This is a genomic window from Bacillus sp. 3G2, from assembly GCF_044324725.1.
Taxonomy (GTDB): Bacteria; Bacillota; Bacilli; order Bacillales; family Bacillaceae_G; genus Bacillus_A; species Bacillus_A mobilis.
In genome coordinates this window covers 891,716-949,386 of the sequence record NZ_CP172246.1, presented here as the reverse complement: position 1 = coordinate 949,386, position 57,671 = coordinate 891,716, and the positions used below count along the sequence as shown (strand labels likewise).

48 protein-coding genes and 1 pseudogene (2 of these 49 running past the window's edge) are annotated in these 57,671 nt (G+C 35.5%); 10 read left to right on the top strand and 39 right to left on the bottom strand.

Translation table 11 applies throughout. From position 1 onward, the window contains the following. The 16 genes from ACHZK0_RS04785 to ACHZK0_RS04710 all read right to left on the bottom strand — a co-directional run. Positions 1–225 carry the 5' portion of a DnaD domain-containing protein gene (locus tag ACHZK0_RS04785; protein ID WP_395761239.1) on the bottom strand. It extends 636 nt beyond the left edge of the window, so only the first 225 of its 861 coding nucleotides appear in the window; it begins with the start codon at positions 223–225; its stop codon lies beyond the left edge, outside the window. 193 nt (positions 226–418) lie between these two features. Then, complete coding sequence (locus tag ACHZK0_RS04780; protein ID WP_395761238.1) at positions 419–745, bottom strand: phosphoribosyl-ATP pyrophosphohydrolase; 327 nt, start codon at positions 743–745, stop codon at positions 419–421. Between the two features lie 53 nt (positions 746–798). Then, positions 799–1,542 carry a MerR family transcriptional regulator gene (locus ACHZK0_RS04775; RefSeq protein WP_395761237.1) on the bottom strand — a complete coding sequence of 248 codons (744 nt, stop codon included), beginning with the start codon at positions 1,540–1,542 and terminating at the stop codon, positions 799–801. An 8-nt stretch (positions 1,543–1,550) separates the two neighbouring features. Beyond that, positions 1,551–1,802, bottom strand: a complete 252-nt coding sequence (locus tag ACHZK0_RS04770) for a hypothetical protein (protein WP_395761236.1) — start codon at positions 1,800–1,802, stop codon at positions 1,551–1,553. Between the two features lie 3 nt (positions 1,803–1,805). Next, positions 1,806–2,144, bottom strand: a complete 339-nt coding sequence (locus ACHZK0_RS04765) for a DUF4870 domain-containing protein (protein ID WP_395761235.1) — start codon at positions 2,142–2,144, stop codon at positions 1,806–1,808. 276 nt (positions 2,145–2,420) lie between these two features. Further along, positions 2,421–3,329 (bottom strand): DUF3883 domain-containing protein, encoded by a 909-nt coding sequence (locus ACHZK0_RS04760; protein WP_395761234.1) that lies wholly within the window; start codon positions 3,327–3,329, stop codon positions 2,421–2,423. Then, positions 3,310–5,238, bottom strand: a complete 1,929-nt coding sequence (locus ACHZK0_RS04755) for a DEAD/DEAH box helicase (protein ID WP_395761233.1) — start codon at positions 5,236–5,238, stop codon at positions 3,310–3,312. Before ACHZK0_RS04755 ends, ACHZK0_RS04760 begins: the two co-directional genes overlap by 20 nt. A 5-nt stretch (positions 5,239–5,243) precedes the next feature. Beyond that, complete coding sequence (locus ACHZK0_RS04750) at positions 5,244–6,578, bottom strand: hypothetical protein (protein ID WP_395761232.1); 1,335 nt, start codon at positions 6,576–6,578, stop codon at positions 5,244–5,246. Beyond that, the gene (locus ACHZK0_RS04745; RefSeq protein WP_395761231.1) at positions 6,568–8,184 is read right to left on the bottom strand and encodes a DNA cytosine methyltransferase; all 1,617 of its coding nucleotides are present in this window, start codon (positions 8,182–8,184) and stop codon (positions 6,568–6,570) included. Before ACHZK0_RS04745 ends, ACHZK0_RS04750 begins: the two co-directional genes overlap by 11 nt. Positions 8,185–8,927: 743 nt before the next feature. Then, positions 8,928–9,596, bottom strand: a complete 669-nt coding sequence (locus ACHZK0_RS04740) for a hypothetical protein (protein WP_395761230.1) — start codon at positions 9,594–9,596, stop codon at positions 8,928–8,930. Beyond that, complete coding sequence (locus tag ACHZK0_RS04735; RefSeq protein WP_395761229.1) at positions 9,596–10,570, bottom strand: hypothetical protein; 975 nt, start codon at positions 10,568–10,570, stop codon at positions 9,596–9,598. Before ACHZK0_RS04735 ends, ACHZK0_RS04740 begins: the two co-directional genes overlap by 1 nt. Before the next feature lie 155 nt (positions 10,571–10,725). Beyond that, entirely contained in the window at positions 10,726–11,697 is a 972-nt protein-coding gene (locus tag ACHZK0_RS04730; protein ID WP_270340855.1) for an ABC transporter ATP-binding protein, read from the bottom strand. Then, positions 11,690–12,682 carry an ABC transporter ATP-binding protein gene (locus ACHZK0_RS04725; protein ID WP_395761228.1) on the bottom strand — a complete coding sequence of 331 codons (993 nt, stop codon included), beginning with the start codon at positions 12,680–12,682 and terminating at the stop codon, positions 11,690–11,692. The genes ACHZK0_RS04730 and ACHZK0_RS04725 overlap by 8 nt, the downstream gene beginning before the upstream one ends. A gap of 26 nt (positions 12,683–12,708) precedes the next feature. Continuing rightward, positions 12,709–13,560, bottom strand: a complete 852-nt coding sequence (locus tag ACHZK0_RS04720; RefSeq protein WP_088080106.1) for an ABC transporter permease — start codon at positions 13,558–13,560, stop codon at positions 12,709–12,711. A 6-nt stretch (positions 13,561–13,566) separates the two neighbouring features. Further along, complete coding sequence (locus ACHZK0_RS04715) at positions 13,567–14,517, bottom strand: ABC transporter permease (protein ID WP_395761227.1); 951 nt, start codon at positions 14,515–14,517, stop codon at positions 13,567–13,569. 105 nt (positions 14,518–14,622) lie between these two features. Then, positions 14,623–16,212: an ABC transporter substrate-binding protein gene (locus tag ACHZK0_RS04710; RefSeq protein WP_395761226.1), complete on the bottom strand. Its 1,590-nt coding sequence runs from the start codon at positions 16,210–16,212 to the stop codon at positions 14,623–14,625. Between the two features lie 290 nt (positions 16,213–16,502). Between ACHZK0_RS04710 and ACHZK0_RS04705 the strand changes: the two genes are divergently transcribed. Beyond that, positions 16,503–16,841 carry a hypothetical protein gene (locus tag ACHZK0_RS04705; protein WP_395761225.1) on the top strand — a complete coding sequence of 113 codons (339 nt, stop codon included), beginning with the start codon at positions 16,503–16,505 and terminating at the stop codon, positions 16,839–16,841. A gap of 92 nt (positions 16,842–16,933) precedes the next feature. Here ACHZK0_RS04705 and ACHZK0_RS04700 read toward each other — a convergent pair whose 3' ends face one another. The 10 genes from ACHZK0_RS04700 to ACHZK0_RS04655 form a co-directional block, all read right to left on the bottom strand. Next, complete coding sequence (locus tag ACHZK0_RS04700) at positions 16,934–17,446, bottom strand: protein kinase (RefSeq protein ID WP_270340730.1); 513 nt, start codon at positions 17,444–17,446, stop codon at positions 16,934–16,936. A gap of 108 nt (positions 17,447–17,554) precedes the next feature. Further along, a complete protein-coding gene (locus ACHZK0_RS04695) occupies positions 17,555–18,532 on the bottom strand; it encodes an ornithine cyclodeaminase family protein (protein ID WP_395761224.1) in 978 nt (325 codons plus the stop codon). Positions 18,533–18,551: 19 nt separating this feature from the next. Next, positions 18,552–19,556 carry a proline racemase family protein gene (locus tag ACHZK0_RS04690; RefSeq protein ID WP_316251381.1) on the bottom strand — a complete coding sequence of 335 codons (1,005 nt, stop codon included), beginning with the start codon at positions 19,554–19,556 and terminating at the stop codon, positions 18,552–18,554. 351 nt (positions 19,557–19,907) lie between these two features. After that, a complete protein-coding gene (gene lhgO / locus ACHZK0_RS04685) occupies positions 19,908–21,110 on the bottom strand; it encodes an L-2-hydroxyglutarate oxidase (RefSeq protein WP_395761223.1) in 1,203 nt (400 codons plus the stop codon). A gap of 58 nt (positions 21,111–21,168) precedes the next feature. After that, positions 21,169–22,107: a glutarate dioxygenase GlaH gene (gene glaH / locus ACHZK0_RS04680; protein ID WP_395761222.1), complete on the bottom strand. Its 939-nt coding sequence runs from the start codon at positions 22,105–22,107 to the stop codon at positions 21,169–21,171. Between the two features lie 310 nt (positions 22,108–22,417). Beyond that, positions 22,418–22,546 carry a hypothetical protein gene (locus ACHZK0_RS04675; RefSeq protein WP_377920450.1) on the bottom strand — a complete coding sequence of 43 codons (129 nt, stop codon included), beginning with the start codon at positions 22,544–22,546 and terminating at the stop codon, positions 22,418–22,420. A 90-nt stretch (positions 22,547–22,636) separates the two neighbouring features. After that, positions 22,637–22,990, bottom strand: a complete 354-nt coding sequence (locus ACHZK0_RS04670; protein WP_002170612.1) for a DUF3870 domain-containing protein — start codon at positions 22,988–22,990, stop codon at positions 22,637–22,639. 32 nt (positions 22,991–23,022) lie between these two features. Continuing rightward, positions 23,023–24,465 carry an aldehyde dehydrogenase family protein gene (locus ACHZK0_RS04665; RefSeq protein ID WP_395761221.1) on the bottom strand — a complete coding sequence of 481 codons (1,443 nt, stop codon included), beginning with the start codon at positions 24,463–24,465 and terminating at the stop codon, positions 23,023–23,025. A gap of 19 nt (positions 24,466–24,484) precedes the next feature. Then, positions 24,485–25,813 carry a 4-aminobutyrate--2-oxoglutarate transaminase gene (gabT, locus tag ACHZK0_RS04660; protein ID WP_395761220.1) on the bottom strand — a complete coding sequence of 443 codons (1,329 nt, stop codon included), beginning with the start codon at positions 25,811–25,813 and terminating at the stop codon, positions 24,485–24,487. 17 nt (positions 25,814–25,830) lie between these two features. Then, positions 25,831–27,255, bottom strand: coding sequence for an amino acid permease (locus tag ACHZK0_RS04655; protein ID WP_270340738.1), 1,425 nt, complete (start codon positions 27,253–27,255; stop codon positions 25,831–25,833). A gap of 336 nt (positions 27,256–27,591) precedes the next feature. Between ACHZK0_RS04655 and ACHZK0_RS04650 the strand changes: the two are divergent. The 3 genes and pseudogenes from ACHZK0_RS04650 to ACHZK0_RS04640 all read left to right on the top strand — a co-directional run. Next, positions 27,592–27,774, top strand: a pseudogene (locus tag ACHZK0_RS04650) (YflJ family protein); the annotation flags it as partial. Positions 27,775–28,270: 496 nt separating this feature from the next. Continuing rightward, complete coding sequence (locus ACHZK0_RS04645; protein ID WP_262743526.1) at positions 28,271–29,824, top strand: serine hydrolase domain-containing protein; 1,554 nt, start codon at positions 28,271–28,273, stop codon at positions 29,822–29,824. Between the two features lie 651 nt (positions 29,825–30,475). Continuing rightward, on the top strand, positions 30,476–30,676 hold the full coding sequence (locus tag ACHZK0_RS04640; RefSeq protein WP_262743463.1) for a hypothetical protein: 201 nt from the start codon (positions 30,476–30,478) through the stop codon (positions 30,674–30,676). Positions 30,677–31,339: 663 nt separating this feature from the next. Here ACHZK0_RS04640 and ACHZK0_RS04635 read toward each other — a convergent pair. The 3 genes from ACHZK0_RS04635 to ACHZK0_RS04625 form a co-directional block, all read right to left on the bottom strand. Continuing rightward, entirely contained in the window at positions 31,340–32,293 is a 954-nt protein-coding gene (locus tag ACHZK0_RS04635) for a TRM11 family SAM-dependent methyltransferase (RefSeq protein WP_262743462.1), read from the bottom strand. A 131-nt stretch (positions 32,294–32,424) separates the two neighbouring features. After that, positions 32,425–34,014 carry an N-acetylmuramoyl-L-alanine amidase gene (locus ACHZK0_RS04630; RefSeq protein ID WP_395761219.1) on the bottom strand — a complete coding sequence of 530 codons (1,590 nt, stop codon included), beginning with the start codon at positions 34,012–34,014 and terminating at the stop codon, positions 32,425–32,427. A 262-nt stretch (positions 34,015–34,276) separates the two neighbouring features. Then, on the bottom strand, positions 34,277–35,326 hold the full coding sequence (locus tag ACHZK0_RS04625; protein ID WP_120342164.1) for a M42 family metallopeptidase: 1,050 nt from the start codon (positions 35,324–35,326) through the stop codon (positions 34,277–34,279). A 125-nt stretch (positions 35,327–35,451) separates the two neighbouring features. On the opposite strand from ACHZK0_RS04625, the gene ACHZK0_RS04620 reads away from it, so the two are divergent. Further along, positions 35,452–35,631 (top strand): hypothetical protein, encoded by a 180-nt coding sequence (locus tag ACHZK0_RS04620; protein ID WP_270607212.1) that lies wholly within the window; start codon positions 35,452–35,454, stop codon positions 35,629–35,631. 21 nt (positions 35,632–35,652) lie between these two features. Here ACHZK0_RS04620 and ACHZK0_RS04615 read toward each other — a convergent pair whose 3' ends face one another. From ACHZK0_RS04615 to ACHZK0_RS04605, 3 genes are all read right to left on the bottom strand, one after another. After that, entirely contained in the window at positions 35,653–35,979 is a 327-nt protein-coding gene (locus ACHZK0_RS04615) for a nucleoside triphosphate pyrophosphohydrolase (protein WP_001277346.1), read from the bottom strand. A gap of 17 nt (positions 35,980–35,996) precedes the next feature. Further along, positions 35,997–36,314, bottom strand: a complete 318-nt coding sequence (locus ACHZK0_RS04610; RefSeq protein WP_270607214.1) for a hypothetical protein — start codon at positions 36,312–36,314, stop codon at positions 35,997–35,999. A gap of 112 nt (positions 36,315–36,426) precedes the next feature. Next, a complete protein-coding gene (locus ACHZK0_RS04605; RefSeq protein ID WP_395761218.1) occupies positions 36,427–37,215 on the bottom strand; it encodes an enoyl-CoA hydratase in 789 nt (262 codons plus the stop codon). A 460-nt stretch (positions 37,216–37,675) separates the two neighbouring features. Here ACHZK0_RS04605 and ACHZK0_RS04600 point away from each other — a divergent pair, with 460 nt between their 5' ends. Continuing rightward, positions 37,676–39,055: an O-antigen ligase family protein gene (locus ACHZK0_RS04600; RefSeq protein ID WP_395761217.1), complete on the top strand. Its 1,380-nt coding sequence runs from the start codon at positions 37,676–37,678 to the stop codon at positions 39,053–39,055. 35 nt (positions 39,056–39,090) lie between these two features. Here the strand turns inward: ACHZK0_RS04600 and ACHZK0_RS04595 are convergent, their stop codons facing one another. The 3 genes from ACHZK0_RS04595 to ACHZK0_RS04585 all read right to left on the bottom strand — a co-directional run bounded on the left by ACHZK0_RS04595 (position 39,091) and on the right by ACHZK0_RS04585 (position 42,025). Then, entirely contained in the window at positions 39,091–39,399 is a 309-nt protein-coding gene (locus tag ACHZK0_RS04595) for a putative quinol monooxygenase (RefSeq protein WP_097818991.1), read from the bottom strand. Between the two features lie 127 nt (positions 39,400–39,526). Then, the gene (locus ACHZK0_RS04590; RefSeq protein WP_073518883.1) at positions 39,527–40,558 is read right to left on the bottom strand and encodes a hypothetical protein; all 1,032 of its coding nucleotides are present in this window, start codon (positions 40,556–40,558) and stop codon (positions 39,527–39,529) included. Positions 40,559–40,567: 9 nt separating this feature from the next. Beyond that, positions 40,568–42,025 (bottom strand): MBOAT family O-acyltransferase, encoded by a 1,458-nt coding sequence (locus tag ACHZK0_RS04585; protein WP_270340744.1) that lies wholly within the window; start codon positions 42,023–42,025, stop codon positions 40,568–40,570. A gap of 226 nt (positions 42,026–42,251) precedes the next feature. Between ACHZK0_RS04585 and ACHZK0_RS04580 the strand changes: the two genes are divergently transcribed. Continuing rightward, positions 42,252–43,667, top strand: coding sequence for an MBOAT family O-acyltransferase (locus ACHZK0_RS04580; RefSeq protein WP_395761216.1), 1,416 nt, complete (start codon positions 42,252–42,254; stop codon positions 43,665–43,667). A gap of 138 nt (positions 43,668–43,805) precedes the next feature. Next, entirely contained in the window at positions 43,806–44,996 is a 1,191-nt protein-coding gene (gene patB1 / locus ACHZK0_RS04575; RefSeq protein ID WP_395761215.1) for a secondary cell wall polysaccharide O-acetyltransferase PatB1, read from the top strand. Positions 44,997–45,099: 103 nt separating this feature from the next. Here patB1 and ACHZK0_RS04570 read toward each other — a convergent pair whose 3' ends face one another. From ACHZK0_RS04570 to ACHZK0_RS04555, 4 genes are all read right to left on the bottom strand, one after another. Continuing rightward, on the bottom strand, positions 45,100–47,724 hold the full coding sequence (locus tag ACHZK0_RS04570) for an S-layer homology domain-containing protein (protein ID WP_395761214.1): 2,625 nt from the start codon (positions 47,722–47,724) through the stop codon (positions 45,100–45,102). 702 nt (positions 47,725–48,426) lie between these two features. Then, entirely contained in the window at positions 48,427–50,856 is a 2,430-nt protein-coding gene (gene sap / locus ACHZK0_RS04565; RefSeq protein ID WP_395761213.1) for an S-layer protein Sap, read from the bottom strand. Positions 50,857–51,513: 657 nt separating this feature from the next. Beyond that, positions 51,514–52,611: a polysaccharide pyruvyl transferase CsaB gene (gene csaB / locus ACHZK0_RS04560; RefSeq protein ID WP_262742401.1), complete on the bottom strand. Its 1,098-nt coding sequence runs from the start codon at positions 52,609–52,611 to the stop codon at positions 51,514–51,516. Positions 52,612–52,752: 141 nt separating this feature from the next. Further along, positions 52,753–54,273 carry a putative polysaccharide biosynthesis protein gene (locus ACHZK0_RS04555; RefSeq protein WP_262742400.1) on the bottom strand — a complete coding sequence of 507 codons (1,521 nt, stop codon included), beginning with the start codon at positions 54,271–54,273 and terminating at the stop codon, positions 52,753–52,755. A 282-nt stretch (positions 54,274–54,555) separates the two neighbouring features. Between ACHZK0_RS04555 and secA2 the strand changes: the two genes are divergently transcribed. Both secA2 and ACHZK0_RS04545 read left to right on the top strand, forming a co-directional pair. Continuing rightward, a complete protein-coding gene (gene secA2 / locus ACHZK0_RS04550; RefSeq protein WP_270340750.1) occupies positions 54,556–56,922 on the top strand; it encodes an accessory Sec system translocase SecA2 in 2,367 nt (788 codons plus the stop codon). 14 nt (positions 56,923–56,936) lie between these two features. Beyond that, a protein-coding gene (locus tag ACHZK0_RS04545) for an accessory Sec system S-layer assembly protein (protein ID WP_270607229.1) crosses the window boundary here: on the top strand, positions 56,937–57,671 show its 5' portion. 147 nt of this gene lie beyond the right edge of the window; the window shows 735 of its 882 coding nt (coding positions 1–735); its start codon is at positions 56,937–56,939; its stop codon lies beyond the right edge, outside the window.

Here is a 57,671-nt window from a genome sequence, read left to right as displayed (position 1 = left end):
AAGAATCTTCCCATAATCAATGAAGCGCTGCACAAGCTTATCAACAGTCTCCCGATTATAACCCGTCTCCATCTCAGCTAACCGCTTCGGAAAAGGAAAAATCCCACACTGCGTCGTCTTCGAACAAGTTAACAAATAAACATAAAAATACCGCTCCTCCGGCGTCAAATCCAAAACAAAATCATCCTGCCAAAAATTCACCTGCACAGTACGATACACCGCCATCCTAATTCCTCCCGTCTCCGTTCAAAAGTGAAAACCTCTTCATAATATATATGGGAGGATGGCCGGGTTTTTGGCGTGTTATTTCAAAATTTTTTTCGACTCCTACTACGGTGTTTGTTGGTGTTTTTGTTTTGTTGTGTTTTTTCTTAGTGATTTATTACTTGGTAGGGGCTTGTAAGGGGCTTAGGAGGGGCTAGTTATCGGTTACTTCGATTAGAAACACTCGATCTGAAAAGCCACCTCGTTCTTCTGCTTTCTTTTTTCGGATGTTGTTGATTTCTTCTAGGGTTGTGCCTTCGTGTTCGGATAGGGCGTTTATTAGTTCTAGTAGGTCGGATAGTTCTTCTAGTTTATGTTCTTTCGTTGTTGCTTCGAGGTATTCGGTTAGTTCTTCTTGTGTTTTCTTGCAGATTTCTTTTATGTATTCGTCTTCGGGTAGGATTCTTGTTGTGGGTGTTTTTCCGTTGGATTGTATTATTTGTGGAATTTTGTTTCTGATTAGTTTGTTGTAGGTTGGCATGGGGTTTTCCCTCCGTTTGGTTTTTCTTCTATTATAATGGAAAAGCAGTTTAACTAGGGGTTAAACTGCTGCATTGCTTCTTTTATATAGTTTTCTTCTTCGGTTGTGAAGAGCGTTGGGAATTCGGATAGCGGGAGGTTTGATTTTTGGATTATATCCTCTATATCACTTTGAGGTGTATCAAGATAGTTCGTTACCTCTTCTATTACATTGAAAAATTCTTTCAAGCTAACTTGAACGTCATGATGACTCGGATCCTTCTCTTCTTCCTTATACTTTTTCATCTTCCCTATCACATCCATAAATCGCCGATCAAACTTTTCTTTTAATTCCTTATTATTATAAAATGCTTGAACACACTCATTTGAAAAGTGTTCCTCTAACCATTCTTTATTTTCTTTCTCCCATATAAAAGTTTGCAGAAAAGAAGAAAACAAAGCAACATCCACTCGTTCTTCCTTTTGAAACTTCTTCGTCATCTCATCCATATGCGAAAGTACCTTTGCAATTCTTTCTTGCTCCGCCAAAAGTAATTCTCTTTGAAAATATATTTGTCTTAAAAATTCTTCCGTCTCTATATCACGCTGCAATATAATATTTTGAATTTCCCCAAGCGAAAAGCCGAGATGCTTAAACGATTGAATTTGCTGCAGCACATACAAATCATCTTTCGTATATAACCGATGCCCGCCCTCCGTATAATCGCTCGGCTTTAATAAATTAATCTTGTCATAATAACGAAGCGTCCGCACCGTAACATCCCCAACACTTGCAAACTCACTAATCATCCACGCCATACCATCACCTACTCCGCTAACTTCTCTTTCACATACTGAAGCATATGAGAAAAACTCATCTCATTCTGCCTACAATATTGAAACAAACCTACAACAAGCAATACAAAAGGAACATTCCCTCTATAACGATTTTCATACTCACTAATCCCATCATAAAAGTACTCATACTTTCTTTTTCGTAAAACAATATAAATCGCAATAAACAACACTGCAATCATAATAAAAATTCGCTTTCTCTTTATTTCCATTTCTTGTTTCATCACCTATTCTCCTTCCATTCCATACTTATCTTCTTTAAATAACGGAATTCGAATGAAATAACGATATGGTTCATCGCGTATTACTTTCCACGCAACAATGATCACTTGAACGACCTCAAAAACAAATACGATCCAAAATAAAACATCACTAATACGCGAACTAATATTAAATAGAAGAAAAATTAACAAGTGAAAGTTGAAGGCCTTTCGGCAATGGTATTTGTACACTTCATTTTTACGTGCCAGTGTAATGTACATGAGTAGTGGTGAAAAGATTCCTATTACGGCTGAAAGTAATAGCATGATGATGGTATTTCTTTTTTCTTTTGTAGTGGTTTTCATGAGTGGTTTGGTCCCCCCCCTTTTTTGATTTGTCTTCTTTAGGTTAGGGGGTGACGTTGGGGGAGGTGCAAGGGAGAATATATGTATTTTTTGAATCTATTATACACAGTTATAAATCTTATATCTAGTTTAGAAGAACACCACTTACTTTTATAAAGAATTATCTTCGTTTTAATCTTTCTCTTCAATATAGAATCCACCCCTCTCACACAATGAGATAATACTATTAAAATAATAAAAGAACCTTAGTAAATTCACTAAGATTCCTTTTAACCATCAACTTATTGAAAAACAGTTATGTTTTTCAATAAGTTGATTAATATTATAACTAATATTTTCAATTTCATAAGCTATTTCCGAGTTACTAAATATAAATTTGTAAGGATCTTGAATAACGACCGGAGGAGAATCAAATTTGGCTTCAACAAGATACAAAAAATAATTCTGTCCTAATTTCTTAGATTGTTCTATTTCATTTCTGCTTATAAAAAACCTATTTACATAATCTGAATAACATTTAACCTCAATAAATTTATCATACTCATCACTTTTATCATCTATAAAAGACATTATGTCATATCCAATATTATTATCATCAAGCGCGACATGCCTAATTTCACGTGAAAAATTAAATCTTCTACGTTCTATTTTTAAAACATACTTTTCAGCTTGCTCCCCTAGCTCATTTTGCTTTTCTAATTGCTTTAAGAGTTGCTCCTTGCTAATTTTCCGCGAGAATTTTTGCAAGTAATCTGAATAACTACCATCAATCCGATAAAATTTCTTTATTTGAGACTTCCTTATAGATTCTGAGAGTAATAATAAATTTCGAAGTGCATAGAACTCTTGATTGATTTTAATATAAAAATCAAAATCAACCCTATGTAATTCACACATCTTATTTTTAATTAATAAATTTAAAATATCTTTTATTATAAAGCTATGACTATACTCAGTGTCTATAACCTTATACTTCTTAATATCATTTTCTTCAATAATGAGAAGATATCCTAACACCTCAAATAACCTTAAGGTATCCTCCAAATTCATATTTATCACTATGTCATTTGAAAAATATGTATGCAATTCTTGAAAAGACCTATATTCTGACTTTAAAACATTTAGCACCATTATACACTTATGCACATCAGCATATGCCCGACAGTTAACGATTTTTGCTAACATAGTTTTCAATCAACGCCTTAATATCACTTTTATCAATTTCTTCATCCAATATTTGGAATAAAGGTATGTCAGAGTTTTCAGTTACACGAATCATTAAATTTTCTTTTTCAATCAGCCTGCCATCTATCACTTCATCAATCGAATTTTCGGTTATTAGATAGTAGTAATTTGTTATAGTGTTCATACCTAATCCATAACGATGTATCCTATCTTTAGATTGAACGTATCTTGCCCCATCAAAGTTTCGTTCTAAATAAATTGCATTGTGGCAAGCTTTATGTAAAGAAATAGATTCTGCTACAGCAAAAGGATTCGCAATGATGACTTTGAACTCAGATTCATCATTATGGAAATCCCTAATTATTTTCTCCCTAGTTTCCACAGCCTCATCTAAACCTTCTGATTCTACCTTAGTTTTCCCATACAAGATTTTACATTCTATTCCGTTTTCTAAAAGATAATCCGAAAACCTTTCAACAGTATCTATATAAATAGCCCAAACAATTACCTTCTCCTCTCTTCTAATTAAATCTTGAATTAATTTTAAAGCAGCATCAAATTTAGGAGGAATTGAATTTGTTCGCTCATAGTTAATTAAGGTATTAATTAATTCTTCATCAAATGTTTTTGGAGAATAATCTACACCTGAAATTCCCTCTTGAATCGGCTTTAATAATAAGTATGGGTTACTTGCTGCTTGCATTAGCCTAATGATTTTAGCTTTTTTAAACTCATCTACTAGACCTACGTCATTATCAACTAAATCCTTAATAGTCTTTTGTTCTAGGGTCTCATAGATTAATTTTTGAGTACTATCCATGGGTACCACAATAGGTGGATTTTCCACTTTATCAGGCAAACCTAAATCTTTCTTTTTGATTCTCACAAAATATGGAGAAATATCATCAATTAACATCTGTATTCTAGGGTCTCGAGGATTCTCTGTCATATCATCCAATTGATTTAAACTATAATTTATTAATTCTTTATTAGGCCAAATAAATTTAAATAAATTATATAAGTCCCTATATCCGTTAGGAGCAGGCGTTCCCGTTAAAATTACCCTACCTTTAGCTAACGGAGCCAACTCTAGTATAGTTTCAGCTATACTGCCTCCATCTGTATTTTTTATTTTATGCGCTTCATCAAGTACAATCATTACGTCATTATTTTTTAAAAAGAATTCTAAATTTTTCTTTTGATTAATAATACCTTGATATGAAATTAAAGTTAATTCAGCAGTATCTCTACTAAAAAAATATCTTTTTCTTAATTCACTTGAAAGGTTCCCACCTGAAAGTCTCTTCACTTCAGGTGCTCTTCCAAAACAATCTTTAAATTCATTTTCCCATGGGCCAAAGGAACTTAGTGGTCCTATCACAAGTACTTTATTTACAAATTGTTTATGTGTTATATCTAGTGAATTTAAATAACTATATGCCCCATAGACTATGCTTGTTTTACCAGCTCCCGGAACTGAAAAATTACAAGCATTCTGAGAAAAAGCTAAGTGATATGCGGCCAACAACTGCAATGGGTATAAAGTACGTTCCAAACTCCCCTCTAATAATTCGCAGAATTTCCGAAATTCATCTTCATTTACATTTCTATTCCAAATATCTTTTGCTTTATTTGAAAAATCTTTAAAATCCATTTCTTCTTTATACAGATTAACTAATTTATGATCTGCTTCTGTATCTAAAAGTAAACTAATTTGTTTTTTAGATAAATAATCATTCAATTCAGAAATAACGTTTTCATTATTTTTTGGGATTTCAAGACCTTTTTCAGTCTCAATTGCATCAAAAGCTCTTTTTAAATGGAATATGATACGTTTATTAAGCTTTTTAGTATCTTCACCCGATAATAAATAACTTTCTTTAAGAGAATTAATTTTTAAATTTTCCATATTATTTACACCGTCTGATTTAGCTGTTTTTTAACTGTTTTAGAAAGGGTATAAGCTAAATTATTTATTTCTTTAATTGTTGCTAGTACATCTTCACTATATAAACTTTCCTGATGTTCATCAATTTCTAACAATGCATTTTTAGCTCTTTCTAACAATGTTAATGGTTTGTCAGCTTCTTGAATATTATCTAACTTACTTTTACTGTATTTTAAATTTTCTTTTATAGGATTAATAACTTTCTTTGTCCATTCTTCATCACGTTCAGTTAAGCTATCAATTATTTCTTCATCATTATTCGCTCTTGATAAAAACGCGTCAATAGGATCTTCTATAATTGTTTCAACATTCTCAAAATGTTTATCTCTAAATTCTTGCCAAAGTTTTTGGGAAGCAAAAAAACTTTGAGGAACCGTTGACTTCCCATTTTTAGCTATATTTCTAAATTCTTTCCCCTCATATTGTGCACGGATGTAATCAAAACTAATTTGCAGCATTTCAGAAATATCATCATCTTGAGGATTCCAGTTCGTTTTTGCGTTTCCACTTCGATTTCTATATGCTTTTTCATAATTATTTAAATCTACAAACTGTCCCTCTCGTTTATCCAACATTGCATACATATTATTATAGCCATAGTAATCTAGATACTGATCCATTAACTCTAATATATCCAAATACTTCTGGATATTCTTAGAACTTCCTTCGCCCATCATATCTGCTATATCTTCAATTGAATATCCCACTTCTTTTAACTGTTGGCATTTCAAATATTTCTCAGTAGCGTTATAATCCAGCTTTTCCTCACGTCCCATTTGATACATAGTTTCAAGCTGAAGAATTTCCTTTTGACCAACATTATCATCAAGAATAATAGCATTAAAGTAACTGCAAGGTCTTACATCATAATTTTTACTATATTCCTCTTTATTATTATTTATCTTATTTAAAAGAGAGGCTCTACGATTCCCATCAATTATATAACCATTTTTAGTTACAATTCCATATTCCTGCTGACCGATTTTCAAAAGACTTTTTAAAGTTTTCTTGTTTCTATCATGCTTTGAATCCCACAAAAATTGTTCGATAATAGAAATGTCATTCTGATTTTCAGGATTTAACTTATGAGAAGTTACTTCAAATGTTTTTACTTTCGTACCTATTCTTCCGTTATAAGGATTATAAACCAAATATTCCAAAGGTATTTGGTAAACATTAAATATTCTTTCTTGCCCCTTATAAAATAGCTTAACACCGGTCATAATTGGTTCATTCTTTTTAATTTCATTTAGCTTCTCTATTCTTAAATCTTCACTTAATGCCTTTGTTTTAGTTACCATCTTCAATCCCCTTTAAAATATTTTCTAACAGATAGTATGATGTAACAATTTTCATAGAAATTTCTTTACCTATTTCCTTGATAAACACAAATCTATCGAATTGATTATTTGATTCTATAAAGCCCTTAATAGCTTGTAATAATTCATCCGGTCCAATACCATCTCTATCATCGACAGTTTTACAATATTGGACTTGGATATTGTCGAAAGAGTGAGCTTCTCTAATATATTCTTTTATAAATTTAGTGATTTTTAATATTTCTTCTGGCTCATATAAACATAAATTCACGAAAATATCTTCATATACTTTGGCATTTTTCCCCTGAGAATAATGAATTTTTGTTTTCCAATGAACAGTCCCATCAGAAAATTGGTTTTCTAAACCAACTCTGTAAGATTTCTCTATAATATATGGTACATGATAACTATACTTCGATTCAAACTTTTTTGGTTTTTCTTTCTTTAAATCAAAAACAGTCCCATTTAAATTCGTAAATAGTATATCCTTATTAAATTTTTTTCGGACTGAAAATCTATCGTTAGACATTTGGTAATTTAAATTCCCACGAATAACCTTTGCTATTTCGTAAGAAAATTTTGGAGTTACTGCATTGCCAATCATTCTATATTTTACAGAATCACTATCCCCGTAAAATCGAAAATCGATAGGGAACGACATTAATGTCGCTACTTCTCGAATAGTTGGGAACCTGTATCTTTCTTCAGAACCTTCTAAATTAAATATCATGGATTCTCTAGAAGATCCCGACAAGGTGGCCATAATTGTTCTCGCAGGTTTATCTTTATTCTCAGGAAATGCCATTTTTCCCATATAGCCCTTATCGCGTTTTTGGCGCTTGGCTTTTATCCATTCAAAATAAGGCACTTCTTTAACATAATGATGATCTGTTAGTTCTTTACTAAGCATTTCAATTCCATAAATAGGATCTTTAACTATTTCAGAAGAATTAGTGTAGCTTAGAGGAGTTGGTTTACCTAAAGCTTTTTGAACTTCTCCTAAAGTAATTATATCCTTCTCTCCATTTAATTCTTGTAAATCTGGATACAAACCACATATAGAACGCTTTCGATTTGTAGGAACCCCAAAATATTTCATATTAAATATTCTTTTTTGAGGAACCTTTAATATGAAATCTCCTAATTCAGGCCAGCTTAACTCCTTAGCTGTATACTCATCTTCTACAAATCCTAAAGAGTTTTCCACATTTTCCATAACCCAATATTTTAATTTACTATTAGGCTTGCTCATCTTTCTTGCAACAATCCGCAGAAAAGCCTCAATTAGCTTGATTCCCTCAGTCTTATCCGCTTTTCCTGATTTATTCGAATTTGAAAAAGCTATACATGGCGGTGAACCAATTATAACTTCTGTATCTGGTATCCACTTTTCAAATTCCTCATCCTCTAACATGGATATTTCATAAATATCCCCTTTAAAAGCAATCTGCTTACCATTCCCATGGTTTTGATTATGTGTCAGAATTGCAGGTGCCCAAATGTCATAAGCTCTAACTATTTCAAAACCAGCCCTCTCAAATCCTTCTGAAAATCCTCCAGCACCGCAAAACAAATCAATAACTTTCAATTGTACTTCTCCTTCTTATTACGAATATTTATTCATCTATTTATAATTAAACCTTTAGTTCACTTAATTTCTCTTCACTAAATTACCAATCATAGTATGCAAATGAAATGTATTCTATAACCTCATCGCAATTGTACTTTTTATATTTTTCTACCTATGATTTTTCACATAAAAAAAGAATCGTCCCTTTTGATATAATTAAGCCTTCACAACCAACTCAATCGAAAAGAACAATTCTTTTATGCTTATAGATTATACCAAAGACTAACTCAATTTGCCAAATTTCCTGCGGGGTAAAATGCATTATAAAGAATATAATGACCTATCTTAACCGATTCTTCTCTGTAAAAAATTATTGGCTAAGAAGAATCATTTTACCGAGAGACATTTTTAAAATATCTTATTAAAAAATAAAGCAAATAATCAAGAAAAAATTTAAATATCCTTATTTATATCAAAGGAAAGTACATCGCTTACTTTCACCTGAAAATTATGTATATGCCTTTATCAAAGAAACTCGCATACAAGCTTCAAATTATTTTTGTATAATATATTATGTACTTAAACATATCATTCTCCAGAAATCCCCAAACGACTTTTTATAGTAGGAAGAAACACTGCCTTTCCATACATATGAACTCTATCCTCACCAAGTTGCCCGCACCATTTGTGGTACATGGAAGAGAATAGAGTTCCGTTATAATCCTATTTAGTAATAATTGATACTTTTTATACGGTTAACATCATTTTTTCGGAGGGTTTTTTCGTCTTGCAATTTCATTCATATCAATAGCCTTTACACGAGCCCTCACTTCATCCTGATCGTCAAGATATTTCTCCATCTTTTTAAAAATAACCTTTTGTTTCTCTTTCTCCTGCTTCTCCTCATTAATTAAAGTATGTAAACTCTGAAGGTCTTTATTAAAAACGATAAATAATGCTACGCCAACTTTTAATGCCGAGAGAAACATATAGCAAAACAATACCACTAAGAACAAATACAGTACGTGCTTTGGATAACCTGTTAAACTTTCTGATAATGATGCGTAACTAATAGAAAATAACAAATATAAAAATGCACATAAAAATGCATTTCTAAGAAAAACAACTAATTTAAAGAACTTTTTTTTCGGTAACATCGTTAATGTTGACTCTGCCTTAAGTGTGCCAAGGATAGAAAAAACCGTAAAATAAATACCTATAAATACAGCAGCAATTGTTCCTAAAGTTCCTTCTCGCGGCACCAATATGTCCTCTACTAAAAACCCTGTTACTGTATCACCACTTCCGATTCCAAAGCGGTTTAACCAATAAAAAATATTAGAAATACTAAAAATAAGTAAAGCAACTAAATTGTTAAAGTATTTTTCATAAACAAGGTACAATTTATCCCTTGTTTGTATGCTAAGCATTATGCTCCAGCCTCTGTTTCAATTACCGGAAGAACATGAGGAATGACAGTAGGAAGCTCTGCATATTCTAAATCATTTTCGAAACGCAGATACGCATTAGAACCCGGTCTATTCTCAAGATTGTATTGAATATCCATTTGATCCAAAATATATTCATAACCGGTTGCGTTATCCCCTTGCAGGATAATACTCTTTAGAATATTTTGGTTCTTCAAATCCACTTTCTCTTTCCTACCAGTCATAGGTGAATCGTATTCTACTTTAATTGCAGCAAAAATTTCATCATCAAAATTCAGGTCTGTTAATCGCCTAACAAGGCTCTGCGCTTCCATAATATTAATCCTTTTTCTCCCGTTACCAAACCGAACCGTTGCTACATTTGCACCAAATTCCATATGACTTTGTCTCGTTTTATCAATAAAACTTCCAAAAAAGCTTTCAGTTTCATAATCTGTTTCAACTGAACAATCAATAGAAAATTCAATACTATAGATTTTATCTGAATTTCGAATATCAGTTAAACCAAAAGATGTTTCAACTGGTTCAAGTATTGCATCCCAATAATTTTGTGGCTCTTTCGGTAAAAATGAAGAAAGATAATTTACTATTTCATTCGGGCGACTTCCAATGTGGTTATACTCTATAGCAACTTGGCGAAATCGTCCGATAAAAAAGCAATTTGTAAATTCAATTACATCATCATTAATTGGGTTTGCAATATTTGTTCCAATTCGACCAGTGTACGGTTTATACGCGTCTCTATATTTCGCAACCGAAATACATCTGTTAAATCGGTTCAAAGGGTGTTCAAAATCAATAATACCTAAGTACAGAAAAGATAATTTTTTCTGATTCCAAAACTTCTCAATATCCTCTAATGGATATATAGCATCAATAAGTTCTTCTACAGGTACAGTTGTTTTTACGCCATTTCTTGTAAGGAATATATTATAATACAATATTGTTCTTGACAAAAAAAAACCTCCATCGAGTATATTTTCTATTTATTTCCTATATAAAAAGTTTAAATCGTCCCATTCCCACTGTCAACACAACAATACTAGCAACCAACACCACGTCCCTTACAAAAAACACAAAAAAGCACCAGGTCCCCCCGATGCTTTCCACTCTAAAACAAATGACAAGCCACCTCATGCCCCTTCGCAATCTCGACCATCTTCGGTACTTCCTGTGCGCATTTTTCAGTGGCGAATTTGCAGCGCGTTCTGAATTTGCAACCGGATGGTGAGTTGAGTGGGCTTGGAACTTCACCCTGTAGAATGATTCTTTCTTTGCCAGCGTTTGTTGGGTCTGGTTCTGGCATGGATGAGAGTAGTGCTTGTGTGTATGGATGTGCCGGTTTTGTGTATAGGTCTTCGCTGTCGGCAATTTCTACTATGTTTCCTAGGTACATAACTCCGATTCGGTCTGATATGTGTCTTACCATAGATAGGTCATGTGCGATAAATAAGTATGTGACGCCTGTTTCTTCTTGGATGTCTTGCAGCATGTTTACGACTTGTGCTTGGACTGAGACGTCGAGTGCTGAGATTGGTTCGTCACATAAGATAAAGTCCGGTTTTACAGATAGTGCGCGCGCGATGCTGATGCGCTGTCTTTGGCCTCCGCTAAATTCGTGCGGGTAGCGATATAAGTGTTCTTCTTTTAGGCCTACTTTTTTTAGAAGGTCTAAAATGATTTCTTTTTGTTCTTCTTTTTCGTAAGATCCGTGAATGTTCATTGGTTCGCTAATAATTTGGAATACATTCATTGCTGGGTTTAATGATGCGTATGGATCTTGGAAAATGATTTGCATTCTTTTTCTATACTCTTTTAGTTCACTTTCCTTTAAACTTGCGATGTCTTTTCCGTCGAATAGGATGTTCCCTGAAGTCACGTCGTGTAAACGAATGATGCTTCTTCCTGTCGTTGATTTTCCGCAGCCCGATTCTCCTACTAATCCGAATGTTTCACCCTTTTTAATTGTGAAGCTTAGGTCATCGACTGCTTTTAATTGCTCTGTTTTTCTACCGAATAGTCCTTTTTTAATAGGAAAATATTTTTTTAAGTTTCGAACTTCAATTAAGTTTTCTTCATGCATGTGATTCACCTACCGCCCCATCATTTAACCAGCACATAGAACGTCTTTCGTTTCCAATTTCAAAATATGGAGGACGTTCTTTTTCACAAATGTCCATCGTATGCGGGCAACGCTCTGCGAATGGGCAACCTTGTGGCGGATTTAATAAGTTTGGCGTTACACCTTGAATTGGCTCGAGTCTTTCTTTTACGCCGTTCGATATTTTCGGCAGAGAGTTTAATAACCCTTTCGTATATGGATGATTCGGCGATTGGAAAATATGAAGTACAGGTCCTTCTTCCATAATAAGTCCGCCATACATAACGATAACGCGTGTACAGTTTTGTGCGACTATTCCTAAGTCATGCGTAATAAGAAGTAACGCCATGTTCGTTTCGTTTTTTAAGTTTTTCATTAAATCTAGTATTTGTGCTTGTATCGTTACATCAAGCGCTGTCGTCGGTTCGTCCGCAATGAGAAGGTCTGGGTTACAAGACATCGCCATTGCGATCATAACTCGCTGCTTCATACCGCCGCTTAGTTCATGCGGATATTGTTTTACCCTTTCTTCTGGCGACGAAAGACCGACTTGTTTTAACAAGTTGACCGCGATCTGCTCTGCTTCTTTCTTTTTTACTTTTTGATGGCGTATAATTACTTCCGTCATTTGCTTTCCAATTTTCACGACTGGATTTAGCGCAGACATTGGATCTTGGGAAATTAGTGAAATTTGATTTCCTCTAATAGAACGTAATTCTTTTTCAGATTTAGAAAGGATATTTTCATTATGAAAAAGGATTTCCCCTTCTTTCACTTTCCCTGGTGATGTAACGAGAGACATAACAGACTTCGCCATCACACTCTTTCCGCTTCCGGACTCCCCAACGATTCCAACTACTTCTCCTTTATTCAAACGAAATGTAACGCCGCGAACCGCTTCTACTTCTCCGCTTTCTATGAAAAAAGAAGTCTTTAAATTATTCACTTCCAATAGTTTTTCAGACACGTTGCTCACTCCTCTCACTTAACACTTTAGTTTTCATTTCCAGCTCCTTTTGGCGCGAAAGCTTTCTTCAATGCTTCACCAATTACGTTAAAACTAAGTACCGTTAAAAGGATAAGGAACCCTGGGAAGAGTGTTAAATACCAAGCTTCGCCAATATACCCTTGCGCATTGTTTAGCATACTGCCCCAAGAAGAATCTGGTTCTCTAATACCTAATCCTAAGAAGCTAAGTGATGATTCCATTAAAATCGATGTCGCAATTGTTAATGTCGCGGCGATAATAATGGTTGATAAAATGTTAGGAATGATATGTCTTACAATAATCATGAGTGATTTTTGTCCTGACACTTTTGCATATAAGACGTACTCACGCTCTTTTACCGATAACGTTTCTGCCCTTACGATACGAGCGGTGTCCATCCATGTTAGTAATCCGATAATAAGAACTAACGTTGTAATTCCTGGTTTTAAATAAGCATTTAATAGTAACATTAAGAAGAATGATGGAATTGACATAAGCACTTCAACAACTCGCATTAAAAAGTTGTCTAACTTTCCGCCAAAATATCCGCTAATTGTTCCAACTGCGGTACCGATTGTAATAGAAACAACCATTGCAAGGAAACCAACCGCAAGTGAAACTCGTCCGCCATATAACGCTCTCGTTAAGTAATCTCTTCCGTAATCATCCGTTCCGAAAGGATGACTCATACCCGGTTCTTGTAAGCGATCTGGAATCGACATTTTGCTAGGATCGTACGGTGATACGAATGCGAAAATTGATGCAACCGTTAAAACCGCAAGTATAATAACTCCCATTGCAACAAACTTATTTTTCGTAAAGCTATGTTTTATCGTTTGAAATCTCCTATTATTCATTCCAAATCACCCCCTCATTCGAATGCGCGGATCTACTACGCCATATAAAATATCAGCAATTAAGTTACCGAGAATTAACATGAATGATGATAGTAATGTAATTGCCATGATAATCGGATAATCAAATCTAAAAATAGCATTTACCCCAAGTGAACCAAGTCCTGGCCATGAGAATACTGTTTCCGTAATAAACGCCCCGCCTACTAGACTTGGAATCGATAATCCGAAAATTGTAATGATCGGTATTAATACGTTTCGAAGTACGTGATTAAATAAAACTGTTTTCTTCGAAGCACCGTACGCATATTGAATTTGCACATAGTCTTCTTCTAATTGCTGAATTGTACTTGAGCGAATATATCTCATATAGACAGAGATGTTTTGGAACGCAAGCACCATACAAGGCAAAATGCCGTGCTGGACAATATCCAAGAGGGAATCTTGACCGACTGTACGCATACCCATACTCGGAAGAAGGTTCAACTTTAAAGAGAATAAGTAGATTAATAGTAAAGCGAACCAAAAGACTGGCATTGAGATTCCCACATAAGAGATAAAGTTCACAACGCGATCAAAAATAGAATTCTTTTTCACACCTGTTAATAGTCCAAGCGGGATTGCGATTACAAATGAGACGAGTAAAGATGATCCCATTAACCCAATTGTCGCAGGTAACCTTTCTACAATAAGATCTAAAACAGGACGATGGTTTTGAAGTGAATAACCAAAGTTCCCTGTTAAAATATTTTTTAACCATAAAAGATACTGCACGTAAATTGGTTGATCTAGTCCTAAACTTTTGCGAATACGCTCCACATCAATTGGGCTCATATTTGGCGTGACAAAGTTTCTAACGGGATCCCCCGGTGCTAGTTTTATTAATAGAAAAGAAATAATAGAAATAACAAATAAAAGCGGAATTGCATTTAAAAGCCTCTTCCCAATTACTTTATACACAAACTTCCCCCCTCAAGATAAAGTGAAACTTTCATTAGCCCACATCAATTAGGCTTTAACTTGATAAAGAAGCTGATTTCCACCAGCTTCTTTACTGTTTGTTTCTTATTTCACTTCATAAATCTTAGATAAATCTTCAAACATTGTGACAGGAATTGCTTTTGCTTCTTTCAATCCATCAAACTTTTTATCTACTGCGATAACTGCTTTTGGATATGCGATTGGTAGATAAGGTAAGTCTTCTCGAGCTGTTTCTTGAATTTTATGGTATAGCTCTGCACGTTTTGTTTTATCTGTTTCAACTGCAGCTTCTTCCCATAACTTATCGAAATCAGCGTTTTTATAACGTGCATAATTGTATTCAGCATTACTTAAGAATAAGCTCTTATATGAATCTGGCTCAGGTCCCATTATGTAACCACCGAATGTAATATCATATTCTTTATTCGCTTTATCTAAGCTTTTTTCACTTGCTGCACTAGCATCTAATGCATTCAATTCAACTTCTAAGCCAACTTCTTGTAATTTTTGTTGTGTATAAAGTGCTAAGCTTTCCATAATTTTATTATTCGTTACATACATAACGCGTACTTTTTCTTTATCTTTCACGCCAGCTTTCGCTAATAAATCTTTCGCTTCTTTCTTATCATACTTATAATCTTTAATGTCTTTTGCATAATACATAGCGTCCGGCGTTAAGATTGAATTTGCCGGTTCTGCAAATTGACTAGAAACGAATGCTGAGTTAATCATTTCTTTCTTATCTAACGCATGCGCGATTGCTTGGCGCACTTCTTTTTTCTTCATAAGATCTGTATTTTGGTTATAAGATAAGTAGAATAATCTACCTTCAGGGAATGTCACCATTGAGAAGTTCCCAGTGCTATCTAATTTCTTAAAGTCTTGTGGCTCAATCATCTTCATGTTGATTTGACCATTTTGCAGTGAAACATTTGCTGTATTACGATCTTTTACAACGCGATATACGATAGAGTCTAATTTAGCTTTACCACCTACATAATCATCAAATCGATCTAATGCAACGTACTCATCTGATTTATACTCTTTAAACTTAAATGGACCTGATCCTACAGGCTGTAAGTTTCTCTGACTCTTCGCTAAATCTGCTTCCCCTTCAAATACATGTTTCGGAATTGGGAAGAAATCATTCATCACACCTTCAAAAGATGCACTTACTTGTGGTAATACGAATTGAGTCGTTAGCTCATCCACTTTTTTCACCTCAAGCGGCTTCCCTTTAAAAATAAAGTTTTCACGGCTTGAACTATTTTGCTTCTCATCTAAAATAGATTGGAATGTAAATGCAATATCGTCTGATGTAATCTTCTTACCGTCATGCCATTTCAAATTATCCTTTAGTTTTAAAGTCCATGTTAATTGGTCCTCTGAAGGCGTAAAGCTTTCAGCAAGAACAAACTTCTTCTTACCGTCTTCCATATGATACAGCGGTGCATATAAAGCTTGCTGTATCGTTAATGACACACGATCGTTCGCATAAAGCGGATTCATCGTATCTGGGTTATCGCTAACACCAATCGTTAACATTCCTCCATCTTTCGGAGTCCCTGATTTACTAGTGCCTGCTTGCTTCGAAGAATCTTTCTCCCCAGAACAAGCCGCTAATGCAATAATTAATAGTAGGACAAATGGTAATGTAAATAATTTCCGTTTCATCTTTCGGCCCCCTCGAACTAGTTATACCCATAAGAAAACTCGGAATTAATCCCGAGTTTTCTTATAAGTTTTAAATTACCACTACCCGTATGTATTGTCAAACTTTTTCGCAAAGGTAGAAAGTTTAAAATCTATTCATGCATTCTTGCGATAAAAAGACCACGAATCAGTAGCCTCATAAATGAGTTAAAAAACTAGCAACTTACAGAAAATCCCTCTAAAATGATTGTTATATATGATCGAAACTGTAGAATGAAATTAAAGACAAAAAACACATTTAGGAGGTTATCATGACATTTGATGAATTGAAAAAAGCCAAACCAACAACCTCATGGGTTGAGTATGATGAAGATGGGGAATTTTTCACTGAAGCAAATATAAGTGCAACAAATACGGTTCTTGACACTTACATTAACAATTTACAACAATTAGGCGAGAATCCAACCGAAGTCGAAGTAATGCAAGTTGTTAAAGAGGTAGTTATTAAAATAAATGAACTAAATATCGAACATGACCAGTTTATCGAAACAATGGAAAGAGAAGATCTCTATGAATTTATCGATGCAGCTGCACGAATAGCTGGCTTAGAATCTGAAGAAGACATAACAGAAGAATGGCGTGAGTGGTAAAAAAGCCGCATTTACTCCTTCATAAAAATTTGTCCCTTATTCTCCAATTGGAAAATAAGGGACAAACAAAGATAATCAAATACTGATATATATTAAAATCTCCACTCATTTCCCATTACTTTAAAATACAGTTTTTCAAATCCACTAAAATACTTACTATAAATACTTAACATTTCACTATATGTATGAATAACTTGACTTAAATCAAAATGAACACCACCTTTAGCTAAGTCATAGCTATCGTCTAGATTATACAATTCAAAGTATTCCGCCTCCCAATGCACCCCCCTGTTGACTAAAAGTCTAGTGGTGCATTTAATTGATTCTTCAATCGTCAGTTCATGTTCTTTTAGTTTTTCATGAATGACGGAAAGAATTAATTTAACAGTGTATTCTTCATCAACCGTGCTACTAAACTCAAATAACTTCCCTTCCATATCATCTATCTTTGCTTTAGACATTAAGGATATCTCAATTAATTCATATGGCGGATTTTCACTTGCTTCAATCAATTTATCACACCATTGAATTACTTCAGCTTTACTCCACAACCCACAGCAAAGCCCTAAGCCATAAATATGAGTTAATTTTCGAACTAAATCCAAAGTTTCTCACCTGCATTTTTTGTTTAATTTTAACAGAATATATGATACATCACATTTAAGATGCCTACGCGCATTATAAACAAAAAAAGACCACCAAAAGGCAGCCTCTCAAAACTCAATCCTATTCCCTACCCCACTCTCCACCGCTTTCTCATACAAATACTTCGCAACGATAATATCCACTACCGCCAAACCAACCGATTTAAAAATAGTAATCTCTTCATCGCTCTCTCTACCAGGTTTTTCTCCACTAATGATTTGTCCAAGTTCAGCGTGGATGTCACTCGCTTCAAATAAACCTTCTTGTATCGGAACTTGGAGGTCACCTGTTTCTTCTAGTGCTGCTTCTTTTGATTCAACTACTACTTTATTTGCGCCCGCGATGGCGTGGGATGGTAGTTCTTGCATGTTCGGTTTGAATGAGCCGACGGCGTTTATGTGGACGCCTTTTTGTAGTTTTTCTGAGAAGACTGGTGTGGATGCATTCGTAGTTGTGACGATGATGTCTGCTTCGCTTATTGCTTCATTTGGACTTGTGTGAACATAAGCAGGTTTATTGAATCTTTCTTGTATATATTGCGCAAATGCATACGCTTTTTCTTCTGTTCGATTGTATAAAATGACTTTTTCGATATCTCTTACCGCAAATACAGCTTCAGCAATTCCCTTCGCCTGTTCTCCTGTCCCGATGATACATAAAGTTTTTGCGTTATGACGAGCTAAATGTTTTGTCGCTACTCCTGATAGAGCCCCTGTTCGAATCATCGTTAAGTAGGATCCTTCTAAAAGTGCGAGCGGTTCTCCCGTTTGAAAGTCTGATAGCATCACAATTCCGTTTATCGTTTTCTTTCCTATCTTTTTGTTCTCGGGGACTACTGTTACAACTTTTAAGCCAAGTGCCTTAAGTCCTTCCGCTACTGAAGGCATAATTAATGCCGTATTTTTCTCGTTCGCAAATGGCAATGAGCCGCGAATTGGCGTAATTGTTCTTTCTGCGGAAAATTCTTTTAAAGCAAGCGCCGCGTATTCAATGACTTCGTTCATATTTACTAAGTTTCGTTGTTCGTTCGCGCTTATGACTAGCATATCTTTCCACCTCCTCCTCTTATCCTAACAAAAATCCTCGATTCAAATCATCTCTCGGGTCTACAACGAACTGATGAAATCCTGTAATAAATGCATGCCCCGTTACTTTTGGAACGACAGCTTCATATGTATCTACCGCTGTTACCGACAATACTTCTCCCTCAAATTTCCCGTCAGTAATACATTCGTGGACGAAAATTTCTCCCTTTTGTAAAGCATCTTTTTCAAAAAGAGTTGCGATTCTTGCGGAAGTTCCTGTACCGCAAGGAGAACGGTCCACTTGCCCATCAGCGAAGATTGTTACATTTCGTAAAGTTGCGTCTTCTCCTTTCGGTTCATCTGAGAAAATAACGCCGTATATTCCCTTTAACCCTTCTTCAAGTGGATGCTTTACTTCCATTTTGCTCTCGATGTAGTGCTTAATTTTACTGCCCCACGTTTGAATAGCAGCTAAGTCTTTGAAATCGACTTTCAAACCAAATTCTTTACTATCTACTACAGCATAAAAAGCTCCGCCAAACGCGATATCTACTTGAAATTCATAGTCATCTATTTTAATAGGAACGTCTTTTTTGTATACAAATGAAGGAACATTTTCAAATGATACAGACTCTACTTCGCTCCCGTTATAGGTTGCGTACGCAATAACTTCTCCAGCAGGGCTATCAATAATGAACTTTTGTTTCTCACCTGTCACTTCAAACATACCTGTTTCAATTCCGACTGTAATAACAGCAATAATGCCATGACCACACATCGTACTCCAACCTTCATTGTGCATAAATAATACGCCAAAATCAGCGTGATCACTCGCAGGCGGAGTAATGATACAACCGTACATACCGTGATGTCCTCGCGGTTCATACATAAGAATTTCGCGAAGATGATCCAAATGCTCCATGCAATATGCGCGTCTTTCTAGCTGTGTTGCTCCTTTTATTTCTGGCACACCGCCTGTAATAATTCGAAGCGGTTCCCCAGCTACGTGAGCATCAATTGTCGTGTACACTTTACTAACCTTCATTTCTATCTCTCCCCTATATGTTGATACTATTTTTATTGCAAATATCATGCCAACGCATAGGGTATAAATTTGTATACATTGTGTAAAAAAGCATACACTACTGTCTATATTTTTATACAGTAGAAGGTCGGCGACCATGAGTCTCCAACTAAGCCCACACTCGCCGAAAATATATCGACGATTATTCAATTATATCGAACACAACTCCGAACATATCGACTTACCGACAAATTCCGCGATTTCACACCCAATAACCACCAACCAATCCCACACCTGGACTTACACACACACACACGAGAAGACACCAGCCCCCACGAAACGAAAAAAATCCCCCGACACCCGGGGGACCCACTAAACCCGAACCCCCACCACATCCGGCACCCGCTTCGCAATCTCCTCACCAATCTTTATACTAGCCGTTGCAGCTGGAGATGGTGCGTTGCAAATATGCAGAGAGTTTATGCCTGGGATAATGCAGAAGTCATCCACCATATTGCCGTTTGATAAGATGGCTTGTGCCCTTACGCCTGCATGCGTTGGGACGATATCTTTTTCTGTTAGTTCTGGTATTAAGCGCTGTAAGCTTTTTAGGAATGATTGTTTACTGAATGAGCGCACCATTTCTTTTATGCCTTCTTTCATATTTGGCATCGCCATTTTCCAGAAGCCTGTGTATGTCATTGTTTCCATGAAGTCTTTTATGTCGAAGTCTTTTTTCGTGTAGCCTTCGCGCTTGAAGCTTAATACTGCGTTTGGCCCTGCGTGTACGTCTCCGTTTATCATTCTTGTAAAATGAACGCCTAGAAACGGGAATTCAGGGTTTGGGACTGGGTATATTAAATGTTTTACGAGATGGCGTTTTTCCGGGACGAGTTCGTAATACTCACCGCGGAACGGAACGATTTTCATATCTGTTAATATGCCTGTCTTTTTCGCAATGCGATCGCTATGTAAGCCGGCGCAGTTAATGAGAAATTTCGTTTTAAATGTGCCTTTGCTTGTTTCAATTGTGACGGCGTCTTTCTTTTCCGTAATACGCTCTGCGGCTGTTCCTACATGTACTTCTCCGCCACTTTCCTGAATGAGGCGAGCGAATACATAACTGACTCCTTTATAATCAGCAATCCCGCAAGAAGGAACACGGATTGCGCCAAGTCCTTTTACATGCGGTTCAATTTCGGCTAATTCTTCTTTATCTATTTTTGCGATATGTAAGTCGTTTTGTAAGCCTCTCTCATATAAGTTATGTAAAAGAGGAAGTTCTTCTTTTTCTGTTGCAACAATTACTTTTCCACACATGTCATAAGCGATGTCATTTTCTTCACAAAATTGGACCATCGCTGCGTTTCCTTCTTTTGCAAACTTCGCTTTATAACTTCCTGGTTTATAGTAAATGCCGGAATGAATGACACCGCTATTATGTCCAGTTTGATGATGTGCGAGTTCCTTTTCTTTTTCAATGATTGCAATTTTCGCATGAGGGAATTTTTTCGTTAAAGCCATTCCAGTTGAAAGGCCCACAATTCCTCCGCCAATAATTATAAAGTCATACATCCTACTTCCCCCTTAATAGTATAAAAGGCAGGTCTCTTTGCAAGACCCGCCGTACATATTATTTAGAAAAACAACCACGCTGACGCATTAGTTCTCTATATAAATCTTTATTCTTTTCGAATGCCGCTCTTCCGTGCATCCAAAACAAATTATTTAAAAGAACTAAATCTCCTACTGGTAATTTTAATGCATGTGTTGCTGGTGAGTTTTCAACAGAATACGATAAATCTTTTAAATAGTTTGCTTGTTCAATATTATCTGGGTACGCAAACTGATCAATAAAGCAAATACACGGTGCGTTGTTCACATCAAAGAATGTTTCACGATAGACGATTTCTTGCGAATTTTTACTTGGTGGTGCTTTATACGTAACTTTAACAGATGCGAGCGAATGATTTCTAAATTTCTGAAGATCTTCCCAATCGTCTAAATGTAGTAAACGTGATTCCCCGCCTACTGCATTTTGCTCTTCAATCTTCATCATAAGAAGCCAATCTGTCGGCTCATCAACGAATGTTCCGTCTGTATGAAGTGTAAATAATCGGTACGCTTGGCGAAGATAAGAATCACTACTGTCTGTATCTTTTACATTAAATCTAGCATAATACGTTCCTGTCATCGCATCAAAGTTTGGTGTCCCAATTAAATGCGTTAATGCTGTCGCGAATTTCACGTAATCTGCTGGATCTACCGTTTCGCCTTGTACCCCAATTGTAAATCCTCCAGTTTCACGTTCATGAATAATGCCACGAATATTATCCATAAACGATTGCCCAAAAATCTTTCTCATTCCGTCAGCAAGATTAAACCGAGAATAAGGAATGTATTGCAGTGACTGCTCTGAATACTCTTTTACCTCTTCAAAAAATTGCTTAAGCAACTGCTGATTTAATACGATATGATATAAACGTTTATGCTCTGGATGAGGAACAATTTCATACCCCTCATATTTTTTTGCAAACTTCATCTTCGCACTTTGTTCTGTAATAATCGACATTTTAATTCCTCCCTAAATGAAATATGAAGAACGTATTGACGCTTTTTACAGACAGTTATCCTTATCTTCTATATGCTGAGATCCGGTCTTACTGCCCTAACAGCAAAAAGCCAGTCATACGCATCCACGACATAACAATCGCAGATACATATAACTGGCTCATAATTACGAGTGTTCTTTAATCTCTTAAAGTACAATAATAATAGACAGTTCATATGAAAATATGTGTAAAACAGGTAAGCAAGATCGAATTTAGAGAAGGCTAATTTCTCGAATGGATCTTATTAATTGAATAATAATTCAAAATATTCTAACTGTCAATTCGTTTTTTATTATTTTCTCGACATACTTTACACATTTTACAAATACCTTTACTTTCCGCACATCCTCTTTTGTTCGCCTCTTGCTTTACAACCTGCACGTCATTTAACTTTTTCATATTCCTTGCCTCCTCAATATAAAAAGCCAGTCGTATCCCGTTAACGGAAATACAACTGGCTCTCGTTTACGATAATAAACTAGACAGTTTTTATGGTGTTGTTTCCTCGTACTCGCCTTGTGGCTGTTCATCATTTAAATAACTTACATATTGACGGTGCAAATCTTTTACCGCACTAACTATCGCATTTTGCGCTTTTCCTTGATAATGATCTGTAATATCTTGAACGATTTCTTCGATACCATCTCGTAAACTATGTCCTCTCAAAATTTGAGCGACGAAGTCCCTGCCGTGCTCTGTCGCAAGCGTACATGATGCTTCAATAATGACATGATATTTATGATCTGCCTCAATTGTAATTGTTAATGTTTCATACATACTGCGAACAGCCATCCCTTTCGGAAGCCTCGAATGTCCTGCCATAAAAAATGTCCCTTTACGCATATTTCATCCTCCGTTACTATGTTTTTTAGTGTTTATACTCGATCTACGTATACTGTCTTTATTCTCGTATAAAATTCTTTCGCCGCTTTTCCTTGTTCACGCGGTCCAGCACTAGAGTTTTTCATTCCGCCAAACGGAACTTGTGGCTCTGCTCCTGCAGTTTCTGAATTCACATGAACCATTCCAACTTCCATATCATCAATAAACCGTTGCGACAAACTTAAATTATTCGTACAAATCGATGCACTGAGTCCGTATTCTGTATCATTCGCTAAAGAAACGGCTGCTTCATAACTATTCACTTTAAATAAACAAATAACTGGGCCGAAAATTTCTTCCTTCGCAATTCGTGCATCTCCGTCTACATTTTCAAAAATAGTCGGTAACACGTAACAACCATTCTGTAATTCTGTTTCGTTCGGTACGCTGCCTCCATACAGTAAAGAAGCCTCTTCTTTTCCTACTTCAATCATTGATAAAACAGATTGCTGTTGTCCCTTTGACACGCATGGTCCCATAAATGTATCAGGATTTAGCGGGTTGCCGACTGTAAGAGCTTCTGTACGCTGCAACAGTCGATCCTTGAACGCTTCATAAATATTCTCTTCGACTATTACTCTACTTGTTGCGGTACATTTTTGTCCTGTTGACATAAACGCACCTTTTATCGCAATCGTTACTGCCTTTTCAATGTCAGCATCGTTTAATACAACTAACGGATTTTTCCCACCCATTTCTAATTGAACTTTTTTTCGCGTTTCAACAGCTGCTTTTTGAATGATATTTCCAACGTGGTTCGAGCCGGTAAAAGAAACCGCTTGTATATCTGGATTCCCCGTTAACTCTGCTCCAACTTCAGAACCTTTTCCGAATACGCAATTGATAACACCTGCTGGAATGCCAGCCTCATGAAACGCATTTACAAGATGGTACACCGATTTCGGCGTCACTTCAGCCGGCTTAATGACAATTGTATTTCCATAAATAAGTGCCGGCGCCATTTTCCACGCTGGAATGGCAATTGGAAAGTTCCACGGCGTAATTAATCCAACCGGACCTACAGCTACACGTTTACTGTAAAGCATTGTACTTTCATTAGCGGACGGGATAATCTCTCCGATTGGTTGATTTGCTTCTCCTGCATAATATTCAAGAATGCTAATCGCCCGCTTCGTCTCTCCTATTCCTTCTGCAATCGTCTTTCCTTCTTCATTCGTTACATCCTGACCAATTTCATTTACCTTTTCTTTTAAAATAGCTGCCGCTTTCCATAAATAACTCGCTCTCTCTTGAAACGATAACTTTTGCCACGTATGAAAAGCTTCTTTCGCTGATGCGATTGCGACTCTCGTATCTTCTACTGAACTAAACGGAAATTCACCTAATACTTCTCCGTTATGCGGATTATAGTTTTTTACATATGCATTCGTGGAAGGTTCTTTCCATTCACCGTTTATATAATTGAAATACTTCATTCCCCTGCCCCCGCCGTTTTTATTTTGATACTTTTGCAATTGCTGCTTCCAAAATAGTAAGCCCTTCTTCAAGCTGTTCATCCGTTATAACGAGAGGCGGTAAGAAGCGAAGTACATTACTATAAATACCTGCGCTTATCGTAATAACCCCTTTACTATGCGTTTCTTTCAAAATCGCTTTCACTTCTTCTGACGCTGGCTCTTTCGTCCCTTTATCTTTCACAAGCTCAATGGCAGTCATAGCGCCAAGGCCTCTCACATCGCCAACTATTTCGTATTTCTCCTTCCAGCTATGAAACACTGTCATCATACGCTCGCCAATTTCTACAGCACGATTGACTAAATTCTCTTCTTCAATTACATCTAAAACAGCTAATGCAGCCGCGCAAGCAGCCGGGCTTCCTGAGAAAGTACCACCTAATTGACCTGGCCCAGGTGCATCCATCAAATCTGCTCTTCCTGTTACTGCACTAAGCGGTATACCAGCAGCGATTGATTTTGAAAAAGTCATTAAATCAGGAACTACGCCGAAATGATCCATTGCAAATAAACTTCCCGTACGAGCAAAACCAGTTTGAATTTCATCCGCAATCATAATGATTCCATACTTATCACAAATATTTCGAACACCTTGCATAAACGTAGTCGTCGGAACGATAAACCCGCCTTCTCCTTGAAGCGGTTCCAAAATAATCGCAGCGATATTATCACTTGCTACTTCCTCTAACATAAAGCGTTCGAAATAGGCTAAAATTTGCGCGTCTACTTCTTCTTGCGAAAGTCCTTCTTCAGCGCGGTAATAGTACGGATAAGGTAATTTGTATACTTCTGATGCAAACGGACCAAATCCATGTTTATATGGTTTCACCTTACTTGTCAGTGACATCGTTAACAGTGTACGCCCGTGATATGCACGCTCAAATGAAACAATCGCACTTCTTCCAGTAGCTTTTCTAGCAATCTTCACCGCATTTTCTACCGCTTCCGCACCACTATTCGCAAACATCGTTTTTTTCTTACAATCACCTGGCGTTAACTCATTCAGTCTTTCCGCCAGTGCAATATAACTTTCATACGGCGCTACGTGAAAACAACTATGAATAGAAGATTCTACTTGATCTTGAATTGCCTTTACTACTTTCGGATGACAATGCCCGACATTTTGCATACCAATTCCACCTGCAAAATCGATTAGCTCATTGCCATCTACATCCGTAATAATCGCGCCTTTTGCTGATTGCACATATAACTCTGTAATATTGTAAGGCCCTTCTGGCACCGCATTCTTTCTTCTTTCATGTAATATGCTAGATTTTGTAGTTGTAATATCCTTCTTCTCTTTCAACATAGTATATACCCCTTTTCTTATTCTTTTTCTAGGCTAATTTCCGAATCTTTTATCATCGTAAAATCATTCAACTTTTGCTTATCTAACTTTCTAACTCTTAAAAAGTAACTGATTATTACTACGATCGTAGCTAGTATTGTCATGTAAAACTGCATTCGCATATCTGCTATAAACGCTTGTGAAACAAATATCGTAATAATCATCAAAAGCGTTGCATATGTGAGATAAGGGAATAACCACATTTTCACTTTCAGCTTCCCTGCCCCTTCAAGTTCCCTTTCTCGTCTTAACTTGACATGAGAAACGGCAACGAACATATACATCAGCATCGTTACCCCGCCCGAACTATTCGCTAAAAATGCAAACAGTTTATCAGGCGATATAAACTTCAACATCGCGCAAATAAATGCAAATACGATACTCGCATAAATTGCGATAACCGGCGTTCCTCTACTATTTAACTTTGAAAAAGCAGACGGGGCATCACCTTTTTTCGCAAGTGAAAATAACATACGCGAACTCGTATAAATCCCTGAGTTCATAACGGAAAGTAGTGATAAAAATACAACACCATTCATAATTTCTGCGGCTGCAGGTACTCCTGCCATATTAAATAAACTTGCATACGGAAGTTTTAATAATTCCTTATCCGTCCACGGAATGAACATAACTAAAATCGTTACTGATCCAACGAAGAAAAGCATAAGACGCCATACTACACTATTAATAGCTCGTATAACATTCTTCTCTGGATTTTCCGATTCTCCGGCTGCAATCGCTGCAACTTCACTCCCTGATAACGAGAACGAAATAAACACAACGCTCAGTAAAACAGGAACAATTCCATTCGGGAAGAAACCACCGTGTTCTGTAATAATAGAAAGAGTCGGTCTCTCTACTCCTGGAACGAGACCAAAGAACATCGAAATTCCTAAAATTAAAAACGCAACAATCGCGACCACTTTAATAAACGCTAACCAATATTCAAACTCACCGTACAATTTTACTGAATACACATTCGTCATTGTCATTAATAGAACCATACATAAACTCGCGATCCACGCTGGAATCGAAGGAAACCAATTATTGATCATTACGCCTAAAAGTACCGCTTCAATTGCGATAATAATGACCCAGTTAAACCAATATAACCATCCGATCGTATACCCGGCCCACGGTCCAATTGCTTTGTTCGCATACGTTGCGAAAGAACCACTATCCGGATTTTCCGCTGCCATCTCCCCTAACATCCGCATCACGAGCACAACCATTAAAGCACCAATAATGTAGGACAAAATTGCAGCCGGCCCTGACGATTGAATAATCGTTCCACTTCCTACAAACAAACCGCCCCCGATAACCCCGCCAATTGAAATCATTGTTATATGCCGTGTTTTTAAATCTTTCTGTAACTCTTTTTTCTCTTTAGCCAAACAATTCACCAGCCCCTCCATTAGCATGAACGTGCGCCACATTCCATTGACAACGCTTTCTTTAAATCCCCTCCTACTTTAAATAAAAAATAAAAAGAGCCAGAAAAACAACGCATACAAACGCATTGAATTTTACTGCCCCTATCCTTATGGCTCGTCCTCCTGCTAAGGAAGTTCAAGTGGAAAGAAGTTCCGCTATTTCATTTTTAAAACATACACCCGGGCTTACAGAGAGGCTAATCACTGTCATCCGATAATAAGTTAATCATAATACAATTAGACTGAATATTCAATAATCATTTTCGCAAATTTCATGAATAAAAAAGAAAATTCTCTTCCCACGCCACATATACTGTTCAAAAGCAAAAAGGAAGTGATCCCATGTATTATGGAACAAAGGGCTGGTACGTAGCTGAATTAAAAAAATTAGGCGTGCGCTATTATGAAGGGCGAAAACTAGAAAGTTACCGCGGACACGTCTTACGTAATTTATTACTTGCACAACAGGAAAAATCAAAAGAAAAATAATCTCCTAACTAAACGATACTAACTTATCGACAAATCCTCCCTCCATTCTGCCAACCAATCCCACATCATACTACAACAAAAAAAGGTCACCAACTAATTATATTTAGGTCATAGATGTTAAACTCAATAAAATCAAAGGTAGGAACATATTTGATATGTACAAAATGTTTCTGCCTTTTTATTATGTGGTGGGACTTCACATCCTTCAACTTAAGAATTTTTTAACACCCATAAAACAAAAAATGTACATTTTCACCAGGAGATGTCAATTTTCTCGTTTTGGGGTACTTGCTTTTCTTAGCTTAATTGTGATGTCACGTTATCCCTATCAATGAAATAAAAATCGTAAATATAATTGGATATTTATGTTAATATTAATATGGAATTTGTAAAGGATTGTCTTACTCTAAAATTACAGTTAATTTTATTGGTTGAGCATAGAAGTAGTTTGTATCGGTGTAGGTATTCAGATAACAAGGTAGAAAAGGAGAATGAAATGATAAACTTTGTTAAGCAAGAAAAACTTAAATGTTCTACATGCGGGAATAAAATCAGAGAAAAACAGATTATAAGGAAAAGACAATTTACAATAGGCGAAATATTCGTAATCGCCATACTAATGTTAATGATAAGTGTTAACGGAGTTGTATTTGCAAAAGATAACGAATCTAGAAATGGTAGTCTTGATATTTCTAAGATTGATCAGTTTATGATAAATGAGATAGAGAGATTGAACATTCCTGGTGCATCATTGGCTATCGTAAAGGGAGATCAAGCGGAATATATACAAGGATATGGTGTTTCAAATCCAGATGGGACAAAAATGACATCGCAAACGCCAATCGTTCTTGGTTCGACTACTAAATCGTTCACGGCTCTTGCCATTATGCAGTTAGTGGAACAAGGGAAAATCTCCCTAGAAGAACCTGTGCAATCCTACATACCTTGGTTCCACATTACAGATGAAGAAGCATCTGCAAAAATCACCATTCAACATTTACTGAATCATACTAGCGGTCTTTCTACAAATGATGGTCAAGTATCTATATCCCAAGGGAATACAACATCAAAAGAACATATTAAAAGCTTGGCAAATACAGAATTGACATATTCTGTGGGCGAACAATACCAATACTCGAATTTAAATTATAACATTTTAGGTTTAGTCATCGAGGAGGTTACGAATAAATCGTATAAAGAGTATATCAACGAATTCATATTCAAACCGCTTCAAATGAACAATAGTTATGTTGATCCAAAAGATGATACAAAAAATGTAATTGCGACTGGATACCAAACTGTATTTGGATTAAAGGTACCAACGCAGCAGTTAATCCATGAAGGGACTGTTGCATCAGGTTACCTTATTTCGAGTGCGGAAGATATGGCTAATTACATGATTTTACAATTGAATCAGGGCGAATTCAAAGGGAAAAGTATTCTATCGGCGAATGCGATGACCACAATGCATCGTCCATCAGCACCAGTTGAGAATGATACCTATTATGCAATGGGATGGGAAGTGAATAAGGAAGGAATCTTCCATATGGGATGGACAGAGAATACATACTCAAAAATTTTGTTAGATGGGGAGTATGGCATCAGCTTGCAGATCAATTCAATGGATTATCTTAATCTTAATGAATATGATGCCATTATAAGCGGGATAAACAAGCTGGTACATAATGAAGAACCTTCTATTTCTGATAGCAATCCATTTATAAAATATGTAATTATTGATTTGATTTTACTGGCAATAGTTGCTTTAATTGTTTGTTCAGCTTACAGAATTTTCAAACCTAAAAATCGTAAAGTAGGAACATTCCGTAGGATTCTAAATGGGTTGTCTATATTAGTATTTAACTGGCTGCTGCCATTGATTATTTTAATTGGATTTCCTAAATTATTTGGTCCTTTGTCTACGGTAACATTATTTGCTCCAGGAATAGGACATCTCTTATTTTTAATACCGTTGCTCTCTATAATTATGGGAGTCGTTAAATTAGGTAAAGTAACACTAACATTAAAGAAAAATACTTTCGATGCATAAGCTGAAAAGCCGTGATTGATTTTATGAATTGTCTCTCTAGTAATTGAAAAAGTATGTTATGTTATTTTAATTTCATTTAATCCTCCTATCCCTATTAATATTTTTCAATAGGGGCTCAAGTGCGATAGATACTATCATAAGAAATAAGTTATTGTGTTTTTAGGTCTCGTTCATGATTTAATTTATTCCATCCACCGAAAAACACGTTTAAAAGTTAATTTAACGTGTTTTTTCATAAAGAAAAGACACCCTAATGTGCCTTCCTCCGACTTGATAACCACGTTGATTTACATAATTATCGTTATTGGAAGTTGATTAATATCAGTTCATTTGTTTTTCGAAAGGAGTTATTTTGTTCGTTCAAAGATAAAATCAAAGTAATTCGCGTACCCCATAGTTGGTGGCGCAAATAGTTGATTTTATAGGGGGAAAACCTGTAACTAAAGCCTAATATAGGTGTTTTTGTTTAAATTTTGCTTAATTCTCACCGGTAATTAACTTAAGATTTAGAAATCGTTATATAATGAATTTAATTTAAAATTAGGAGTGATTAAATTGCCAGATATGATAAACCTCGTTCTTTTCATCATTATAGCGAGGTGTTAAAACTTCTAATAGAAAACATATTCGATTAAGAAAGAAGGGGTAGTTATGAAAACTAGTGAAGAAACGCATTGGCGAAGGTTTAAACGTAAGAGTAAATCCCCGAAAGAGTGGTTAAAGAAAGTATACGAATTTTTTATTAATGAACACGTATGGGATGCTATCTTTAAAGTGTTCATTAAACTAGTATGGGCAGTAAAAGGTATGGGGAAAAGCTTGAAACGGGTAATAGAAAACATATTCAATTAAATTCTATTCTTTCCTCATACGATCGATAATTTCCAATAAATTTATTTTATATAATGGAGTGTGAATACGACAGTTGATACAGCAATGGCTATAATACCTATATGTGCGTAAAAATTGAAGTAATCATATTTCTGGAAGAAAAATTAAAGGACAGGAAATAAAAGAGTAAGACTAGCAATTAATATTAATTGTTCTTTTTTCATTATTATGCCTCCTTCTTTGTATAATTCAGCATTGATAGAAACAATTCCTATATGAATATCCTATACATTTCTAATTAACATAACGTCCTATTATCGGTAGCAATGAAAAAAGGGAATCCTTACTCTCAGAAGGAATCCCCTTTTTTATCTTCTATAAAGCTATTCATCTTTTTATACATTCCTATTATGACGTGGTTTTAGGTTTCTCGTTTGTTAATCATTAAGAGTACCTCTAATCATAATATTGTTTATTTAAGGTCCTCGCACCAAGGCTTTGTCCTCCTCCGAAAGCCAAACAAACGATTCAAATTACACATCTATATCCTACTGACTAAACTAAATATTCACTCTTTATTCATTTCATTCATTATGTAAATAAAAAAGGATAATCAGCCCTTATAATGGACTAACTATCCTGTAATTTATTATCTAAATTTAACAAACGGGTGACCTTCTTTTCTTATTCACAAACAAGAATTTGTCTAGTAAATGATCCTTTTCTTGTAACACAGCGATCTGTAATTTCAAATCCCGCTTCATGGATCATGTCGTCCATTGTTTCCATCGTGACAACGATTACCTTTTTAGCGATGCGGCGCGCACTGGAAAGAATAGAGAACTGGTCTTCTGGTGTTGCATGCGTAAATAAGTCGTACGGCATATCGATAATGGCAACGTCGTAGTTCTCCGTAATTTCCTCGATTGGACCTTTTGTTACTGTTCCTTCAAACCCGAAATGTGCAATGTTTTTTCTCGTTCCAAGCACAACAAGTGGATTAATATCTCTACCAACGATGTTAATCCCCATAGAAAGTGCTTCTACTACTACTGTTCCAATACCGCAGCACGGATCAATTGCTCGTACTCCATCTGGATTTGGTACAGCAATATTGGCAACTGATCTCGCAACACGTGTACTAAGAGATGTCGAATAACTATGCGGTTTTTTTATGTGATGATACCAAACTGGCTCACTTTCTACATAGTGTCCGAAGTACCAGCGTCCTCCAAGAGGAACAATCCCAAATACACGCTCTGGATTACGAACATCCGCTTCTCCTTCAATATGCATACCGAGGTCGCGTTCAATGAGACGTCTTTCACCATATTCAATTTTATTTTCTTTCCCAAGATCATTGATTTTAACGAAGATAACTTTAAATGATGCCCCCGCCAAATCAATTTGTTCCACTTGTTTTAGAATGCTTTCTAAGTCGTCTCCTTCATACATAACCTCAACGCGCTCTTTTATAAACGCACTTCTACTCGGGTCAATTTTGACATCACTTTTCAAAATATTAACGTGAGACTCCATTCCAAAGAACGAGCGCATTTCCAAGTAACATAAAGCACGCTCCTCCTCGCGAAATGCATACGTATATATACATGCAGGTGTTTTACTATGATTATTCAATCTATTATCATCCTCTATATCGTTATAATTACAATACTTTTTCATATAAAATTAAATGATATCACATGCCTGAAATAAAGAGAAACGTTAATAAATAAAAGAGACTGCCATTGGCAATCTCTTTTGATGTATTAACGGAAAGAAGATACGCTATTACCCTTCGCTTCGTAATAATCTAAAATACCTTGATAAATCGCTTCTGCTGCATCTTGTCTCTGTTTTGGTGTAGCAATTTTATCTGCATCACTTTTATTATCTACAAATGCTAATTCTGTTAATACAGCTGGCATTGTATTTTCTCTAATTACATATAAATCACCTTTTTTCACACCACGGTCTGTTGTTCCAAGGGCTGCTACAAGGCGTTTTTGAATTTTGTCTGCTAATAAGCGACTGTCTTCTGTATATGGATTCGTTGACCTTGTCGGTGCTGCTGCATAATAGAATGTTTCTGTACCGTGTCCTTTTTTATCATCCGTACCATTACCATGGATACTTACAAAAATATCTCCATTATTTTTTTGAGCAAACTCTACTCGTTTTTTCAATGAATCTGTTGAGTCTACTCCTGGACGTGTATTATCTGTACGAGTGAACATAACAGTAAATGGTGCCTTTTGCTCAAATATTTTCTTTAATCGTAATGATACGTCTAATACAGTTTCACTTTCTTTCTCATAATAACCAGGATTACCCGAGTCAATTCCACCATGACCTGGATCAATAATAATTGCTTTACCTTCTAAGAAGTTCTCTTGTTTTACTGGGTTTAATTGATTTTTATCAACCCACTGGAATCCAGCGCCTACGCGAATACGAATCCAGCTGCCGCTCTCTTCCATAATCGTTACTGTTTGTGCATTATATGTACCTAGCACTTTAGAACTATGTGAAGCTGTTTCATATGCAGTAAAGTCTTGGTTAATCGTTTCTGTTTTTTCTGTTAGAGGTGTCCACTTCTCACCTTTACTTGTTACAATTTTCAACCAGCCGTCTGCTCTTTGCTCTTTCACTTCAACCATTTGTGGCTTATGCTGAACATCAGTAATACCAGATGATAATGATGGTTGATGATATGTAATAAAGTTTCTGTTCATATACATTCTTTTTGATGTATTTGTTTTATCTTTATCAGCCATTGCAATGAACTGAGCTGCTTCTGCACGAGTTACAGTTCCTTCAGGATTCCAGCCAGTTCCCGTACCCTTAGAAATCTCTAAAGCTACTAAAATATTAGCTTGTTTCTTACCCCAATGAGGTTCCAAATCTTTAAATTGTGTTGGAAGTTCTCCAATAATTTTTTTATCTAATGAGTATGCTTGTACTAACATAGATGCCATAGATGCACGGTTAATTTTGCCGAATGGATTGAAATTACCAGTACCATCTCCATTAATTGCACCTGCTTTTTCCACTGCAGCAATGTATGGTGCTGCCCAATGGCTTTGTGCATCTTTAAAAGATGGCTTTGCTTTTGGATCAATTGGTAAACCTAGAACGACTGCTAAGATTTTTGCAGCTGATCCTCTATCTACTGCTTCAGATGGAGAAAACGTTCCATCTGGCTTTCCATCAAGCGCTTTTTTTCCTACTAAATAATCAACTGATTCTTGCGCCCATGTAGGAACATCCGAAAACTTCTTCTCTGCTGCGAAACTACTTACTGGAGACGATAATAAACTTGCGGCTAAAATACCTGCCGCGACTGCACGATACTTCATAAAAAATAATACTCCTCTCGACAATCATCTTTTTTATAACGCGTAATCTTAATATATAAATCTCGATAAATCCGAACAAAAAAAATTAATGCGCCTCTATTATTTTATAATACTCGAATTATGTAGTAAACCTACTTTCTTAATATTGTAAAATAAAATACAATTAATTTACTTTTTGTTGAATAAACTCGTTTTAAATCGATACAGCTGCGCCGATTTCTCCGCAAAAAAAATAGACTACCTCTGGCAGCCTATTTTTTTCTTATTCCGTAATCATCTCTGATAATACATATGAATAAACAAGTGCTTCTGTATGTGCAATCGAACTTTCATGTGTACGCTCAAATGCATGAGAAGAATCGATACCTGCTCCAATTAATGCATGTTTCACATCAAATCCGGCGTGAATCGCAGCTGATGCATCCGATCCGTAATACGGATAAATATCTACTTTATATTCGATATTGTTCGTTTTCGCAAGCTCTACTAAATGTTTACGCAGTGCATAATGATACGGACCACTAGAGTCTTTTGCACAAATAGATACAGTATACTCGTCAGATGCTTGTCCATCTCCTAACGCTCCCATATCAACCGCTAAATACTCAACCGTTTCTTCTGGAATGTTAGAGTTACCACCATATCCAATCTCTTCATTATTAGAAATTAAGAAATGAGTTGTATATGGTAATGTTACGTTTTCGTCTTGTAATCTCTTAATTAATTTTAATAGAATCGCAACACTTACTTTGTCATCTAAATGACGTGATTTTATGTATCCACTCTCTGTAATTTGAACACGCGGATCGAATGAAACGAAGTCTCCTACTTCAATTCCTAATTCGCGTACTTCATCAGCTGAAAAGACACGCTCATCAATACGAACCTCAATATTTTTCTCATCGCGTTTCGCTTCACCTGCATCTTTATATACATGCACAGATGTTTGATGCATTAAAATCGTCCCTGTATACGTCTTACCACTTGATGTTTCAATTTCGCAATATTCCCCTTCTACAGAGTTCCAGCGAAATCCGCCAATCATAGAAAGACTTAGACGACCGTCAGGCTTAATTTCTTTCACCATCGCACCTAACGTATCAACGTGTGCCGTTAATAAACGGTGCTGTGCATCATTTTTCCCTTTTACCGTTAAAATAAGAGCGCCTTTATTGTTACGCTTCGTTTCTACATTCCACTCGCTTACATAGTTTTCAATAAAACGAATGATTTTCTCTGTATTTCCAGACGGGCTTGGAATAGAGACAAGCTCCTTAATCAATTCCATCGTTTCTTTCGCATGATGTGCCATTGTCGTTTCCTCCTCATTTTCTCTACTATTTAGTATACAAAATTTGCTAGAAAACCTCTACTCATATAGCTTAATTTTCTAAATTGCGGTAAAATTCTTTTAGTATACAAAAGGAGATATAAAATATGAATATATCAAAAAAATATATACACATTGCACTCATTTGGTTTTTAGCATCATTATTTTGTTTACAAGTTTCTTATGCAGTTCACACTACTACTTCTATTACAATTGGCTGGGTATTAACATCTATCTTCTTCATTATTAGTTTAATTGCAACAAAAAAGCATAGCGTTACTCACTAACGCTATGCTTTCCCTACGAAACTATTCTTCTGAAACATCTAATAAATAAATGCCTCTTTCAAACCCACCGCGCTCTATTTCTTTTTGCTTTCGAAGACGTTCTACATCTTCAATTGTTGCACCTTCTGCTCGCGCTAATGAGATGATCACTTCCAGTGCATCTGCAAGAGAATCAAGCGCATGTTCACGCTCTTTCATAGAAGCAAATTCACGAATTTCTTCCGTTCCAATTTTCGCTAAAGCTTGTATGTATGCATGTCCTGTTAATTTTTGTGCTGTATATGTTTTTCCAGACATCAAAATCTTCTCTGGAACACGATCTCTTACTAACTTGTTATATGCTGACATCATTCATCCTCCTATGTTTAATAACATCCGAGCTCTGCTGTATAGAAAAACCATTTTTTCTTCACGCATGCACTAAGCATATCAATTCCTGATCCATGCGCCCTTACGTGAGGAAAGAAATAGTGCTCTGATTCTTCTTCCTTACCATATAAAGTTTGGTACTCATCTGGAATTGCTTCTTTTTTCACATCTTTTTCTTTCGTCACCTCGCCAGAAAACGCAACACCTGGATGTCCTTCAAAAAACAAAGCAGTCCGTACCGCCATAGATGGTGTACTATGCAACGCATAATATGCTATGACAATTATGCCGATAACACCGATAATTTTCTTCATATATTACTCCTTAAAAAAAGTGCTAACACAATTATACTAAAATGTGTTAGCACTTTCTCCCCTTTACCTTAAATTAACCGGCAGTAAAACTACCATTCATTAAAATTTCACTTTATTCCCCTTTAAATGCTGGCAAACGTTTTTCTAAAAATGCAGCAATGCCTTCTTTATGATCCGCTGTTTGTCTCATCGCATATTGGCCGCGCTTTTCAAGTTGCAGCGTTTGTTCTAAATTAGAACGATTTACCTCACATAAAATTTGCTTCGTTTGAATCATCGCTTTAATCGGCTTTTGTGACCATTCACTAATTTTTTGCTTCACAGCCGTTTGGAAATCCTCGCCGATTACTTCATCAATTAAGCCGATATCAAGCGCTTCTCTTGCTGATAATTTCTTTCCTTCCCAAATAATTTGCTTCGTCATGTTTTCACCGACGCGCTTTTGAAGGAAGAAATGGCCGCCACCATCTGGAATTAAAGCGATTCCAATAAAGTTCATCGCAATAACGGATGAAATATCCGCCATCACATAGTCAGCTGTTAATGCAATACTTAGTCCAAGACCAGCAGTCGGTCCATGAATCGCACTAATCACGAGCTTAGGCATCGTATATAAAGTTACAACAACTTCAGAAATAGTATTCATAATACCATCGAACTTGCTTTCATCATTACTTGAAAGCATCGATTTAATATCTCCACCCGCAGAAAAACCACGGCCGTTCCCGCATAGCACTACAATATGCGCAGAACTCTCCGCTACTTCTTTCAGTTTTTGTAATAACTCTTTTAACGTTGGCTCATCTAATGCATTTAACACCTCTGGGCGATTGACCATAACCGTTGCAACGTGCCCTTCATATTTCACAATGACAGATTCTGTTTTACTTGTTACTTCCATTATATATACCCCTCTTTTCTACATAAAGTGAAACTTTAATCAGTGGGGGTTTTCTTCATCCCCCACTGATTATTAGTTGAACCAATCGGACTTTTATGGGCAGTTAATCCCCTACCTAACTTCTTTGCTTTCGCTGCATTTTGAGGTGGGGATCTTACTGCCCATTAAAGTCGGATAAAGATTATACTTATATAATTATAGAAGGAAGGTAAAAAACCCTTCTTTTTTCTTAATTTTCTGTCTAATAATCTCAGAATGTGTATATAGCTTTGCATAAAACATACAATCTCGTTAAAAAATATAGCAATTAAAGTCGGTTTATCGCCTATCCTCATCTATTTACCATTACAATGAAATGGTGTATTCTTAAGTCTGATATAAAAATTAAATATAGAAATTCATTCTCCTTCCTATTTATATAGAGGTTCTGAAATAAAGGAATGAAGAAATGGAGGAACATATGGTTACTAAGTTAAAACAGACGGATAACTCCTTCCCGCATTTCCTGCTGCTATTCATTGTGTTTCAACCAATTTTAGATTTATTAACGTCTTTTTCAATCTATGTATTACACATGAGCGCAACAGTCGGAATCGTAGTCCGTTTCGCCTTTATGCTTCTTGCATTAGGTTATCTACTTCTTCATCATAAACAACAAGGCGCGAAAAAGTATATTCTTTATTTATGTCTATTTGGCATCGTACTCGCAATCGGCCTTGTGAATAATTTAATGGTCAAATCTCCAGTTTCATTTGGAGAAGAAGTGAAATTTATTTTGAAAAGTATATATCCAATTGTACTACTGTTTGGATATATTATCGCACTAAAAGAATTAAAAAATAACGAATATGCGTTTCATAAAATCATTACGTATTTCTTATATGCAACGTTAATTTTAAGTATTTCAATCATTGCGGCTATGGCAACTGGTACAGATTTCCCAAGCTATCCAAACTCAAAGATCGGTTCAAGAGGATGGTTCTTTGCTGGAAATGATTTAAGTTCCATTTTCGCAATTATGTTCCCAATCGTTGTCTTATACTCGGTTCATAAAACAACTTCTTTCTCAAAAACGTATTACTGGATTCCAACTGTACTTGCGATGTATGCAAGCATTATGATTGGAACAAAAGTAGGCTATGGTGCCATCGTTATTACACTTGGTATCGCCCTTTTCTTCCTATTCATTGAATATATGATACATCGTAAAAAAGAAGGAAAAGGATTCACATATCTTGTAAACACAATTGTTGCTGCTGTCGTATTAGGAGGGTTACTCGTACTTACACCGCAAACTCCTATCGCAAAAAATATGAGCATCCATTTACAAATATATGAATACAAAAAATCAGTACAAGAAGAAAAAGACCGAAAAGAAGGAAAAGTAATTACAGAAGAAGAACATAAAGAAGGCGAACTAACAGACTCTGAAATGAAGAGTTTAATTTACAGTGATCGCGACAAATTTTTAAAAGTATATAAACAATACTATAAAGAAGCACCACTATCTCAAAAACTATTTGGAATGGGCTACGCTGGTAACTATACAACGAAAATGAAGTTAGTCGAAATGGACTTCCACGACCTATTCTTTGCATTCGGAATTGTCGGCTTCCTTATGTACTTACTGCCGCTTCTTTATTTCGGTATAAAAATATTCATTCGCTTGATCACAAACTTCAAGAAACTATTTAGCGTAAAACATATGCTACTAGCTAGCACACTCGTCTTATCGCTTGGAATCGGCTTTATGTCTGGACACGTATTAACAGCACCAGCCGTTAGCATTTTCTTTGTTGTGATACTCGCTTACCTAATTGTTGATTTAGAAATAGAATAAAAAGAAGCAGCATCCAAATCGATGCTGCTTCTTTTCTATTCCAACCCTTTACCGCCTCTAGCATTCAAAGTACTCATTCTTTCTGCTCCAGTAATCATTGGTTTTGCTCGCTTAATTAAATTTTGTGTAGACTCTAACATTAAAGATGCTTTATGTGCTTCTTCATTACTCCATACTTCAAAAACATATACAGCATTCGGCTCGTCATCAGCAGTACTTACAATATACACCTCACAACTATGAAGTGAGTTCATTGATTCCGCAGCCTCTAGCAAAATATTCGTTAATTCTTCCCGGTTACTTTCTTCCACAATAAACTTACCGTACAATCCGAATTTACTCATTCTTCTCCCCCCTAATTATGCCTCTCCCCTTATCCAAGCTAATATTTCTACATCAACATTTATGTTTCCTGTAAAAAAAAGACCGAATCACATTATGACTCAGTCTTTTTTACAAAACTATGTTTTTCTATTGAAAAGACGCCCGAATTTCCTCCAGCACCTCATCAATATTATCCTTCGTAATAACAATACCGAAATCTTTCGGCACATTATGATCTTCTTCATTTACAACTTTATGTGCAATCATCTTCCCGATTTCTGGTCTGAAATGATGTCCATCCATATAGTTATCTAAATTCTTTGTTACTGAATTTAAATACATGAAATGATGTACTTCTCCAAATACATCGACAGCATCATGGAGCCATCTTTTATAATCTTCCCATCGTCCTGATTGAATCATCGTACGGAACAATGGCTCTGAAACAGGCGTTGTGAAAATATAAAACTTTGCATTCGGATTATGGGATTTTACAGTACCTAATATTTCCTTCATATTTTGATACTCATAATTCCCACCATAAATCTCTCTACTAAATTTATCTACTTGCGCAGCAATTTGTGCGTCACGCTCTTCCTTCGTATACTCACGCATCGATTTTACATTATCACGATTATATACATCGATAGTTTTATTGTGATGAATGGAGTTTTGAATTGTATTTCGGGAATATGTAATCCCATCCATACTCACATACGATTTAATTGGATATAGTAAGCTTTGCGCCTCTTTAATATACACTTCGGGTTTATCAAAACCGATTTCTCTATTTTTGTTCGTTCCAAGGAAATCTAAACCAATCACAATAGAAGATAGTTCACTACCTTTTCGCTCTTTTGCATATTCAATGTACGCATCATATTCACGCGGATCTGTACTGCTTACTGCATAATTAAATGCGTTTAATCCAGTAAAATCATTTTCATTGATAAACGTTGTTCTACTACTTCCAAGTATAACGCCATCATATGTAAACGGACGATATGTTATATAATTCGTTTTTTGTTGCCTCTCATTAAACCCAAACTGAACATCATTCCACTTATTTTTATGCGAGAATAACCAAAGCGAATCTGCATAGCCATTAAATATTCCAACACCTGCAAGTGGAACAAAAACACATACAAAAACGAAAATAAGCCACTGTTTGTTTTTCATATTCTCCACCTAGAAATTAAAGTATAAAAACTCACTAATACTCGTTAAATGCAACACACTATACACAAGTAATATTGCAGTAAATAACGCCGTCCATACTGTCGGACGGAATGAGTCTTTTAACTGAATTGAATTTTTTAAGAAGAAACTAATACATAATGCCCCGAAAATGTACGCAACTATTTCCGTATTTAATAATGAAACATGATATGCTTCAGTAAATGAAACACCGTACTCTTTTAAAAATTGTAGTTTCTCCATAATAAATACGGGGAACACGCTATTTGCTAGTTCGAATCCATTAAATCCAAACATTCCTTTTAACACTTTCACCGCATCATGCATCGATGTTGCTCTAAAGAATACCCACGTTATATTAATGAAGAAAAACGTCACGAGCCATCCTGCCCAGGCTGGCATGCGACCTCCTGCTTTATTCCACAGACGATGAATGACAGATGCTAATCCGTGCAGAAATCCCCAGAAAATAAACGTCCAACCCGCTCCATGCCAAAGTCCACTTATTAAGAAAACAATCATAATATTGACGTATGTACGCGTAATTCCTTTTCTATTTCCTCCAAGAGAAATGTACACATATTTCGTTAAAAACTGGCTTAATGTCATATGCCAACGATGCCAAAAATCTTGTATACTCACCGCTTTATAAGGGGAATTAAAGTTTTGAGGCAATTTAATATTAAACATTAACGCAATCCCAATTGCCATATCACTATATCCACTGAAATCAAAATATAGCTGGAATGTAAACGCTAATGAGGAAAGCCACGCTTCAACAAATGTTAGCGACTGCTGTACATCAAATCCTTCCCGTACAACGGGAGATAAAACGTCTGCAATCCCTACCTTTTTGAAAATACCGATGGCAAATACAAAAATACCGAGAACGATATAATTTGATTGCCAACGCTTTTTACTACGATCAGCAAACTGCGGCATAATTTGCGCATGATGCACAATTGGTCCTGCAATAAGTTGTGGGAAAAATGTTACAAACAGAGCGTAATCAAGAAAATGACATGCCTCCGTTTCCCCGCGATACGTATCTACTAAAAACGCAATCTTTTGGAATGTATAGAAACTAATCGCAAGCGGTAACGTTAATGATAATAATGTAAAATGAGTTCCAAATAACGAATTTACATTTTGTAAAAAGAAATCATAGTACTTGAAATAACTAAGCATTCCTATATTAAATATTAAGCCTACTGTTAAAAGGAGTTTGCTCTTATACTTCACGAGCCTCATTCCGATAAAGTAGTTCACAATGAGCGATATTAACATAAGCGGCAAATATTTTATATTCCAATAACTATAGAAAAATAAAGATGCTGCCACAAGCCAAGCTTTCGCTAAAGTAGTTTGTCCCAATTTATTTAATAGAAAATATAAAAGAAATGCTATCGGTAAAAATAAAAAAATAAACTCAAACGAGTTAAATAACACACCATCTCTTCCCTTCTAAACAAATCACACCTTATTCATCTTATCTTATCCAGATAGCGAGTGTCAAAAGGATTCCATACCGCTTTCCTTCTATTATATAGAATAATTATTTTCATCGAATTATTAACATGATAAAATATTAAAGGCATCATTATATAAAAGAATATATAATAGATATGTCGTTTTTTTTGCACGAAATGTATTTCGAAAAAGTGAGGAGAGTCCTTTGGTATTTAGTAGTTCGATTTTCTTATTTATCTTTTTACCTCTCGTATTATTTTTCTATTTTATAGTGCGTGCCGAGCTACGTAATTTCGTATTACTTGCATTTAGTTTAATTTTCTATGCATGGGGCGAACCACGTTTCGTTCTTTTAATGCTCTTTTCCATCGTATTAAACTACTGCTTTGGCCTACTCGTGCATCATTATGATAAACGAAAAAATATGAAAGTCACATTTTTAATTATGGCTGTGGTCGGAAATATTTTATTACTGTCTTATTTTAAATATATTTCATTTTTCACAGACATTTTAAACAACGTCTTGCACTTATCTATTCATGTGGAACCTATTCCACTACCAATTGGAATTTCATTTTATACATTCCAAGCGATGTCTTATGTCATCGATATATACCGTAAAGATGGGGATGTTCAAAAAAATCCACTTAACTTAGCGCTCTATATATCTATTTTCCCTCAGCTTATTGCCGGACCAATTGTTCGTTACAATATCGTCGCTGAGCAAATTAAAACGCGCATCCATTCTTTTGAACGATTCACAGAAGGTATTCAAATTTTCGTTCTCGGACTAGCAAAAAAAATATTAATCGCCAACCAAGTCGGATTTGTAGCCGATAAAATATTTGCCTTACCACCATCTGAAATAAGTGTTGGAACGGCATGGATCGGTATTATCGCCTACACCCTGCAAATTTATTTCGACTTCTCAGGGTACTCTGATATGGCAATCGGAATTGGAAAAATGTTCGGATTTGATTTTCCGAAAAACTTCAACTATCCGTACATCTCTAAATCGATTTCAGAGTTTTGGAGAAGATGGCATATTACACTTGGTTCTTGGTTCCGCGATTACATATATATCCCGCTCGGCGGAAATCGCGTTTCAAAACTAGCGAATTACCGTAACCTCTTCATCGTATGGGGATTAACTGGTTTATGGCACGGGGCGAGTTGGACATTTATCTCCTGGGGCTTATATTACGGCTTTATTATTTCAATTGAAAAAGCTGGATTCGAAAAAATATTAAACAAACTATGGAAACCGCTGCAACATGCATACGTATTACTAATCGTTATGATTGGTTGGGTCTTCTTCCGAGCTGACAACTTCGCTTACTCGTTCCAATATTTAAAAGCGATGTTCGGCATGCAGGGACAATCTTTTATCGATGACAACACAATGTTATACGTACATGAATACATTATCGTATTTCTCATTGCCTGTATCGCAGCGACACCAATTTTAAAACGAATAAAAAACATACTAGAACTTGCACCAAAAACGTATATGTTCACGATGCAAATTGTGCGTCCTATATTATTACTATCATTATTTATGATTTCGGTTATGTACTTAATTAACTCAACATATAATCCATTTATTTATTTCAGGTTTTAACTTATCCCGCTATTTGCCAGGTAGTTGATCCCCAGGTGGGATTAACTGCCCGTAAAAGCCCGATTGGTAAAGGCTAATAATCAGTAGGGATGCCCCCACTGATTAAAGTTTCACTTTATGTAGGAAGGAAAAGTTACTATGAAAAAATTAGGAAACCTTATCCTATTAATCGGTTTTCTCACCATTATCTTTTCATTTGGCATACTATCGGTACTCAAAACTGACCGAGCCATTTCACCAGTTGAAAATCGGCCGCTCGCTCAAAAACCAGCACTGACGAAAGAAGCTCTCCTAAATGGTAGCTTCTTTAAAGATTTTGAAACATACACAAATGATCAACTAATTGGACGAGATGAATTTATTAAAAGCTATACAATTGCTCAAATTGATATGGGCAAATCTCTCATTAACGACATTATTTTGACTGATGATAGATGGCTCCTGAAAAATCCAGCGTGGACGAAAAAATATAATGAAATCGATCAATCCATGCCCGCTATAAACGACTTATCTCAGTTTTTAAAAGAACAAAACGTTGAGTTTTACTTTGCTTTACCACCGTCAAAAACGAATGCATTATCATTTAAATTACCTTCTCATATTTATACATATGCACAGGACAATTTAAATTACTTTCTAAAAAAACTTCCAGCTGACGTAAAGCCAATAAAACTGATGGAACAATTTAAACAGAACTATACGAACGAAGAAATACAGGACATGTATTTCAAAACAGATCATCATTGGAATATGGACGGTGCCTTCGTAGGCTACCAATATATAATGAACTCAATCGGGCAACAATCTTCTATATATAAAGGAAAAGAAATAAAAAAAGAAGACTACACTCGTACATGTGCGCAAAATAAGCATTTAGTCGGTAGCTTCAACAACCAACTATACCAACTCATCGATGCAACGGGTGAAAAATTGTGCTACTACACACCGAAAGACGGTTTCAACTTCACAAGCGTAACCGCAAAAGATGTGACAGGTACTGTTCATCAAAACTTAGATAGCATATACGGCGTAGAAAAACAAAAAGATACAACATCATACGCAGGTTATTACACGGACGACTATCCAGAAATCGTCTTTGAAAATAACAATGCACCAAATGAAGTACGCGCCTTAGTCCTTAAAGACTCATTCGCAAACGCAATCGTACCACACTTAGCACAAAGCTTTAAACATACATCCATCCTTGATCTGCGTCACTATCACGAAAAAGATGTATATCAGTACATTAAAGACAACAACATTAACATGGTATTGTTCGTGTATAGTGATTCGAATTTGAGCGGGGATATGTTTAAATTTAAAAAATAACTATTAAAAATAGGTCTCTTTAGAATCCTCTAAAGAGACCTATTTTTTTCAAAACAAAAACAATCCTCATGTCACAATGACATGAGGATTGCAAATCTAATCATTAGATTTTTTCTTTAATAACGTTGATTGTTACAGCTTTTGTACCATACTCAGTAGTTGGTGCCAATCTGTCTTTCACAACTTTAAAGATTACTGTACCTTTATCTCCAAATGCAGTTGTTACACCTTTGAAGACATCATTTTTGTTAGTAGCAGTTTCATCAGTTAAGAATTTGAATAAGTCATTTCCTTCTTTAGAAACTGTATCATTTGATTTAACAGCTGTTACATAACCAAGCGCAACATCGTTACCGTCGAATGTAGCATTGTCGTTACGATCTAGGTACACTTTACCTTGATCTGGACCTTCAGCGTCAACGATACGTACTTTATGTTCTGTTGAGATGTTTAATTTGATGCCATTTAGAACATCATCTTTATCACTCTTCACAACGTCTAGTACTCTGTCGATATTAACTGTACGGTTTTCAAATTGTTCAACCTCAACATCTTTAAATTTAACAGATGTAATTTGGATGTTTTCTTGTGTAACAGTAATTGTTGCGTGTCCAGCTGTAGCGCCATCTTTCGTTAAGATAACATCTGTAACACCAGCTGTTTTACCTGTTACTTTTAATGTTTTTCCTTCAATTTTAGCAGAAGCGATTTTATCATTACCTACTCTAAACTCATATCCTGCTAAGTCAGCTGCATCAGCATATACGCCTTCAGTAGTGTAATTAGATAATTGATATGCTACTGTATTTCCAGCACCAAGTGTAGTGTCAGCAGCTTCACCTTTTTGACCAGCTTTAGAAACAAGCTCTAAGCGTGGAGCTTCATGACCGACGTTGCTCTTCGTAACTTCCACATGAAGTGATCCGTAACCTTCACCACTTGCATTTGGATTTTGGAAGTGGATTGTACCAGCTCCAACGTTCTCACCTTTAACTTTAATAGAAGATGTACCGATAGAACCTTCATTTGTTGTAGTAACATCTAATACTTTTACAACACCCGTTTGCGGGAATACTTCTTTAATAGCACCAGAATTTGCACCAAATGGATCGCCGTATTGGTCAGTTGTTACGAATGTTACTGGTAACTCTTTACCATCTACAACTTTTAATTGATCTGGATTAGCTTTTACAGTTGTAAGTTTACGAGTATCCGTTTTTACAACGAAATCAAATGTTTTTGTTACATCGCCAACTTTAACTGTAAGTGTTGCAGAACCAGCTGCTTCTGCTTTAATTTCACCGTTTTTAACAGAGATAACACCTGGATTAGATGATTTTAGGCTAATCGCGCTAGGATCAACAACTTTGTTTTCTTTGTTAATTTGAGCAACAACTTTGTGGATACCAGCTTTTTCACCAGCAACTAAAGTTTTGCTGTTTAATGTGAAGTCTGTTCCACTTAAAGGTTTAGCGTAATTTACACCAGCTTTATCTGTATCTACTGCAAATACAACATCTTTAATTGCTGTTGCTTCTGCATCAAGGTTTTTCACTTCGATAATACCAGTGTTAGAAACTGTGATGCCGCCACGTTTCGTAACTTGTACTTCTACTTTGTATTTACCTTCATCGATACCAACTGCTAGTTTACCAGTTTTTGATTCTGCAGTGCCACCTTCAAAGATGTTTGCTGGCGTGCCATCTAAATTATTCGCAACAAATTTCACATCATGACCAGCGATATCTAAATACTCGATATCAGCGTTGCCTTTTTCTTCATTTAATTTGAAGACAACTGCTTGATCTGCACGATCGTCATCGAATGTAAGTTGTTCTACGCGTAATTTTTTCACTTCGTATACATACTTCACATTGAATGAATCGCCTTTTACTTTAACAGGAAGCTCTTTATTTGGAGCGATTTTTCCGCTTAACGTTACAACTGCAGATTTCCCGTCCTTACTAGCTTCAAGTGCGATCGCTTTATTTCCTTCAAGCGTAACATCTTCAGCAGTAAGCTTGTTTAATCCTGTACCAGTTAACGTTAATTGTGTTGGCTCAGTAGCAGTAACGTTTGTTACTTTCGTAACACTGTTATCTGGTTTTGCATATTTTTTATCTGTTAATGCGATAAATTGAGCTGCTTCTGCACGAGATACAGATTTATTTGGCTCCCATTTCGTACCAGTACCTACAGAGATTCCAAGGTTGATTAGGATGTTAGCTTTCTCTTCACCCCAATGTCCTCTTAAATCATCAAAGTTTGTAACTAATGTGCCATCTACTTTTTCTTTTAAGTTATAAGCACCTACTAGCATAGACGCGAAAGAAGCACGGTCAATCTTTCCTTCAGGATAGAAATTATCTTTACCGTCACCTTTAACGATACCAGCTTTTTCAACTGCTGCGATATATTTAGCAGCCCATGTATTTTTAGCATCTTTGAAAGAAGGCTGTGCATTATCATCAACTGGTAAATTTAAAATTTTAGTGAAAATAACAGCTGCAGAAGAACGATCGATTGTCTCATCTGGAGCATATGTACCGTCTGGCTTACCTGAAATTGCACCTTTTTCTACTAAGTAGTAAACAGAATCTTTAGACCAGTGATTTTCTACGTCTGGGAATGTTTTACCTGCTGCTGCTACTGGAGATACAATTCCTGCTACCATTGCTGCTGTCATTGTACCTGCGATTACTTTTTTGTAAGAGTTAGTCTTTGCCATTTTATAAATTTCCTCCTTCAGGAATATGCTACTAGTTTCATATCATATTAAATTTGAAAACTAGCTAGTTAGAAAAACCATAAAACAATAAAAACACAAACAAAAATACTATAATGAAAAGTAGTTCACATAATAAAATGATACAAACCGTTAGATGTAAATATAAGGTTTAAATACCATTTTTTGAAACAAGTTCATCATACTATACAAAACCATTCGTTATCAAGAACTTTCTCAAAAGAAGATTCGACACATTCTGATAATTCGGTCTTTTTATCGTATTATTAGCATATCAATAATACTTAAATATAGAAATGAACAAACTATTTTCCTATAAACCACTCTCACTGCGCTTCGTATATTTTTCATATCGAATACACAATTGGAATTATAGCACATTTTTCCACTTCATCACCTAAATATTTTTTACAATAAATACAATTTTCAGACTATATTCGACTAAAATGATTGTATTTCGACATTTTTTTCTTCTTTTCGAATGTTTTTTTAACAGAAAAAGGTGTGAATTTACAAATAATTTACATATCGGTGGGGTATTCTTCTATTTTTTGAAAGCGTTTTCGATTTGTTTCTCAATAAAACTACTCATTTCAATCTCAAATGTACATGAAATAAAATCAAAATAAAAAGCCTATGATACTCATAGACTTTTGTCTACTTTCTCATAGGCTTTAATAATTATTATTTTACTTCTTTAATAGAAACATCTACTCGTACTGGTTTGTCAAACTCAACTTTTTGTGTTTGCTCACCTTTTTTAACAGTAAGTTCTTTTACAAAGATTGAAGTAGAACCTTTTGTACCAAACTTAGCAGTTTCTTCACTTACAACATTTGTATCTGCAGAAACAAATTTCACGTCAGTTACAGTTGCACCTGCAGTTGTTGCTGGAACACCGTCAACTGATAAGATATCTAGAAGTGCATTTGTTAATTGGCTATCTTTAGCAACCTCGTTAAGAGATGTGCTTGTGAAATCTACTGCTAATTTTTTAGCTGCAGGTGCTGTATCAACAACTTTAAATGAATGAGTTGTGATTAGCTTACCGTCTGCTACTACAGTTACTTTATATGTTTCACCAGCTTTTGCTTCATTTCCTACAGTAATTGTGCCAGCAGCCTCATTTACAGCTACTTGACCTGCAGTTGCATCCACTACTTTACCATCTTTATCTGTAGTAGTAACTTTAAGTGTTGCTGCTTCTTTCTCTCTTAAAACTAAACCATTAGCATCTACTGGAAGAACAGAAACTACCATTTCATTCTTTTTGTTTTCTTCAGTAACGTACTTATCTAATTCAGTTTCTAAACCACGAACCTCAAATTTAGAGAATACACCTGGAGCTTTTAATTCTAAAGCTAGTGTAGATTTCACTTCTGTTTTACCAGATTTAGCTGTTAATTCTACAGTATATTTACCAGCTTCTTGGCCATTTGTATTTAAAACTACTTCTTTATTAGTATAAGTTGCTTTTAAGTTTTTAACTGCTTTACCGTCTTTATCAAGTACTTTCACTTCTACAGGAGCTGCGAACTCTTTTCCATATTGATCTAATACTGGAGCTTTTACAGATAAGTCAGTTACATCATTTGTAGACATTACTAAGCTAGTTTTTTCTAACTTAATCTCTTTTAAAGCTTTTTGAGCGAAAGCTTCAATTTCAACTGTTTTTGAAACAAGCTCTTTACCATTTGCATCTTTAACAGTTACTTTTACTGGTGCTTTTCCTGCTGCTAGTACAGTTACTTTACCAGTAGCTTTATCTACTACAGCTACCTCTGTATTTAATGACTCATATTCAGCTTTAACGTTTTTTACCACGTTATTGAATTGGTCTTTTAATTCTACTTGAACAGAAACGTTGTCGCCTTCATAAGCTTTATTGTTTTGTTTGAAGTCTTTAGAAGTGAAATCAGCTTTATCTGCTGCTACTGTCCAGTTAGAGATCGAAGCTACTGCAGTACCTTCAGCAGAAACTTTTACTTCTTTACTTTCAGCTACTACTTTACCGTCTTTTTTATAAACAGCTTTTACAGTAGTTGAAGTACCTTTTGCTAAAGTGATTTCACCTTTTGCATTAATTTTTTCAGAAGCTGGAGTTACGAATTCAATACCTGTTGGTGAAACAACTTCAGTACCGTTTTCATCTGTAACTTTGAATTGTAATTTAGTTGCCACATCAGCTACAACTGTTTGGTCAGCCATTTCGATTGTTTTTGCTTCTAAAGAACCTACAGCTACTTCAGCTTTACCAGCTTTATTTACATCTACAGTGTAAGTTTGTTTAGCTGCTAAGTTACTATATAATTCAACTGTAGCAGATTTTTTATCTTCTGATAAAGTTACTTCTTTAACTAATACTTTATCGTTGTTAGCTTTGTTAGCTACTTTGATGTCTTCTTTAGTTAATTTTTCAACAGCTTTGTTGAATTTAACTTCTACTTTTTGAGTTGTAACTGCTTTAGCTGATTCAACTGTTACTGCTGCTGTACCGAACTGCTTGTCAGTTTTAGCAATAAATTGAGCTGCTTCTGCTTTAGTTACAGATTTATTTGGCTCCCATTTGTCGCCAGTACCAACAGAGATTCCTAATTTAACTAGGATGTTAGCTTTATCTTTACCCCAGCTATCTTTTAAATCATCGAATTTAGTTTCTAGAGGACCGTCTACTTTAGTATCTAATTTGTAAGCTTCTACAAGAAGAGATGCCATAGAAACGCGGTCGATTTTTCCGTCTGGATCGAATGTGCCGTTACCTTTACCTTTAACAACGCCAGCTTTTTCTACTGCTGCGATAATTGGAGTAGCCCAGTGTGCTTGAGAATCAGTGTAAGATGGTTTAGCATCGTTATCGATTGGTAAGTTTAAGATTTTAGCCATCATTGTAGCTGCTTCTGCACGAGTTACTTCACGATCAGGAGCGAATGTACCATCTGGGTTACCAGCGATAGCACCTTTTTCTACTAGGTAGTAAACTGATTCTTTAGACCAGTGACCATCTACGTCTGGGAATGTTTTACCTGCTGCTGCTACTGGAGAAACAACACCTGCTACCATTGCTGCTGTCATTGTACCAGCGATTACTTTTTTGTAAGAGTTAGTCTTTGCCATTTTATGTATTTCCTCCTTAGGAATGTAATACTAGTTCCATAAGTTTTTAAATAGATATTCTATTTATTTTTGAAACTAGTAGATATAAATGTGGTTAAAGTATTCTTTGGATAGAATCACAAAGAAAGTATACACCATTTTTATCCAATCAAAAATCTGAAATTCGACAAAAAAGTGAATTTTCGCAATTCTGAGCGATCGTTTTTTCGACTTTTATTTTAAAAATCCAGATTATAAAATCAGAATATTTTAAACAGACGAAAAAAAGCGCCAGAATTACATTTCAAATAATTTTTTCATAACCATTTACAACTATAGCAGAAAAACGTTTCCAATTTCAATATCTAGTTATAAAGATATTACGACATTAATCGACAGTTTATTTTTATATAATTCGACATTTTTCTTACCTTCTCATTTTTCGAAATTACCATACCTATTTTCTTATAATTACCAACTAAAACGCCAAATCCTAACATTCATTATATATTAATGTTAGGATTATTAAACATACATCTTATCCCTCAAACTTCGTTTTTTATGAGCGCACATTTAAAATCTCTTATGCATTTCGACATATTTCTACAAATGTTTCTTTTCTTTCGACATTTTCTTTTTTTCAAAAAATAAAAAAGAGGATGTCCTCTTAAATTAAGATTACATCCCTCTTTTTTCAAACTCTTTTGAATTCAAGTCACTTATGATGTATCGAGACGCTGTTGAAATTTGTTCTCGCAATTCTTCTACTCTTTGTTCCAATGTTGCTTGTACATATTCTTTTTGTTCTAGTTGCTTCGTTGCCACATTATACAAAGTTTCAGCCGTCCAGTCACCATCTACGTTTCCGATAATTGGCTGATTTACTTGTTGTAAAAATGAATCGATCTTTGGATCATATGAAATACCGACCATAGGAATATTAGCAACTGCAGATAGTATGAGCGCATGAAGTCTCATCCCTATTAGAAGCGAACATTCCGACAAAATTGAAATTTTCTCATGGATATCCAGCTTATAAGGAAGCATGTGAGCTTCTTCGCCCATTAAGTTAATAATATCGCGTGATGCATTTTGATCAAATGGTCCATGCATTGGTACGAATAAAATATGGTATCCATCACGCTTAAATTTTTTCAGCGTATCTGCTAGCTTCTTCATATAATCTTCTTTTGCATCCCAATATCTCACACTAACTGCAATTACTTTCCCTTGAATCGAATGTTTTTGCAGCCACTCCGACTTCATTCCTTCAGGTTGACATGCCAATACTGGATCTGGAACTAGTTCAATATCTTTCTTAATACCCATATCTTTTAAATACAAAAATGAATCTTCATCACGAACTGATATATATGCCGCTTTTGATACTTGCCATTTCACTAATAGACGATTTTGTCTTTTCGTAATTGGACCAATTCCTTGCGCATAAATATAATACGGCTTCTTCAAAAAACGAGCAATCCGCATAATACCTGTATAGTACAAAATACTTTTAATACTCGTTTTATCTTGAAGAAGACTTCCCCCTCCGCTAATTAAACCATTACTTCTCTTTATTTCCTTATAAATTGCTCTTATATCCCAGCGATTTACTGCCTCTACACCGTACATTTTCCTTGTATAGTCGGGGTCATTCGAAAGTACAACAAGCTCAAGAGTAGGATCCTCTTCATGTAGCGCTTTAATAATTGATTGCAAAATTGCTTCGTCCCCAACATTATAAAAACCATAATATCCTGATAAAACTAACCGCACTCTTAATCTCCTCCAACATTTCGCAATCAACTTTTTGTCATTCAACAAATTGCTATCAACTCTTTAATAAGAAAAGTTGGATAACTTCAAATTGATTTCTTTCACAAACATATACATAGACATACTTATTTATAGACAAATTTACTTACGTAAAAATGGAATTTGCTTTTTGGATATCCAGTTCAACTTTAATGCGCATATGCCATATATGAACAAGGCCACACAAAATGCTAAACCACTATATATTACTGCAATAAGTCTAGAATCTAACACATTTATTACAGTAGATGTGAAATATAACCCTATACCTACTATACTAGATACTCCAATTACAGCAAAAAATCTCCCCATGCGAATCGAATAAGCCAATTCTTTTCGAATGTATATATAATTTACGATACAAATCATGATATATATGATAAGTGTACTATAAGCCGCACCAGTTATGCCAAATTGACTTACGAGTACTATATTTAATATGACTTTTACAAAACTCGCTCCAACAACTATCCACGCCGCTTGCTTAGAACGATTAATTCCTTGCAAAATTCCTATTGATAATACCATAAGTGATGTGAAATACGAACTACCAATTAAAATAGCTAACATGCCGCTCCCTTTCGCATCTGTAAACAATCCGACATTTAACGGAACTGCAAGTGCCATGAGCCAGATTGTTATCGGCGTTGTTAAAACATGAGCAAGCTCATTTGTTCGTTCAATTGTTTGTTTTGCTAACGCTGTATTTTTCTTTGTTAATGCAGCAGTTAACAATGGGATTAACGGAAATACCATCGCACTTGCAAACACGACAATTAATTGTGTAAACGCAAAGCCACGACTATATATACCAAATTGTTCTTGAATCGTTGCAGTGGATTCATGTAGCATATGTGGAATCGTTACAGAATCAACTAAATTTAACACCGGCATCGATAATGCCCCAATTGCAATTGGAATCGAAACCTGAAGTATCTTTTTTGCATTACCTTTAAAGTCTTGCAGTGAATATGTATTACTTTTATAACGATATATACTTTTTACATACTTCAATCTCAAATAGATAAGTGACGTAATTACCCCAAGGCAAGAACCAATCATTGCACCGCCTGTTACAACATCACTGTCTTTATTCCAAGATACGAATAAGAATGCAATTGCTAACATAAAGAAAACACGAATGAACTGCTCAATTACTTGTGACACCCCGGTTGGAATCATATCTCCAAAACCTTGGAAATACCCTCGATATACCGCCATATATGGTGCGATTAATAAAGCAAACGAAGTGACAATTAATGGGAGTCTCGTATCTTGTCCACCAAGCATATTTGCAAACATACTTGATCCAATCATAATAACCGAAAATCCAAGCACCCCAAATATTACTCCAATAATAGATGCTGACGTAAATAGTTTGGCAATCCCATCTTTATCATTCTTCTCATGAAGTTCAGCGATTAACTGCGATATAGCTAGCGGTACTCCCGCTACTGATAAAGTTAAAGCTATCATATATACAGGAAAAACAAGGCGAAAAATCCCAAGCACTTCATCTCCTGCTATATTTTGTAATGGGATTTGAAAAAAACTTCCCAACACTTTCGATAAAAACGTTGTAATCGTTAAAATCGCAGCGCCTTTCACAAACTTATTATTCATCTTCTAGCTCTTTTCTTTCAATATATAATTTCCATATCTATTGCATCATAAAACGAGATAACTATATTCTTCTCTTTTTTGAAAAATTTCACTTTATCTCATTTAGCTATCATACCAAATTTATTATACATTGAATACTCTCTTTCTTTACGGCTTTTAAATATATCATACGTAACAACACCTTATTTCTATCCAGTTTTTTCTTCAATTTACTACTTCTACTTATTCCGGATAAACATGTGCTATAATGTAGCTATTGTCAGTAAGAGGAGTGTTTACAACATGCTGAATTCGGTAAAAAAGCTGTTAGGAGATTCTCAAAAGAGAAAACTAAAAAAATATGAACAACTTGTTCAAGACATTAATAATCTAGAAGAAAAACTATCTGATTTATCTGATGAAGACTTACGTCATAAAACTATCACATTTAAAAACATGCTAAACGATGGAAAAACAGTGGATGATATAAAAGTAGAGGCGTTCGCTGTTGTACGTGAAGCTGCAAAGCGTGTACTTGGATTACGTCACTACGATGTGCAGTTAATTGGTGGTCTTGTACTATTAGAAGGTAATATTGCAGAGATGCCAACTGGCGAAGGAAAAACATTAGTTTCTTCTCTTCCAACATACGTACGTGCTCTTGAAGGAAAAGGTGTGCACGTTATTACTGTAAACGACTATTTAGCAAAACGAGATAAAGAATTAATTGGCCAAGTTCATGAATTTCTAGGTTTAAAGGTTGGATTAAATATTCCTCAAATCGATCCTTCCGAAAAGAAACTTGCTTACGAAGCTGATATTACATATGGTATTGGAACAGAATTTGGCTTTGACTATCTACGTGATAATATGGCCTCTTCAAAAAATGAGCAGGTACAACGTCCCTATCATTTTGCTATTATCGATGAGATTGATAGCGTTTTAATTGATGAAGCGAAGACGCCTCTTATTATCGCTGGTAAGAAATCAAGCAGCTCTGATTTACACTATTTATGTGCAAAAGTTATTAAGTCATTCCAGGATACTCTTCATTACACGTACGATGCAGAAACGAAATCTGCTAGTTTTACAGAAGACGGTATTACAAAAACAGAAGATTTATTTGATATCGATAACCTATATGATTTAGAACATCAAACTTTGTATCATTATATGATTCAAGCATTACGAGCTCATGTCGCTTTCCAATGTGATGTTGACTATATTGTACATGATGAAAAAATTCTACTTGTAGATATTTTCACAGGACGCGTTATGGATGGTCGCTCTTTAAGTGATGGTTTACACCAAGCTCTTGAAGCGAAAGAAGGTTTAGAAATCACAGAAGAAAACCAAACACAGGCATCCATTACAATTCAAAACTTCTTCCGTATGTATCCAGCATTATCTGGTATGACAGGTACAGCAAAAACGGAAGAGAAAGAATTTAACCGTGTATATAACATGGAAGTTATGCCGATTCCAACAAACCGTCCTATCATTCGTGAAGACAAAAATGACGTCGTGTACGTAACAGCTGATGCTAAATATAAAGCTGTACGTGAAGATGTTTTAAAACACAATAAACAAGGACGCCCGATTTTAATTGGGACAATGTCTATTTTACAATCAGAAACCGTTGCTCGTTACTTAGATGAAGCGAATATTACATATCAATTATTAAATGCAAAAAGTGCAGAGCAAGAGGCCGATTTAATCGCAACAGCTGGACAAAAAGGACAAATTACAATTGCGACGAATATGGCCGGACGAGGTACTGATATTTTACTAGGTGAGGGTGTCCATGAAATTGGTGGATTACATGTAATTGGAACAGAACGCCATGAATCAAGACGCGTTGACAATCAGCTAAAAGGTCGTGCTGGTCGTCAAGGAGATCCAGGTAGCTCTCAGTTCTTCCTTTCTTTAGAAGATGAAATGCTAAAACGTTTCGCACAAGAAGAAGTCGAGAAATTAAATAAATCACTGAAAACAGATGAAAAAGGACTTATTCTAACTTCTAAAGTCCATGACTTCGTGAACCGTACACAATTAATTTGTGAAGGTAGCCATTTCTCAATGCGTGAGTACAATTTAAAATTAGACGATGTAATAAATGACCAACGTAACGTTATTTATAAGTTACGTAATAACTTGTTACAAGAAGATACAAATATGATTGAACTTATTATTCCAATGATTGATCATGCTGTAGAAGCCATTTCTAAGCAATATCTTTTAGAAGGTATGCTTCCGGAAGAATGGGATTTCGCTCGTTTAACAGAAAATATAAATGAAATTTTACCAGTAACAAACATGCCATCACTATCAGCGAATAATGTACATTCACCGGAAGATTTACAATCCGTTTTGAAAGAAACATTATCTCTTTATAAAGAGCGCGTAAATGAACTAAATAGCCATACTGATTTACAACAGTCGCTACGCTATGTTGCCCTTCATTTCCTAGATCAGAACTGGGTAAATCACTTAGATGCGATGACCCACTTAAAAGAAGGCATCGGGCTAAGACAATATCAACAAGAAGACCCTACTCGTCTTTATCAAAAAGAAGGTTTAGATATCTTTTTATACACATATGGTAATTTCGAAAAAGAAATGTGCCGCTATGTTGCAAGACATTTAGGTGTTCCTGAAAACGTACAATAACGAGGTGAAAGATTATGTTATCATTCCTAAAAAGAGCTAAGAAAAGTGGAAAAGATACGACTGTCTCTAGTAATCAATTATTCGGACAAGAAGAAACAAATACTGAAAATAAAACTGTAAAACCAACGCTTTACTTCCACCCAAGCTGGGGTGCAGTAGCACAAGAACAAAAATACATTTATCAATTTTTACATAAAGAACTAACACGTTTACAAGAATATCAAATTTCTTTATCGGGGATTGAGATTGAAAAACGTGATAATGGTTATGACGTAGCTGTATTTATTCGTAGCACTGTTCCGAAACCAATTTCTTTCGAAGAGGTTACATTAATCCTTCTAAATAAAGAGGAGAAACTATGTGCTCGCAAAACATTTAACCTTTCTGCATTAGGAGATATTCCTGCAAATGTAAATATGCCATTCATCTTTACATTTGAGCAAGAAACAATTACAGATGCTGAATTATCGCAAACAGATTGGGAATTAGCATTTGAACTTGAAAGTAAGCATGCATTAGATTTAGATCCATCTTGGGAAGCTCAGTTACCTGAAGCAAGCAAAGAAGCTTTACGTAATTTCGTAGACAATTTAACACCTCCAAATGATGGTGAAATTAACTTCCTAGGTCTGCAGGCTGCAAGAAAAGAAAACGGTGATTTACATACAACGCTTCTTATTCGTAACGGTTGCAAAGACAACATTCAACTAGAGCAACTTCCTCTTCATATTGAAGATGCCACGGGTGCA

Coding starts and splice junctions, on each gene's coding strand:
- ACHZK0_RS04780 (WP_395761238.1), bottom strand. CDS start 745: ATGCCAACCTACAACAAACTAATCAGAAACAAAATTCCACAAATAATA.
- ACHZK0_RS04775 (WP_395761237.1), bottom strand. CDS start 1,542: ATGGCGTGGATGATTAGTGAGTTTGCAAGTGTTGGGGATGTTACGGTG.
- ACHZK0_RS04770 (WP_395761236.1), bottom strand. CDS start 1,802: ATGAAACAAGAAATGGAAATAAAGAGAAAGCGAATTTTTATTATGATT.
- ACHZK0_RS04765 (WP_395761235.1), bottom strand. CDS start 2,144: ATGAAAACCACTACAAAAGAAAAAAGAAATACCATCATCATGCTATTA.
- ACHZK0_RS04760 (WP_395761234.1), bottom strand. CDS start 3,329: ATGTTAGCAAAAATCGTTAACTGTCGGGCATATGCTGATGTGCATAAG.
- ACHZK0_RS04755 (WP_395761233.1), bottom strand. CDS start 5,238: ATGGAAAATTTAAAAATTAATTCTCTTAAAGAAAGTTATTTATTATCG.
- ACHZK0_RS04750 (WP_395761232.1), bottom strand. CDS start 6,578: ATGGTAACTAAAACAAAGGCATTAAGTGAAGATTTAAGAATAGAGAAG.
- ACHZK0_RS04740 (WP_395761230.1), bottom strand. CDS start 9,596: ATGCTTAGCATACAAACAAGGGATAAATTGTACCTTGTTTATGAAAAA.
- ACHZK0_RS04730 (WP_270340855.1), bottom strand. CDS start 11,697: ATGCATGAAGAAAACTTAATTGAAGTTCGAAACTTAAAAAAATATTTT.
- ACHZK0_RS04720 (WP_088080106.1), bottom strand. CDS start 13,560: ATGAATAATAGGAGATTTCAAACGATAAAACATAGCTTTACGAAAAAT.
- ACHZK0_RS04710 (WP_395761226.1), bottom strand. CDS start 16,212: ATGAAACGGAAATTATTTACATTACCATTTGTCCTACTATTAATTATT.
- ACHZK0_RS04705 (WP_395761225.1), top strand. CDS start 16,503: ATGACATTTGATGAATTGAAAAAAGCCAAACCAACAACCTCATGGGTT.
- ACHZK0_RS04695 (WP_395761224.1), bottom strand. CDS start 18,532: ATGCTAGTCATAAGCGCGAACGAACAACGAAACTTAGTAAATATGAAC.
- ACHZK0_RS04690 (WP_316251381.1), bottom strand. CDS start 19,556: ATGAAGGTTAGTAAAGTGTACACGACAATTGATGCTCACGTAGCTGGG.
- lhgO (WP_395761223.1), bottom strand. CDS start 21,110: ATGTATGACTTTATAATTATTGGCGGAGGAATTGTGGGCCTTTCAACT.
- glaH (WP_395761222.1), bottom strand. CDS start 22,107: ATGTCGATTATTACAGAACAAAGTGCGAAGATGAAGTTTGCAAAAAAA.
- ACHZK0_RS04675 (WP_377920450.1), bottom strand. CDS start 22,546: ATGAAAAAGTTAAATGACGTGCAGGTTGTAAAGCAAGAGGCGAACAAA.
- ACHZK0_RS04670 (WP_002170612.1), bottom strand. CDS start 22,990: ATGCGTAAAGGGACATTTTTTATGGCAGGACATTCGAGGCTTCCGAAA.
- ACHZK0_RS04665 (WP_395761221.1), bottom strand. CDS start 24,465: ATGAAGTATTTCAATTATATAAACGGTGAATGGAAAGAACCTTCCACG.
- gabT (WP_395761220.1), bottom strand. CDS start 25,813: ATGTTGAAAGAGAAGAAGGATATTACAACTACAAAATCTAGCATATTA.
- ACHZK0_RS04645 (WP_262743526.1), top strand. CDS start 28,271: ATGATAAACTTTGTTAAGCAAGAAAAACTTAAATGTTCTACATGCGGG.
- ACHZK0_RS04640 (WP_262743463.1), top strand. CDS start 30,476: ATGAAAACTAGTGAAGAAACGCATTGGCGAAGGTTTAAACGTAAGAGT.
- ACHZK0_RS04630 (WP_395761219.1), bottom strand. CDS start 34,014: ATGAAGTATCGTGCAGTCGCGGCAGGTATTTTAGCCGCAAGTTTATTA.
- ACHZK0_RS04625 (WP_120342164.1), bottom strand. CDS start 35,326: ATGGCACATCATGCGAAAGAAACGATGGAATTGATTAAGGAGCTTGTC.
- ACHZK0_RS04620 (WP_270607212.1), top strand. CDS start 35,452: ATGAATATATCAAAAAAATATATACACATTGCACTCATTTGGTTTTTA.
- ACHZK0_RS04615 (WP_001277346.1), bottom strand. CDS start 35,979: ATGTCAGCATATAACAAGTTAGTAAGAGATCGTGTTCCAGAGAAGATT.
- ACHZK0_RS04610 (WP_270607214.1), bottom strand. CDS start 36,314: ATGAAGAAAATTATCGGTGTTATCGGCATAATTGTCATAGCATATTAT.
- ACHZK0_RS04605 (WP_395761218.1), bottom strand. CDS start 37,215: ATGGAAGTAACAAGTAAAACAGAATCTGTCATTGTGAAATATGAAGGG.
- ACHZK0_RS04600 (WP_395761217.1), top strand. CDS start 37,676: ATGGTTACTAAGTTAAAACAGACGGATAACTCCTTCCCGCATTTCCTG.
- ACHZK0_RS04595 (WP_097818991.1), bottom strand. CDS start 39,399: ATGAGTAAATTCGGATTGTACGGTAAGTTTATTGTGGAAGAAAGTAAC.
- ACHZK0_RS04590 (WP_073518883.1), bottom strand. CDS start 40,558: ATGAAAAACAAACAGTGGCTTATTTTCGTTTTTGTATGTGTTTTTGTT.
- patB1 (WP_395761215.1), top strand. CDS start 43,806: ATGAAAAAATTAGGAAACCTTATCCTATTAATCGGTTTTCTCACCATT.
- ACHZK0_RS04570 (WP_395761214.1), bottom strand. CDS start 47,724: ATGGCAAAGACTAACTCTTACAAAAAAGTAATCGCAGGTACAATGACA.
- sap (WP_395761213.1), bottom strand. CDS start 50,856: ATGGCAAAGACTAACTCTTACAAAAAAGTAATCGCTGGTACAATGACA.
- ACHZK0_RS04555 (WP_262742400.1), bottom strand. CDS start 54,273: ATGAATAATAAGTTTGTGAAAGGCGCTGCGATTTTAACGATTACAACG.
- secA2 (WP_270340750.1), top strand. CDS start 54,556: ATGCTGAATTCGGTAAAAAAGCTGTTAGGAGATTCTCAAAAGAGAAAA.